The following is a 57,531-nucleotide window of genomic DNA, read 5'->3' as shown; positions in this document are numbered from 1 at the left end:
CAGCGCAATGCGGCCTTCAACGAGAACGACAAGACGACTTACTACGGTGGCGGTGCCAAGGGCTATACCGACTATCCGACGCTCGACGTCGCCACGGTGGCTTAAGCGGCATCAGCGAGGTCAGCATGCGCGAGGTGAGCTTGGGCTCACCTCGCGTGACTGCTCATCTCTTCAATGTTCGTGGCGGTGATGCAGATCCGGGTAATGGGGATGACGGTGGATGAGGCGTGCATGCTGGTGCCGATGCGCATGCGGCTCGGGTCCCACACCCGGTTCATGCACATGTTGATGGTGCGCGTCATGCACATGGAGATGCTCATGCTCCATCGCTTCGTGCGCATGCTCGTGCACATGCTGCTCGGTCAGATGCAGCCACAGGCCGATCGCCATCAGTATCCCGCCGGCAACGAAGGCCAGTGAGATCGACTCGCCCAGGAAGAGGATCGCAACGCCCGCGCCGATGAAGGGGGCCAGCGCGTAATAGGCGCCGGTCCGCGCCGTCCCCAGATGCCGCAGCGCCAGCACGAACAGCGTCAGCGAGACACCGTAACCGAGGAAGCCGACCAAGCCGGCGGCGGCGATGGTACCGAATTGCGGCAGCACCGGATCGAGGCTGAAGGCCAGCGCCGCATTGACCGATCCGGCGACCAATCCTTTCAGCATCGCGATCTGCATGGGATCGCTCGCCGCGACCTTGCGCGTCAGATTGTTGTCGATGCCCCAGGCAAGACAGGCCCCGGCAATGAGCAGCGGCCCCCAAGCGAATCCGATCGCCGCGTCTTTGGGCCAGGAAAGAACGAGCGCGCCGGCGACGATCGCGACGGCGCCGATCATGAGGCGCCAGTCGACATTCTCCTTGAAGACCATCCAGGCGATGCCGAGGGTCAGCACGCTTTCAAGGTTGAGGAGCAGCGACGCCTCGGCGGCTGAACTCTGGGCCAGCCCGAACATCAGGAGCACCGGACCCACGACGCCACCGGCCAGGGTCGCGGCGGCAAACCAGGGCAGATCGGCGCGGGATAGCTGCGTCTCCTGGCTCTTGCGGAAAAGGCGCACCAGGGCCAGGCCGCAGCCTGAGCCCAAATAGAGAAGCCCGGCCAAAGCCCAAGGCGAGACATCCCCCAGCAGCAGCTTGGCGACCGGTGCGCTGATCCCGAAGAGAGCCGCCGACACCAGGGCATAGACGATGCCGATCATCGGGCGGCGGCCGCTGGATCAGGAATTGGCGGGTGCGGATCCGCCGACGCTGAAGCCCAGAACGTCTTTCATCGTATAGAGGCCCGGTGCCTTGCCGGCAGCCCACAGCACCGCTTTCACCGCCCCGCGTGCGAAGATCTCGCGGCTCGACGCCTTGTGGGTGATCTCCAGCCGCTCGCCATCGGCGGCGAAGATGATCGTGTGGTCGCCCACCACGTCGCCGCCGCGCAAGGCCGCAAAGCCGATCTCGCCCTTGGCACGGGGGCCGGTCTGGCCGTCACGCCCACGCTTGGCGGCCCGGCGCAGGGTGGTTCCCCGCCCGCGCGCCGCCGCCTCGCCCAGGGTCAAAGCCGTGCCCGACGGGGCGTCGACCTTGTGCCGGTGGTGCATTTCGACGATCTCGATATCCCAATCGGTGTCGAGGATCCGGGCCACCTGCTCGATCACCTGTTCGAGGAGATTGACCCCCAGCGACATGTTGGACGCCATCACGATCGGCGCCTTCTGGGCGGCGCGGGCGACGGCTGCCTGCTGGTCGCTGTCGAGCCCGGTCGTCCCAATCACATGCGCCGTCCCACCCTTGGCGGCATAGCCGGCATGGAGGGCGGTAGCGGAAGGGTTGGTGAAATCGATCACCACGTCAGCGGTCTCGAAGAGCCCCGCCGGGTCATCATTCACTGTGATTCCAAAGGGATCGGTGCCGGCAAGGGCGCCGAGATCCATGCCGAGGGCAGGTGAGCCCTTGCGCTCGGTGCCGCCCACGACGAGGACGCCCGGCGCCTGGGCCAGTATCTTCAGCAGCATCTGGCCCATGCGACCGGCACAGCCGGCGATGCCGACTTTGATGGCCCCATTGAGCTGGCGCTTTGGCTTCTGGACCGTCGGCTTTGCCGATTTTTCCTTTTCCACCAAAGGCTTGGATTTAGCTACGGGAGCCTTTGCCGGAACGGACTTGGTCTCTGCCTTGGGCTTGGGCTTCTTCGCCTGAGTCTTGACCGCCATAATTCCCCCTGAACCATCCGGCGGGAAATCTAGACGAGGTTCGCCGGGATCGGCAACAGGCGTTGGTAAACAAAGGCTTGCGGACCCCCCGAAATACCCCCGATCTGGCCGCCGAAAAGGGCCCGGAAACGCCCCTTTTCACCACCCTTTTCATCCCTTTTTCAGAAGCTGCCCGAGGGTCCGGGGAAAAGAGCCGTGATCTCGGTCCCGATGCCGGAGCGGCTGCGGACCGAGAGGGCGCCGCCGTGGAGTTCGACCAGGTTCTTGACCAAGGAGAGGCCGAGGCCGGTGCCGCGATGGTTCTGCGAGATCGAACTGTCGATCTGGCGGAAGGGGTCGAGGGCGCGGCTGATTTCCTCCTCGCTCATGCCGATGCCGGTATCGGTGACGACGATCGCCGAGGCGCCGTTCGGGCGGTCCTCGACGGAGAGCTTCACCTTGCCGCCGGTGGGCGTGAATTTCACCGCGTTGGAGAGGAGATTGATGATGATCTGCTTGACCGCGCGCTGGTCGCCGAACAAAGGCTGCGTGCCATCGGCCACGTCGGTGAAGAGGGTGACGGACCCTTCGCGCGCCATGTCGTTGACCAGCCGGGCGCTGCTTTCAGCGAGGTCGCGCGCCTCGAGCGGCGTCGGCTTCAATTCCATCTTGCCGGCCTCGATCTTCGAAATGTCGAGGATGTCGTTGATGAGGTCGAGCAGCAGCCGGCCGCTTTCGTGAATGAGTTCGGCATAGTCGCCATAGCGGCTGGGCTGCACTTCGCCGAAGGTGCCGCGCCGCGTCACGTCGGAAAAACCGATGATGGCGTTGAGCGGGGTCCTGAGTTCGTGGCTCATATGGGCGAGGAACTGCGACTTGGCGCGGTTGGCGCTTTCCGCCTCGTGATGGGCTTCGCGCAGCGCCCGCGCCTGGGCTTCGAGCTTCGAGCGCGTTTCCTCGAGCTTGGCCTGGTATTCCTTGGATTCGGTGACGTCGAGTTCGGAAACGAGCCAGGCGGGTGCCCCGGTCGCGGCGTCGGTGGCGATGCGCGCCGTCACTTCATGCCAGCGCAGGCCCGTACCCGTGCGCACGCGGGCGATGAGGCGCGCCCCGCCCGTTTCGGCCAGAGTCGTCACCAGCCGGCGGTGATCGACGGGATCGAGGAAACGCACGCGGAGCGGCGCCCCCTCGACGGTATCGCCAGCCAGGCGCGAGGCCCGCGCCGCGGGATTGGAATAGAGGATCTGCCCGTCGAGATCGTAAAGCGTGATCATCACGGTCGTGTGCAGAAGCGCGTCGGTCGAGCGCAACGCTTCCGGCGTGTCGTTATAGTCGGCCAAGCCTTCGCAGAACATCGCCATGCGTCCGTCGTCGAGACGGATGCCGCTGAAACGGCAACGCAGCGAGCGCGGCGCCCCTTGCGGATAGAGCGTCCAGACTTCCGAGAAAGTGGCGGGGCCGGCGATGAAATCTTCCTGATACTGGCGCAAACGCGCCGCCACCCCCGGCGACATGTCGACGGCGAGGTCGCGGGCGAACAATGTGCCGATATCGGGGGCGCGCCAGACCTCAAGGGCCGCCGGGTTGGCCCAGATGACACGCGACAGATCGATGTCATAGATCCAGAGCGCGGTATGGAGGCGCGCGGCGAGGCCTGCGTCGAAGGCGGCCGGCAAAGCGGGCATGTCGGGCAATTGCCCGTCCCCCACGCTCATCGCCTGCCCACCATCATCGCCCATCGACCTACCCCAGAAAGTCGGTGTTTCGGCGCAGAGAAAAGGCCAGCGGGGCGCAACCGTCAAGACACGATCATAGTGTGAGTCGGTCATCCGGAAGGTGCAGGCAAATCAGCGTGTTAAATCGGCGGCGATTCGCCGGTATCCGGCGCTGGATAAGCCGACAAAACGGTGTAGATCAGGCGGCAGGTGGAGAGTCCTAAAGTGCGGCGCGATGGCGAACAAAGTGTCGCACGCTTGAATTACCAGCGGCGTCGATCGGGCGAGAAGGGTGGAGGGCGGTTCGGGAAGCATCGTCCTGGTGCCGTGGCGCTCCGGCCGCGCAAGCCTGTGGTAAGGTCGCGGTCATGTTGGCCCCCGATAGTCAGGCCCGAATTCCGTCGCCCGCGCCGCGTTCCCGCCGAGCTGTGCGGCCCTTATCCGAGTGGCCCCAGCAATGCCGCGTTTCGTCTATCGCTCCTATGGACTTCTGATCTTCGCATTGGGAACGGCGGTTCTGGCCTTCATCCTGCTGCTGTCGCCCTTGCGGTCGAACGATTACGTCATCGATCCCTTGAACGCGTTGGTGGCCGCGGTGATGGCGCTGACCATCTACCGCCGGCTGCAGCTGGGTGTTCCCAACCTGGTGGTGCGCGCGGCCTGGATCGGGTGGCTCAGCGTATTGCTGATGACCCTTGTTCTCGAATGGCTGCCGGCGCATCGCGATGTCCTGCTCGATTTCCTGAGCCTTAAGGAATCGGCCGAGTTTTTCCTGTGGCTGCTGGCGCCCATCGGCCTTTTCATCGTGTCGCGTTTCGAGCGCGTCCCCGCCCTGGTCAAGCATCTGCTGATCTGCGGCTTCGTCGCGCAGACGCTGGTGGTCGGCCTGGAATTCGTCGAGGATTGGTCGCCGGTCGGCCTTTCCGCTGACGAGATCGAGACGATCTCGGATTTCAGCCAGTTCGTGTATCTGCAATTCTATCTGGTGGCCTTCGGCCTGCTGCTGCTTTATGCGGGCTGGTCGCCGATCGCGCGGCATGCGGCGTCGGATGTGCATAGCGGGCAGCTCGGCAATCGCGCGCGCCACGTCTTCGACGCCTATCATCTGTTCGCCAAGGGTCGCTTCCCCAAGCAGCGCATCGCGCATTGGCCGGGGATTCTCCCCATCATCGATTTCGGCCGCATCGCCCTGTGGACCGGAAGCCTGGGCGGCGAAGTAAGGCGCAATTTCGGCGTGCCGATCGTCCGGCAGATCGTCGACATCCTGCTGCTGATGATGCATTGCGGGCTCGATGCGCAAGCCTATTACATGCTGGAGCTTTACCGCCGCGACCGGCAAAGAGCGGCCGGCGAGTATCTGACGCGCTACGAGACCAAGAACGGGCTCTTCACCGCGCTCAACTATCTCATCCCCAAGAAGGACCATCGCAGCAATCTGTCCGACAAGGCGCGGTTCGACCGCACCTGTCGGGCCCACGGTCTGCCAACACCCCGGTTGATCGCGCTGGCGCAGGATGGCGCGGTCGCATGGCTGGATCAGGCCGCTTTTGAATCGGTGCCGGGCCTCTTCGTGAAACCCGCCGTTTCAAAGGGTGCCAGGGGTACCGAGACGTATCTGGCCTTTCATCATGGAGCCGAGTCCGGAGCGCCACGGTGCGCAAACGTCACTGAGGTTCATTTGCTGGCGCCCGACGGCAAGCTCCTCACCCAGGCGGCGCTCGAAGCGCATCTCACACAGCAATCGGCGGGGCAGACTCTGCTGGTGCAGGAGCGGCTGGAGAATGCACTGTCGGTGGCGCGCTATGCCCGGACATCCCTGGTCGTCATTCGCGTCATCACCTGCCGCGATATCTTCGGATCGCCCGCCGTCACCCACGGCATGTTGCGCATCCTCTCGAAGCTGGAGCCCGATTGGCCGAGCGACATCGAATATGGCGCGCCGATTGATCTTGCAACCGGCACGCTGGGCTGGCTCGCCGGCGACAAGCGCGCCGATGCGCTGGATTTCTTCGACTATCATCCGGTGACCGGTGCGCGCGTGCTGGGGGCGGCCCTGCCGGAATGGTTTGCCGTGCGCGATCTGGCCTTGGCCGCCCACAAGGTTTTCAACGACCGCTTCGTCATCGGTTGGGATATCGCGGTCACACCCCAGGGACCCATGCTGATCGAAGGCAATGCCTATCCGGATTTCGCCTTCCTGCAACGCGTTCACCGCCTGCCAGCGGGCGAAAACCCGATCGGCCCCTTGCTGCACAACGGCCTCGACCAATTGGTCGAAGCGCGCGAGGCGATGCGCGGCGGGCCGGTGCGGATCCAATCGCCGCTTTAATCGAGGACGTCGGCCAGCTGAAGAATGGGGGCCTGGCGCATGGCACCGTGGCGCGCGACGAGATCGGTCAAGTCGCTGGTGACATGGCCCGCGGGCTGCACCAGGCCGAACTCGACCCGGTCGCCGTCGAAGACATAGTGCACCAGTCCCGGTTCGTGCCGCCCGTCGAAGGGCGCCACCTCGTCATCGATGACCAGCCCCGTGCTCGGCGCCCAGACCATCGTGATGTTGCCGGCGACAAGCGTGCGGTAGTGATGGGCATGCCCACAGCCGACAAGGCGCAGGTCGGCCCCGGCGAAACGGTCCATGAGCGCGCGGCGTGCCGGTTCGAGCAAACACCAGACCGGGTCGCCCGGTTCGTCCGGCGCCGTGACGAAGAGCGGCTTGTGGAGAAAAAGGGCGATCGGCCGGCCGGCGGTCGCCGCGAGTTCGGCGTCGAGCCAGGCGAATTGCTGAACCTCGGCCGCAAGGCCGCTGCCCGGCAATTGGGCATTGAGGCCGATGATGCGCCAGTGCCCCAGATCCCGCGCCCACCAGTCCGGCCCGAGCCGGTCGAGATAACGCTGGCGGCGTTCTTGGCTGACCCATTGGTCCATATAGGGCTTGGGGCCGGTGTCGCCGATATCGTGATTGCCGGGAAGGGCCGCCCACGGCACGTCGAGCCGCGCCAGTTCGGCCGCCACGAAATCATGGTCCGCTACATGATCTGGATCGCACAGGACCAGATCGCCGGTGGCGACGACCAGATCGGGGTGGACCCGGTTGATATGTTTCCGGCAGGCGGCCCAGCCCCGGTAATTGTAGGCGCGCAGCGCGCTGAGATGGAGGTCGCTGACCTGGATGAGCGTGTGGCGCGACATGGAGCCCCCTGAAATCACCATTTTCAAAGGCGAGGGTTTAGCGCGCGGCGATTGCAGCACGGTGACAGAAACCCCAAGAAAAGACTTGTCGCGGCGCGGCCGGAACCCCTAGGAATTGTATGAGAAAACAACTCATGATGTGTGTTCTCCGGGAAAACGGAGATAATTCGTTAACGTACCCGGGCCTGCGGCGAGACCAGGATGCCCGTGGAACGGGAGATGAATTTGCCAAAGCACGGCGATGAACCGGTCCCACAGAACAAGGCACTCGGACAACCGGGCGTGGTGATCGATCTGTGCCCGTCCGACCCCGCCGGCATGGCCGCGTGGGAAGCGCGCCGGGTGGCGGCCCTCAAGGCGACGGGCCTGCTCGATACGACATCCGATCCCGCTTTCGACGACCTCACCGAGCTTGCGGCGCAATTCTGCGAAACGCAGGTGGCACTGATCGTGCTGGTCGATACCGAGCGGCTGTGGTTCAAATCCGTCCGCGGTACCGACCTCAGGGAATATCCGCGTGCCGGCTCGTTCTGCGACACGGTCATTCGCGGCGACGGTGTGTTCGTGGTGCCGGACCTCACCCAGGACCCGCGCTTTGCCGACAGCGAGATCGTGCGGGAGACCGGCCTGCGCTTCTATGCCTCGGCGACCATTCATGCGCCGGGCGGCATCATCCTGGGGACCCTGGCGGTCCTCGACAAGAAGGCGCGCACCCTTTCGCCCGCGCAGGCCGATGCGCTGCTGCGGCTGGCGCGTCAGTGCGACAATCTCATCGCGCTGAAAGGCCTGCTGCGCGATCTGGAACGGCAGGTATCCACCCGCACCCAGGCACTGCGATCGACCGAGGCGCGCCTGTCGGCCTTCATGCAGAACGCGCCGATCACCATGTCGGTCAAGGACCTCGACGGCCACTATCTGTTGGTCAACCGTGCAAGCGAACGATTCTACGGCAGACCGGCATCGGACATGATCGGCCGGCGCATCGCCGATATAGAACTCAGCGAGGGTGCCCGCGCCATCGACGAGCTGGAGGTCGAGATGCGGCGCGCCGGCCGGTCGGTGACGCGCGAAATTGCCTATCCGCGCGACGGCGGCACGCGCTGGTACCGCGACATCAAGTTCCCCATCCCCGATGAGACCGGCGCCATCGGCGCCATCGGCGGCATCGGCATCGACATCACCGCGACCAAGCTGGTGCAGGAAGAGCTGATCGAGGCCAAGGAACATGCCGAGGCCGCGAGCCAGGCGAAGTCGCAGTTCCTTGCCAATATGAGCCACGAACTGCGCACGCCCTTGAATGCCATCCTCGGCTTCTCGGAGATCCTCGCCGGGTCGCCGCTGGGCCCGCTGACGCCGGAGCGCGTGCAGACCTATGCGGCGGACATCCATGAAAGCGGCCGGCTGCTGCTTAACATCATCAACGATATTCTGGATCTCTCGAAGATCGAGGCTGGGCGGCTGGTTCTTACCGACGGTCCCTGCGACCTTGGCGCCATCGCGCGCAACGCGCTCAATCTCGTTGCCAATGCCGCGCAGGCCAAGTCGCTGCGCCTCCTCAACAACCTGCCCGACAATCTGCCGCCCATCCGCGCCGACGAGCGGGCGCTCACGCAAATTCTCATCAACCTGTTGAACAATGCGGTGAAGTTCACCCTGCCCGGCGGCGAGATCCGCATCGAGGCCGGGCTGGTCAATCATGGCGAGCGGGGCGACGGCATCGCCATTGCCGTTTCCGACACCGGGATCGGCATCGCCAACGAGGATATACCGCTGGTCTTCTCCGCCTTCGGCCAGGTCCAGGACGCTTTCGTGCGCGCCCATGAAGGGGCGGGGCTGGGCTTGCCCATCGCGCGGGCCCTCACCGAGGCACAGGGCGGCAGGCTCGATCTTCATTCGCGCCTCGGCCAGGGGACCCGCGTCACCCTGTGGCTGCCCAAGGAACGGGTTCTCGCCGCCTGAAGTGTCCGCCTGCAGTCTCCGGCTGAGGGGTCCGGCTGAGGGGTCCGGCTGAGAGGTCTGGCGGGGCACCCCGCCATTCTCCCCTGTGACGGCGCGCATGATCGGGTGCGAAAAGGCCGCCGGCCGGCACCGGGCGATTAGACAAGCGCCGCCCGATCCGCTATCAGGGCGGCCATGAACGCAAAAGAACCTTCCCCCGCCGGTCGGGGGCCTCGCGATGCCGCACCGGATAGCGGTACCGAGTCACCCACCCTTTCCGCCCGTTCGATCGCACTCGATCTGATGGATGCCGTGTTCCGGCGCCGGAAACCGCTCGACGAAGCCTTGGGCGAACACGCCGAGCTTGAAAAACTCGCCACCCGCGACCGCCAGTTCGTGCGGGCGCTGGTCGCCACCACCTTGCGGCATATGGGCCAGATCGACCATGCGCTGGGCCAGTGCCTGGAAAAGCCCCTGCCCGCCCGCGCCCTTCTGGTGCGCAACATCCTGCGCTTAGGGGCCGCCCAGATCATGTTCCTGGCGACGGCGCCCCACGCCGCCGTCGACACGATGGTGACATTGGCCGGCGAGCGCGGCGAGACCGGCTTCAAGGGCCTCATCAATGCGGTGCTCAGGCGCATCGCGCGCGATCCGCAGGCCTTCCTGGCGGCAGCCCCCGCCGGCGCGGTGAGCCTGCCCGACTGGTTGTGGCAAAGCTGGGTCAGGGCGTATGGCGTCGCCAAGGCCACACAGATCGCGACCGCGCATCTTTATGAGCCACCGCTCGATTTCTGCTGCCGCCGTCCGGCCGAGGCCGAATATTGGGCGAGCCAATTGCATGCCCGCGTCATGCCGCTCTCCGGCACGCTGCGGCGGCCCGTCGCCTCGGAAGGGGGCGAGCGGCTGCATCAGCGCGTCGAGGATCTGCCCGGCTATGCCGAAGGTGCGTGGTGGGTGCAGGATCTCGCGGCACAGATTCCGGCACGCCTCCTCGGCAATGTGGCGGGGAAGCGGGTCATCGATCTTTGTGCCGCCCCCGGCGGCAAGACGGCGCAGCTTGCCTCGGCCGGTGCCCAGGTGACGGCGCTCGACCGGTCGCGGCCGCGCCTCGCCCGCGTCAAAGAGAATCTCGAGCGCCTGCGCCTCCATGCCGAGCTTGAGGCGGCCGATGCGGCGCTGTGGGATCGCGGGCGCGATTTCGACGCGGTGCTGCTCGATGCGCCCTGTTCGGCGACCGGCACCATCCGCCGCCACCCGGACGTGGCCTGGCTCAAGGACCCGCGCGACATCGGCAAGCTCACCGCGACCCAGGACCGCCTCCTCGACAAGGCGGTCTCGCTGCTCGCCCCCGGCGGCACGCTCATCTATTGCACCTGTTCGCTGCAGCCCGAGGAAGGGCCGGAGCGCATCGCCGCCCTCCTGGCGCGGCACGGCGACCTGAAGCATGACCGCATCCACACGGAAGAGGTGGGCGGGTTGTTCGAGCTCATCTCGCCGGCGGGTGATTTCCGCTCGCTGCCCAGCCATCTCGCCGACCAGGGCGGCCTCGACGGGTTTTTTGCCGCGCGCATTCTGAAAGCCGGCTGAACAAAACTCCGTAAGTCAGCGCCCTGGAACTTCTGGGCAAAGCGCCGGTTGATTGAGCGATCAATCGACCAGACGGAGATTTTACATGCGCTATGCCTTGCTGTGGCTCCTCGGCGTGCCCATTCCGGTCCTCATTGTCATCTGGTTCATGTTCCACTGATGGAACCATCGCAGCGACCTTCGTGTTGCTGATGAACGACCGATCGCAGCCTTGCGGAGGATTGACCCATGCACGAGACCGCTTTCGAAACGGCGATGCAGGACGTCGCCAAAGCCTATCGCAATCCGGCCAATCTGCTGGCCGACGAAGAACTGAGCCGCGCGCAGAAGCTCAAATTGCTGCAGCAATGGGATTACGATCTGGGCCTGTTGCTGGTGGCGGCGGAAGAAAACATGAGCGGGCCGGGTGCGTCGCTGACGGCCGAGCGTCTGCGCTCGGTGCGCGAGGCCATCAAATGCCTGGGCGTCGAACCGGATCCCGAGGATCCGCACGCGGCTGCTCCGAGCGGCAAGGTCGCCGGCGTCGCCATTCCCGATGCGGCTGTCCCCGATGCGGCTGTCAGGGAACCAAGTACCAAGCTTCGGCATTGATCCACCGACTTCCCTCGTTTGCGTTGCCAACCTTCACATCTCGACCCCGCCACCCCAAGGGCGGGGTCTTTTTTTGCGCTCAGGTCCAGTTGAGGGCTCAGGTCCAGTTGAGGATGACCTTGCCGGATTGGCCGGAGAGCATCGTCTCGAAGCCGGTCACGTAATCGCCGAGCGCGAATTGGTGGGTAAGGATCGGGTTGAGGTTGAGGCCCGATTGCAGCATCGCCACCATCTTGTACCAGGTCTCGAACATCTCGCGGCCATAGATGCCCTTGATCTCCAGCCCCTTGAAGATGACGTTGTTCCAGTCGATCGCCGTGTTGCCGGGCGGAATGCCGAGCAGCGCCACCTTGCCGCCGTGATTCATGACATCGAGCATCGTGTTGAAGGCCGAGGGCACGCCGGACATTTCAAGCCCCACGTCGAAGCCCTCGACCATGCCGAGCTCCTTCATGACGTCGGCCAGTTTCTCGCGCCCGACATTGACGGCGCGCGTCGCCCCCATCTTGTGGGCAAGGTCCAGGCGGTAATCGTTGACGTCGGTGATCACCACATGGCGTGCACCCACATGCTTGGCGATCGCCACCGCCATGATGCCGATGGGCCCGGCGCCGGTGATGAGCACGTCCTCGCCCACCAGGTTGAACGACAGGGCCGTATGCGTGGCGTTGCCGTAAGGGTCGAAGATCGCGGCGAGATCGTCGCTGATATTGTCCGGGATCTTGAAGGCATTGACGGCGGGAAGCGCCAGCAGCTCGGCAAAGGCGCCGGGCCGGTTGACGCCGATGCCGAACGTGTTGCGGCACAGATGCCGCCGCCCGGCGCGGCAATTGCGGCAATAGCCGCAGGTGACGTGGCCCTCGCCGGAGACGCGGTCGCCGATCGAGAAGCCGCGCACCTCCTCGCCCATCGCCACGATCTCGCCCACATATTCGTGGCCGACATGCATGCCGACCGGCACGGTCTTCGCCGCCCATTCATCCCATTTCCAGATGTGGATGTCGGTGCCGCAGATCGCCGTCTTCTTGATGCGGATGAGGACGTCGTTGTGCCCGACCTCGGGCTCCGGCACGCTCATGAGGGTGAGGCCGGGACCGGCCTTTTCCTTGACCAGGGCTTTCATGTCATCGTTCCTTCAAATGGCGCCCAATGCCTTCCCCACCTTGGCAAAGGCGGCAACGGCGCGGTCGATATCGTCACTGGAATGCGCGGCGGACATTTGCGTGCGGATGCGCGCCTGGCCCTTGGGCACCACGGGATAGGAGAAGCCGATCACATAGATGCCCTCGGCAAGGAGCGCGTCCGCCATCGCGGTCGCGAGCTTGGCATCGCCCAACATCACCGGGATGATCGGATGTTCGCCGGGGACGAGGCGGAAGCCCAGTGCGCTCATCTTCTCGCGGAAGCGCCGGCCGTTCTCGGCAAGGCGCGCGCGCAAGGCGGTGCCTTCGGCGCTGTCGATGAGTTTGAGGCAGGCACCGGTCGCGGCGACGATCGCCGGCATCAGCGAATTGGAAAAGAGATAGGGCCGCGAGCGCTGGCGCAGGAGATCGATCGCCGATTTCCGGCCCGCGATATAGCCGCCCGAAGCGCCGCCCAGCGCCTTGCCGAAGGTGCCGGTGAAGAGATCGATCTGCGCTGCGACACCGCGATATTCCGGCGCCCCGCGGCCCTTGGCACCGACGAATCCCACGGCATGGCTGTCGTCGACCATCACCTGCGCGCCGTAGCGCCGGGCCAGATCGGTGATGCCGGCGAGGTCCGCAATGATGCCGTCCATCGAGAAGACGCCGTCGGTGGCGATCAGCTTGAAACGCGCGCCGGCGGCATCGGCGGCCTTGAGCTGGTTTTCGAGATCGGCAAGGTCGTTGTTGGCATAGCGGAAGCGCTTGGCCTTGGAGAGGCGCACGCCGTCGATGATCGAGGCATGGTTGAGCGCATCGGAAATGATCGCATCCTCCTCGCCGAGCAGCGTTTCAAAGAGACCGCCATTGGCGTCGAAGCAGGAGGAATAGAGGATCGCATCCTCGGTGCCGAGGAAATGCGCGATGTCGGCCTCGAGCGCCTTGTGGATGTCCTGGGTGCCGCAGATGAAGCGCACCGAGGCCATGCCGAAGCCGTGATCGTCGAGCGCCCCCTTGGCGGCGGCGATGAGGCGTGGATCGTCGGCGAGGCCCAGATAATTGTTGGCGCAGAAGTTGAGGACATGAGTGCCGTTGGCAAGGCCGATATCGGGGCCCTGCGGTGTGGCGATGACGCGCTCCGCCTTCCAGAAGCCGTCGGCGCGGATCTGGTCGAGGGTGGCGGCGAGATGAGCGTAGAAGTCCTGGGCCATCTGGATGAAGCTCCACTAATGCGGGCTCCATGATCCCGCTTCGCGGCTGGGAAGCAAATGACTTTTGCGAACTGAGCGTATCTGGATTGATCGCCGCGCTATTGTAGGTCTGGCACGAGCCGGTCTAAGAATGCGCCACCATGTATCCCCGCACGACCGATATGGCCTTGATGGCCGAACGCTGCCGACCCCGCACCCTGGACGTTTATCGCTATTGGGATGCCAAGCGTGGGGGCCGCCGGATGCCGGCGCGACGGGATATCGACCCCATTGAGATGAAGCCCTGGCTTTCCAACATGCAGCTGGTCGACGTGCATCACAATCCGCGCCGGCTCATCTACCGGCTGGTGGGTGAGCTCGACGTCAATTTCCGGGGCTACAACCCGACCGGCCGTTCGGTTGAGGAATGCGGCATCGGCCAATCGCTGGCCGACACGCTGACCAATTACGACATCGTCATCACCGAAAAGCGCCCACTCTATGATTGGGCGGATTATGTCAGTGCTTTGGGTTACTTACGCAGCCAGGAGGGGCTGTTGCTGCCCCTCTCGGACGATGGCGAGACGGTCAACATGGTGATGACCTATGCTGAGGTCGATCTGAAGTAGCGCGGCTGGTAGCGCCTCAATTCTCCAGGCTGCGGCCGAGGCTCTTCGCCATCACCAGATAGAGCTTGCCGACATCGGCGGTGATGATGGCGGCATTGAGCACGGCTTCCGGGTCCGCCTTGGCCGATTGCGTCAGCAGATCTTCGAACTTCTTCAAGTAGCGATCGACGATATCGTGGAAGCGTTCGTCGCGGCTGTAACGCTGTTCGATCGCCGGGATGACATAGGTATCCTTGTTGCGGAAAAGGCGCCGCGCGAAGACCGAACGGTCGCCTTCGCGGTAACGCTTCCAGATTTCTTCCGGAATTTCGTTGTCGAGCAGCGAGTGGATATCGAGGGCGAGGCCGTTCAATTCTTCGATCATCACCGAGGCCGCGCGCAGGAAGCTGTCGCGGGTCGAATTGTTCTGCGTCTCGCGCAACTTGTCGATGCGCTCGAGCGCCAGCTGCGAGGTCTTGGCAAGTTCCAGACTTTGGCTCCGGAAGGCTTCGCCAAGTTCGCCGGCCTTGGCCTGCGCGAGATCGAGGGCGCGGCCGAAACCTTCGGCCTGGCGCTCGAAGCTCTGCCCGATGGCGCCGACACGGCCGGCGGCGTTCTCGGCCGCGCGGCTCATCGATTCGATGCGCCGATCGATATCAGTGCCGAGACCAGCCAAATGCTGGTTCATGCGGGCCGCTGCCTGAGCGAGCCCTTCGACCTGGCGATTGAGAATCTCGCTCGCCTGCTGCGCATCGCCGCGGGCACCTTCGGCGGACGCCTTGGCGGCGAGGGCCGCGTCGGAGAATTCCTTGGCCTGGGCGCGCAGCTGGCCGCGCACCTGCTCGGCCATGTCGTGGACTTTCACCGAGAGATCGGTGAGTTCGGCGATCTGTTCGGCGACCGCCGCCTTGACGCCGCTGACCTGCTGCGCCGCCTTCTTGGTGACGACCGAAAGCGCTTCGGCACCGTCGCGGAAGAGCTGGATCGTTTCCTTGGCCTGGCGCGTGCTTTCCGCCGTGGTGCCGCGCAGGAATTCGGCGAGGTTCTGCGCCGAGATGTTGAGGGTCGAGAGCTGCTGCTGGCCTTCCTTGCCGACCGCCGATAATTGTTCGACGCGCTGGCCCATCGTCACATTGAGCTGCTGCTGGCGCACCACCGCCTGGTCGGTGATGGTGGAGAGGATCTCGGCCTGGGAGGCCAGGGATTTGCCCATCTGTTCGAGCTTGTCGCGGGCCATTTCGGAGGCCGCGGACAATTGGCGGGCGTGGCCTTCATAGAGGCTCGCGAGCTCCGCCGTACGTTTGCCGCCTTCCTCGGTCGCCTGCTTCACCAATTCGCTTTGCCGTGCCACATCCTGATGGAGGAGGGCCGCTTTTTCGAGTGCGGTGTTGGCAACGCCGTCGAGAGCGGCAAGGCCGTCGCGCATCTGTTGCTGGAGATTGCCGGCGGTGCCCGATGCCTTCTCGGCCGCTTCGCGCAGCGTTTCCGCCTCGGTCCGGAAGACCGTGCCGATGACGCGGGCCTCGACTTCGACCTTCTGTGTCACGCTGGACAATTCATCGATCTGCGCCTTGAGCGCGTCGCGTATTTCGGTCGTGGCCGCCTGGGTGCGCGCGAGTGCCGCCGTAAGGTCGTCGTTCTGGCGCATGAGCGACTGGCCAAGCTCGATCGCCTGAACGCCGGCCTGTTCGGTCGCGGCTTTCAAGTTGGCAGCGTTCTTCTGGACGATGGCATTGAGCGCGTCGGAAAGATCGCTGGCCTGGCGCTGCATGAGGCGCCCGGCTTCGAGCGCCCGTTCGTTGATCTCGATACCGGCCGAATTGGCGCGCGCGGCCTGGTCAGCCAGCGCATCACGCATGGCGATGGCGACATTGGCTGCCTGTTCGGCGGCCTTGCCCAAGATCACGGATTGATCCTCGGCGCCGGCCTTCAAGCGGTCACCCTGCGCCACGATGTCGGTGAAGCGTTTCTCGATCTCGGCATATTGCTGGGCAAGCCGTTCGCGCACATTGTCGCCGGCCTTTTCACCCGCCCCGGACAGCATCGCGCCGTGTTCGCTGGTGATCGCTTCGAAGCGACGGGTGCTGTCGGCCATCATGGCCGCGAGCGCTTCTGCCTGGACCCGGGCGGCGGCCCCCAGACCTTCGGTCTGCTGGACGGCGGACGCCGTCGCCGCGGCGATCTCCTGTGCTTGCAGGCGCAAGGCACTGGCGAAATGTTCGGCCGCATGTTTCGAGGCGGCGATGAGTTCATCGCGCTGGGCATGGGTGATGCCTTCAAGGGCCGCCGACCGGCTGGCGACCGCCTCGGCCGCCGCCACGAATTCGTCGGCCTGGCGCCGCAGGATATCGCGGAAGCCTTCCGCCGCCGCCGCTGCTGCTTCAACGAGGTGATCGCGCTGCGACAGGATGGTGCCGTCGAGGGCCGTGGTGCGGGTGATGAGGGTCGCGGTGAGACCTTCCATGCCGGAAATCTGGCGTTCGATCTCGCCCTTCAGCCGCGCCACGGCACCGTCACCGGCGCCCTGGATCGCATCAGCGAGTATAAGGCTTTCGCTCTTCACGGTTTCGCCGAGGCCAGCCACCTTGAGGCCGAGCGACGCGGCGATGCGGTCGATCTCGCTTTCCTGAGCCGTGAAGGCTTCGCGTAATTTGGCGAGCGTGGCGTCGGTGCTGTTGCTCAAATTGACGCCAAGAGCCGCACTCTCATCGCCGATCCGCGTCGAGAGATCGGCGACGCGCTGCGCCAGGTCACGACCCATTTCCTCGAGACGGCCGGCATGAGCGTCGAGTTCGCTGCGGATCTGGTGACTGGCAGCCGTGCCGGCATCGGCGAGGCGTTGACGTTGGCTGTCAATGGCGACGTCGAGTGCGGCCGCCTTCTCCTGAATTTCCGCGACACGGGCGGCAATGCCGGCCTCGGTATCCTTGAGGCGCGCCGCAATCAAATCGGCATGTTCGCCCAGCGCATTCTGCTGGCGCAATGTTTCGCTGCGCAGATCGCCCACCGCCTTTTCAGCCGATTCGCGCATGCTGGTGCCGAGCGCGCCGCTTTCCGCACTGACCGTCTCGCGCAGGCCCGCCACCCGGGCCGCGAGATCCGCCGCCATCTGTTGGAGACCGGCGGCATGAGCATCAAGCTCGCCACGAATCTGGTTGCTGGCAGCCGTACCGGCATCGGCAAGGCGCTGGCGCTGGTCGGCGATGACGGTATCGAGGGTCGATGCGCGTTCGAGCACCTGGTTCACATGGGCTGTAAGTGCGGTTTCGTGGCCGCGCAGGCGCTCGGCGATCCGTTCCACATTTTCGCCCATCGACGCCTGCTGGCGCTCGGTCTCGGCCTTCAAATCGGCCAATGCCTTGTCGCTCGCCGCCTGCAGATTGCGGGCAAGCGCCGCGCTTTCCGCATCGACCGCCTGGCTCAAAAGACCAACGGTGCCGGCCAGTTCCGCCGCCATCCGATTGAGACCTGCGGCATGCGTATCGAGTTCCGAGCGCAGGCGACCGGCGGCGTCACCGCTTGCCGCGAGCAGCTTGTCGCGCTGGCTTTGCACCAGTTCGTCGAGCGATTTTGTTTCGGCGACCATCGCCGCGATGCTGGCACTGACGGCCGTTTCATTTTCGCGCAGGCGCTGTGCCAGCCGTTCGGCAGCACGATCGGCCGCCTGCTCAAGCAGATGCCCTTGCGCTTCGACCGTCTGGCCGAGGCGACGACCGGCAGCTTCCTGCGCGTCGTTTAGAACGGCGAGGCGTTCTTCCTGCCGTTTCAGCAGCTGGCCGAAGCGGTCGGCATGCATTTCGGCAGCACCTTCGAGGGCCGTCGACGCGCCTTCGATGGCCTTGGTGAGATCGGCATGGCGGATCTGCTGTGCCTCGGAAAGGGTTTCGAGCTTTGCCGATTCGCTGTCGATATGCTGTTTCAGGCGCTGGGCGGCCGTGTCGGCCGCAAGCGTCAGGCGCGCCGCCTGGGCATCGACCTTGGCCACCAGGGCGTCGGTTTCGCTGCTGGTGCCGGCGGCCACGGTCTCGATCGACTTCAGCATCTCGGCAAAGCGCTGGCCGATCTGTTCGCCGACGCGGCCGGTCGATTCCTGGAAGTCGCCCGCCTCGGTGCGGAGTGCTGTCTTCACCGCCTGGTTCTGTTCGCTGATCTTGTCCATGAGGGCACGGATCATGGCGGCCGTGTCGCCCGACATGCGGTCGAGCGATTGGCGGAACTGTTCGGCGGCGGAAAGGGCCGCATGGGTCAGACGTTCAGCCTGGGTGCGGGCCGTTTCTTCGAGCACGCTGTTGTCGTTCTTGGCGCGGCTGACGCTGTCGTTGATGATTTCGCCGATGCGCGCCAGCGAGTTGGTGAAATCCTCGGCCAATGTCTTGGCCGCGGCGACGGAGAGATCGCCTTCCTCGCGCATCTGGCGCTGGATCTCGGCGGTCTTGCGCATGACCTCGCCCACGGTGGCGGTGGCTGTCGCCGAGACCAGTTCGTGATGGCGGCGGAGCGTGTTGGCAAAGCGCTCGGCACTCGCTTCCGCCTGGTCGTGCATGTCCTTACTTTGCCGCTCGATGGCGGCAAGCACAGCATTGATGCGAGTTTCGGTCGCTTCGGTCGCTGCTTCGATGCTGGCCTGTTCGTGCTGGGCGCGGGATTCGAGCGCCGAGCCGGCGGCGGCGAAAGATTTGTCGAGTGCCGCCAGGTGCCCCGACATGTTGCGGTCGAGCTCGCGGTAGCGGGCGGCAGCTTTTTCCTCGGCCTCTTTGAGGGTCGAGATTTCCTGCGCGATCTCGCCCCGCATCAAAGCGAAGGCATCGGTCGTCCGTTCGGAGAGGCGCGCCGCCTGCGCACTGAGCGCCGCCTGCAATTCCTCACCCGCATCGATCGCCTGGGCCTTGGCAGCGTTGATGCCCTGGAGCTGCAGGGCAAGAGCCTGCGCCACGTCATTGGCATGGCGGCCGGCTTGGGCGGTGATTTCGACCACCACTTGGCGCAGCGCGTTTTCCGCCTCGGCCGTGTTGCGCCGGCCGGTGTCGATCGCCTCGGCCGTGCCGCGATTGAGATTGTCGAGCTGCTGGTTGAATTCGCGCGCCGCGCGACCAACGATGTCGGTGATGGTCGCCAGTTGCTGATCGCCCGCTTCGGCAAGGGCGCGGCCTTCGCGCCGTGCCGCTTCGCCGGCCTCGTCGAGGCGCCGGCCGATGGCGGTGAGTTCGTTCTTGAGGCCAAGGGTCGCCTTTTCGGCGCTGTCGGCAAGGATTTCCGCCTGACGTTCGACCGCATCGCGCACCGAGGCGCCGTGATCGAGCACGCGGTCGAGGATGGCGGTGATTTCCTGGCGCTTTTCCTCAAAGGCGGCGACGACGCGATCGGCGGAATCGGCCGCGATCGATTCGAGCGCCGCGGTTTCCTGGTCCCCAGCGCGCTTCAGTGCCGCCTTCTGATCGGAGAGGACCGCCTGCATGTCGGCCAGCAATTGCCGCTGGCGGGAAAGCTGGGCCTCGACGGATTCGGTTTCCTGCCGCGCGGCCTTGGCGGCATTGTCGAGATCGCCGCGCTGGTGCTGGAAGCGGTGTTCGATCTGGGCCAAGGCCGCCGCCGCATCCTCAGTCGCCGCCTTGAGTTCGATCGTCTGGCGGCGGATCGCATCGGCCACCGTGGCGACGCGCTGCTCGGCCTGCGGGTTGGGATAGGTCAGCATGTTGAGATGCTGGGCGAGGAGCGCCGTCTGCCGCTCGAGATCGCGGCCGCGCATGACATAGCCGATGACGACCCAGACGAAGACGGCGGGCGATACCAGGGCGATGATGATCTGGGCGAGTTCCGCCGGCATCAGATCCTGGAGGTTTTCCAGACCGACCGCATCGGCCACGTGCCAGCCATAGGCGGCAAACCAGCAGAGCGTCAGCAGCGTGCCCAGAATGACGGCGCGCTGATGATGCTTCGTGCCCGGATCATTGCCCGCCGCCGCCTTCAAGAGGCCGCGCGCGGTGCCCGATTCCTGATCCCCTTTGCCCATGACCTCAATAGCCCCTGCACTCGAAACCCGCCACCAGCCGGCCGGGGACCCGGCCCCACGCTGTATCTAGGCGCGTGGGTTCGCTCCAGCCCCAACCGGTAGTTCAGGCAGAAAATGAAAGGAGGAGTCTAAGCCATTGGCGGAAAAGGTGCAATTGGCCCGGGCGTGACAAGACCGTTAGATCACCGTCGGGACGAAAGAAGGGCCCCGGCACATGGCCGGGGCCACAACAAATCCTTGTCCACGGTGGTTAGCGGCGGTCGGATTGCGACGGCGCCCCGGGGCGGTGCTGCTGGTCTTCGTACCAATCGTCGTCGCCATTGTAGCGACCGCGATTCCAATTGGGCCCATTGTCGTCATAACGCGCCTGGCGCCAGTTGAGATAACCGTAATAGCGGTTGACCTCGGCCTGATAGATTTTGCGCGTGACCCGGTCGCCATTGTGGCTCAGGCGGTCATAGCCGTGCTTTTCCGCCCAGCTCCATTCCTTGCGGCTGATATCGCCGTCGCGATCGCGGTCGATATCTTCAAGCGCGTAAGGCGGCTTGACCTTCTTCATCTTGGCTTCGGCCGGCAGTGCCGCGAACAGGCTGCTGGCAACCAGCGCCAAACCCATGACAGCAATGAATTTCCGAACCGACATGACCGTCCCTTTCCAGTTTGGCGCCCGCGTTTGCGGCGCCTGCATGAAATCTCACGGTCTGAAATGGTCCGGCCTGCGCTTGGGCCCAATCACGTTCCGTTGAAGGCCTTCCTCAGGCGGCTTTCCTCAGGCGGCCTTATTGCCGGGCTTGTGGATAAGGCCGATGACTTCGGCCGCCGCTTTCGGGATGTTGGTGCCGGGACCGAAGATCGCCGCCACACCCGCCTCGCGCAGCATGGCGTAATCCTGGGCCGGGATAACACCGCCGCAGATGACGCGGATGTCCTCGGCCCCTTGATCCTTCAGCGCCTTGATGAGCTGCGGCACCAGGGTCTTGTGTCCGGCCGCCTGGGACGAGACGCCGATGACATGGACGTCGTTCTCGATCGCCTGGCGCGCCGCTTCTTCCGGAATCTGGAACAAGGGCCCGACATCGACATCGAAGCCGAGATCGGCAAAGGCGGTGGCGATGATCTTGGCGCCGCGGTCATGGCCGTCCTGCCCCAGCTTCACCACCAGCATGCGCGGGCGGCGGCCTTCGGCGGCGGCGAATTCCTTGACGCGGGCCTGGATGGCGGCGAAGTCGGGATCGTCGCGATAAGCGGCACCGTAGACACCGGCGATGGAGCGGATCTCCGCCTTGTGGCGTGTGAACACATCTTCAAGCGCCGAGGAAACCTCGCCGACGCTGCAGCGGGCGCGCATCGCTTCGACCGAGAGCGCCAGCAGATTGCCGGTGCCGTCCTTGGCCGCTTGGCGCAGCGCATCGAGCGCCGCCTGCGCCTTGGCGCCGTCGCGCTTCGCCTTCATCGCATTCAAGCGCGCGATCTGCTGGTCGCGCACCTTGCTGTTGTCGATGTCGAGCACATCGACCTTCGTCTCCTCACGCGCCTGGTACTTGTTGACGCCGACGATCACATCCTCGCCGCGATCGACGCGGGCCTGGCGCTTGGCGGCGGCTTCCTCGATCTTCAGCTTCGGCATGCCGCTTTCGACCGCCTTGGTCATACCGCCCAGCACCTCGACCTCGGCGATGAGCTTTTCGGCCGCCGTGACGAGGCTCGCCGTCAGGCTTTCGACGTAATAGGAACCGCCCAGCGGATCGACGACGGCGGGAATGCCGCTTTCTTCCTGAATGACCAGCTGCGTGTTGCGCGCAATATGGGCCGAGAAAGGTGTGGGCAGCGCGATCGCTTCATCGAGCGCGTTGGTGTGCAGGGATTGCGTGCCGCCAAGGACCGCCGCCATCGCTTCGATGGTCGTGCGGATGACGTTGTTGTAGGGGTCCTGCTCCTGCAGCGAGACGCCGGAGGTCTGGCAGTGCGTGCGCAGCGCCGAGCTTTGCGGATCCTGCGGATTGAACTGCTTCATCAGCTTCGCCCAGAGATACCGCGCGGCGCGGAGCTTGGCGATCTCCATGAAGAAGTTCATGCCGATGGCGAAGAAGAAGGAAAGGCGCGGCGCGAACTCGTCGACCTTCAAACCCTTCGAGAGGGCCGCGCGCACATATTCAAGACCATCGGCCAACGTGAAGGCCAGCTCCTGCACCGCGTTGGCACCGGCTTCCTGCATGTGATAGCCGCTGATCGAGATGGAGTTGAACTTCGGCATCTTTTGCGCGGTGAATTCGATGATGTCCGCGACGATCCGCATCGATGGGCTGGGGGGATAGATATAGGTGTTGCGGACCATGAACTCCTTGAGGATGTCGTTCTGGATGGTGCCGCTGAGTTTCGCCAACGGCACGCCCTGCTCCTCGCCGGCGACGATGAAGCTTGCGAGCACGGGGAGGACCGCGCCGTTCATGGTCATGCTGACCGACATCTTGTCCAAGGGGATACCGTCGAAGAGGATCTTCATATCCTCGACGGAATCGATGGCGACACCGGCCTTGCCGACATCGCCCATGACGCGGGGATGGTCGCTGTCATAGCCACGGTGGGTGGCAAGGTCGAAGGCGACCGAGAGGCCCATCTGCCCACGCTTCAGATTCTCGCGGTAGAAGGCGTTGGAATCCTCGGCGGTCGAGAAGCCCGCATATTGGCGGATGGTCCAGGGGCGGTTGGCGTACATGGTGGCGCGGGGGCCACGGGTATAAGGCGCGAAGCCCGGCAGCGTGCCGACGCTTTCAAGGCCTTCAAGATCGGCCTCGGTATAGATGGGCTTTAGTGAAATGCCTTCCGGCGTCTCGCGATTGAGGGTCGCGGGGTCGGCGCCTTTCAGTTCCTGGGCAGCCAGTTTCTGCCAGTCAGCCAGCGCCTTCTTCGGAAAATCCGCCACGATGCTTCCTCCAACCGTTTTGCTGCGAACCTTTTGCAGTGCAGCATTTTCCCGAAACTAGCAGAGGGAAAGCAGCCAAGTCCAGACAGGTGCTGCGGGAAATCTCAGCGCGGCGTCAGGTGCAGAATTTGGTCCTCGCCATTGTCGGTGGCGAGATAGAGGCTGCCGTCCGCCCCTTCGGCGATGTCCCGCAGGCGGCCGAAATCATCGTCGATCAGAATCTGGTGGCCGGTGATGCGGTCGCCGTCGAGATCGAGGCGGTAGAGCCGGCCGGTCTTCAGGGCGACGAAGAGGATGTCGCCGCGCCAGTCCGGAAAGGCATCACCCTGGTAGAAGATGAGATCCGAGATGGCGATCGTGTTCGCATGGTCGAATTCCGCCTTGGCCGGCTGGTAATCGGCAAGGCCGGGGCAGGGATCGGTGCCGCGGCAGAGCGGCCAGCCGTAATTGCCGCCCTTCACAATCCGGTTCACCTCGTCCTGTGTGTCGGGACCATGCTCGGTCGACCAGAGCGCGCCGTCGCCGGGGCGAAAGGCGAGGCCCTGGGGATTGCGGTGGCCGAAACTCCAGACCGGTGAATTCGGGAACGGGTTGTCGGCGGGAATGCTGCCATCGCGGTTGAGGCGAAAGATCTTGCCGCCGAGATAGGCCACATCCTGCGCGCCGCCAGCAGCGGTCGCATCGCCGAGGCTGGCGTAGAGGAAGCCGTCGGGCGAGACACGCACGCGGCAGCCATTGTGCCATTTGGCACCAGGGAGATCGTCGAGCAGCACCTGCTCGTCACGAAGGCTGAAATCCTGCAGCGTGAAAGCGGAGAGGCGATTGCCGGCCGACAAAGTCCAGCCGGTCGAATAACAGAGATAGAGCCGGCCATTCCCCGCAAAGTCGGGATCGAGCGCCAAGCCCAAGGCACCGGCTTCACTTTCGGCGCGGACCTTGGGCATGCCGGCGACAGCGCGTTTCTGGCCGGTCCTGGCATCGATGATCTGCAGGCGCCCCGGCCGTTCGCTGACCAGCAGATGGCCGTCGGGCATGACGGCCATCGACCAGGGATGCTCCAGCCCATCCGTCAGCGTCGCGACTTTGATAGGTGCGGATTGCGCCGCGGCTGTTCCGATACCGGCAAGCAATAGAACGAGAGCCGTGAACATGACGCGCATATGGCCCATCCATTGCGATTTCTGTGAGTGGGCTTGATGTGGGGAGCCGGTGGCCGGCGTCAAGATGGCGTCAGAGATCCATCAGTGCGTCGATTTGCGTCTGGTCGATCACGTGATTGTCGCCGTGGATGACGGCCGAGGCCTGGCCGATGAGGTCCTGCAGATTTTGCGAGGCGCGGGCGGCGACATGGCGGGCCTGGTCCTCATTCCCTTCGGCGAGCACCAGATCGAGCCGCTTGATCGAAATGTCGATGAGCCGGTTCATCTCGCGCACCAGCCGGTCGAAGGGTTCCTTGTATTGCGGCGGGGAGAAGGGATAGGCCTCGATCGCCAGTTCCTTGTCGGCGATACCCGAGTTCTTGAAATGCTCGGTATATTCGAGCGGTTGCCAGGCCTTGCAATCGTCGAGGCATTCCGGCGCATCCGGAACGATCTCGAGCAGCATGATCACTTCGTTGATGTGGTTGAGATAGTCGGTCGCCAGCAGCGAGACGTCATTGACGTTCGACCCGGCAGCGCGGGCGCAAAGCTCCTGATAACGCTGGGCGTCGGCCGCGGCAGGCTGCTGGCTCTGGGTCGCTGTCATGACGTTTCATTGCGGTCGAAAGGCCCGCAAAGTCAAGCAGATAGCACCGAAAGCAATCTGGTTATGGTTAAAAATTAATCAATGCACACGCCGTCAAGGCGTCACGCGGTAGAAGGTGAGTTCGTCGGCAAAGCCCTTGAGTGCCGCTTTCTCGGCACGCGGCACGAAGCCGGCAAGAGCCACGGCGACACCCGGATCGGCCAGCATTTCCGCCGAGACGACGATGTCGCCGCCCTGGCTTTGTCCCTGGAGACGCGCCGCCATGTTGACGGTCGAACCGAAATAATCGAGCCGGTCGTTGAGCGTCACGGCGATGCTGGGTCCCTGATGCACGCCGAGCTTGATGACGAGGTCGCGGCCGCCTGAACCGCCACCTGCGATGCGGCGCTGGATTTCGAGCGCCGCCTGCATGGCGTCGGCGGGACGCGCGAAAGCCGCCATCACCGCGTCGCCGATCGTCTTCACCACCGCCCCGTCATGCTGACGGATGATGTCGGCCATGAAGGCGAAATGATCGCGCACCAGATGATAGGCGGCAGCATCGCCGATCTGCTGATAGAGTGCCGTCGAGGCTTTGAGATCGGAGAAAAGCAAGGCAACACGGCCCACCGAGACTTCATCGCCCGGCCGCAGCACATCGTCGGAAAAGAGATCGCGAAAGGTCTGCAGGGCGGTGATGCGATCGGCGGTCAGACAATCGGCAACCCAGTGCCGGCTTTCGATGATGGCGACACGGGGCCGCGTCGACAAATTGGCAAAGCGCAGCTTGCTCGGCGGTTGGATCTCGCCGGGTTCGATCGTCTCGGCGCCGATCACTAGGGCCGGAAAACCACCGTCCTCGAAGACGATATCGCTGGCCGGTCCCGGCTCCAGCGACCGCAGGCGATAGGGACCCGGCGGCAACGTTCCCGCAAGGTCGCGCACCTCGCCGGGTTCAAGGTGGATCTGCGCCTTCACATGCGGCACCGACATCGGCCCCCACATGCAATAGAGGCCCGATTCAAGCGGTCTTATGGCCGGCGACGGGCGGAAGCTGGCCTCGACATTGCGCGAGAAATCGCGATCATAGTCGATATTGCAGGATGAGCAATGGGCACCCGTCGGCAAGCGGTCGAGCCCGCCGGCCCACGCCTTGGCAACGCGGCAGCGCGGGCAGAGGAGATCCCATCTGAGCTCGAGCAGCCCCGTCTTCACCGCCTGCAGGCAGAGCTCGATCGCATGCCGTTCCGGGACGCCCCAGTCCCGCGCCAGAGCCAGCGGCCGCACATGCCACAAATCGACTTCCTGCGCGGTCAGGATGCGATCGGCGAGGCGTTGCGCCAACCCGTGGCCATTGGGTGTCGCTTCGATCTCAGCCACCAGGCGCGCGACCTTGGCCACGGTTTCCGCATCGGGAACGGGCGAGGCATAGGTGAAGATGGCCGGTGTTTCGCCGGCGGCAAAACGGTCCGCTTCCATGACCAGACGCTCGAACGTCTCACCCGATGCCTTGAAGAAGCGCGTCGCCAGCATCAAGCGGCCGAACATGTTGCGCGGCGCGGCCTTCAGTGTGTAAGTCCCGATCGATCCACGGCCGTTTGGATCGGGCGCCAGCGTCAAATGCGCATCGATGCTGGAAAAAGGGCCGCTGGAAAAGTCGCGGATATGTTCGAAGAATTGCTCGGTCACCCAATTGACCGGCCGGTCCCGCCAACGCAGTTCGAAAGGTCCGATCTTCGCGTCGCCAAAATAGGCAACGCTGCCGTCGGTCTGCGGGATTTCGGTGATCCGGTGACGCGGCAGGCCGGCTGCTTCATTGAAACGCGCGGTGTCGGCCAGCAACGGCCAGATCGCTGATGGCGGGCTTTTGAAATGCCAGGTCCAGGATCTGCGTTCAGCGTCGCTCATATCGCCTCATCCGCCTTTTCGCCCCGACCCCGCTCTTCAATACGGGACATCATCGGCGGCGGATCGGTCGGCGTCAAACAGCCGCTGCAAAAAGGGCCTTGAAATGATCCTCGGCGATGATGCCGGTCGGCACCTCGCCACCGCTTTTCAGGCGATCACACTCGACACCTGTGAAGTTCGTCTCGGCAAAACGGCAGCCTTTCAGCGTCACGGGGAAGTCACGCGTCATACCGTTGGGCAGATGCGCGGTCTGCATCTTGAGATCGGCGCCGCTGAAATTCGTGCGCCGCAAAGTCGTTTCGCTGAGATTGGCGCCACGCAGATCGGCCCGTGACATGTCGGCACCGCTGAGATCCGCGTGACTGAAATCTGTGAGATCGAGAATGGCCTTCACGAATTTGGTCGCGCGCAGCCGCGCGTGAACGAAAAGGGCGGCCGAAAGATTGCGACCGGTGAAATCGACACCGGACAGATCCATGCCGGAAAAGTCGGCGCGCGTGCCGATGGCGCCGTTGCTTTCCACCCATTGCTCGTGCGCCAGCACCAGATCGCCGATCCTGAGCGCCGCTTCGACCGAATCGTCGACGGCGATCGCTTCCGAGAGGTCGAGGTTCTTGTAGGTCGCCTTCTCGATCTCGACGCCGAAAATGTTGGCATCCTTCAAGATCGCGCCATCGAGCTTGGCACCTTCGACAGCGGCGCGATTGAGATGGGCGCCGCTTAAATTGCAGCCCTGCAGATTGGCCCCCCGGAGATCGGCGTCCTTGAGGGACGATCCGGTAAAATCGGCCTGGCTGAGATCGGCGTTGCGCAGGATGGCTCCGGAAAGATCCGCCTTGCGGACGACGGCAGCGTGAAGCTTGGCGCCTTCGAGGTTGGCGCGGGTCATGCCGGTGCGTTCCTGCGCCGTGGTCACCGCCGCGCGTTCGGCAGGGCGCGTTTGGCCGCCGACATTGACCATGAGCGACCCATCGCGGAAATCGGCCCCGGTCAGCATGGCCTCGCTGAAGTCGGTTCCCTGGAGGTGGGCGCCGCGAAAGTCGGACCCACGGCAATCGGCCCGGAACAGCACGGAACCGGCCAAGTTGGCGGCGAAGAAATCAACTTCGTCGAGCTTGGCTTCGGTCAGATCGGAATTGAGAATCTGGACGCCGGTCAGCTTCGCACGCGTCAAAACGACGCCCGGCAGGCCGAAATTTTCCAGAACAACAAGAGAAAGGTCGCCGCGCTTGCCACCGCGTTCCTGGCGCAGCCATCGCCGATGTGCGACCAAGGTCGCACGCAGCAAATCGATATCCATGGTCGGTCTCGTCGCTTCCCCCAACGTAACGCGACTCAGTTGACCACAAGCTAAGTATAAAATCCACGCTCGACACTTGTTGTCGGGCGCGGATCAAATAATTGCCGCGCAAACTATTAAGGGATTTGATTTCCCCTTGGGGCCGGCATGTATTCAGCGACCTTTCTTGGCGGCTTTGTTTCCTAGATTGGATTCGGCCGCCAGTCGCGCCGCCGCTTCGCGCGCCGCCGCAGCCTTGTCAGGTGCAACGGTCGGAAAGGCAAGATCGAGACCTTCCAGCGCATCGATCGCTATGCGTGCCACGGTGAGGCGTGCGAAGGGTTTGTCGTCAGCGGGTACGACAAACCAGGGTGCTGCCTTGCTGGCCGTCGCCTGGATGGCTTCTTCATAGGCGCCCATGAATTCCGGCCAGCGCTGGCGGTCCCTGAGATCGTCCGGCGAAAACTTCCACATCTTGTCGGGATCTTCGACCCGGGCGAGCAGGCGCTTCTTCTGCTCCTCGCGCGAGATGTTGAGCATGATCTTGCGGACGACGATGCCGTTATGGGCGAGATAGTTTTCGTACTGCGCGATATCGGCCAGCCGCTCGCCCCAGATTTTCTTGCCCATCAGGCTTTGCGGCAGGCGTTGATTGTCGAGGAATTGCGGATAGACGCGCACCGCCACCACTTCCTCGTAATAGGAGCGGTTGAAGATGCCGATGCGGCCACGCCGCGGCATCACGGCGGCGCATCGCCACAGGAAATCGTGCTCAACCTCGACACCGGCCGGTGCCTTGAACGAAGAAACGTCGACGCCCTGCGGATCGACACCAGACATCACGTTCTTGATGGCGCCGTCCTTGCCCGACGCATCCATGCCCTGAAGGATCAGGAGCAACGCCCAGCGACCCTCGGCATGCAGGCGTTCCTGCAGGCTGGAAAGGCGCTTGCTGCATTCCTCGAGCAGCTTGCCGTTCTTGTCCTTGTCGCCATCGCTGTTGCCGGGAGCAGTGGCGTAATCCTTGAGACGAAAGCCCTTGCCGCTGTCGACGCGGTAAGGCGCGATCAGTTCCGACAGGGATTTCCTGCCGTTTTTCTTGTCAGTTGCTTTCATGGCAGCACCACGACATTGCCGATGACGGCGCCGCGTTCGACAGCCTCATGCGCCGTGGCGATGTCGGCCAGCGGATAGCTCGCCGCGACCGTGTGTTTGAGGCTGTTGTTGCGCAGCATGCCGTCAAGCGCCGCAATAGCGCGGACACGCAGCGCCGGCGGCTGATTGTAGACGATGAAGAAGCGGTAGCCGATATTGGCCAGGATCGACGGGCCGAAGGGAACCGTCGCCTCGGGCTTGCTGGATCCATAGATGGCGACGAGGCCGTAATCGGCCATGACTTGCGGCAACCAGGCCATGTTGCCGGAAAAATCCACCTCGATCGCGCGCGCAACACCCTTGCCCCCCGTCACCGAGCGGATGCGCTGGACGATATCTTCCTTCTTGCGGTCGATGACGATCTCGGCGCCCGCTTGGCGGGCATGCGCGGCCTTCGCGGCGCTGGAAACCGTGGTGATGACACGCGCCCCTTTGAGCGCCGCCATCTGCACCGCGTAATGACCGACCGCGCCGGCGCCGCCATTGACCAGCACCCAATCGCCTGCAGCAACGCCACCATCTGTTTCGACACCTTGCCACGCTGTGAGCGCCGGAATGCCGAAGCAGGCGCCTGCCGCGAAATCGATATTGTCGGGCAGCGGGACCGCTTGTTCGGCGGGAAGCGTCACAAACTGCGCCGCCGTGCCGAAGGCGCGATTCCAGCGCGCGTTCCAGACCCAGACCCGCTGACCGATGCGCGCAGGGGGAACGCCGGCCCCCACTTGATCGATGACACCGGCCCCGTCGCTGTGCGGGATGGTGCGCGGATATTGATTGGCGGCGCTGCCGGTGCCTGCACGCATCTTCACGTCCGACGGGTTGACGCCGGAGGCCGCGATCTTCACGCGGACCTCGCCAGCCAGCGGCAGCGGATCCGGCATGTCGCCGACCTGCAGCACCTCACGGGCGGGGCCCAACTTTTCATAGAATGCGGCGCGCATTCGATCTTGCTCCAAGGTGTCTGATCACTGAAATATCTCCGTCACCAAACCTAGCCGAGCCCGCCCACCAGTGATAGTCTCCGCCGCCGATTCGGAGACCAAATGCGCTCGCTGCACCACTTCCCGCTTCAGCCGCAATCGCGCCGCGTGCGCATCCAGTTGCGCGAGAAGAAGCTTGAATTCGATTCCCAGGCGGAAAAGCCCTGGGAACGGCGCGAGGGCCTGTTGGCGCTCAACCCGGCCGGTGAGACACCGGTCCTGGTCGAGGACAATCGCCTGGTCGTCGCCGGCGCCTATGCGATCGGCGAGTATCTCGAGGAAGCCTATCAGGACACGCCGCTGCTGGGGCGGACACCGGGCTACCGGGCCGAGGTCCGGCGCCTGGTCGCCTGGTTCGACCAGAAGTTCGAGCGCGAGGTGACGCAGAACCTGCTGTTCGAGAAAATGGTCAAACGCCTGCTTGGCCAGGGCGGGCCGGATTCAGCGGCGATTCGCGCCGGCAAGGCCAATATCCGCATCCATCTGGACTATATTTCGTGGCTGGCGGACCGGCGCAACTGGCTGGCCGGGGAGGATTTCAGCCTGGCGGACATCGCCGCGGCGGCACAGATTTCGGCCATCGATTATATGGGCGACGTCGCCTGGGAACATCACCGGGAAGCCGCCGAATGGTATGCGCGGGTCAAATCCCGCCCCAGTTTCCGCCAGATCCTGGCCGATACCTGGCCGGGGACCCAGCCGCCGGCCCATTACGCAGATCTCGATTTCTAGGCTGCGGGCGGCCCGTTCAGGCTGCCTGATCGGCGCTGGTCAGATGGCCGTAAAGTGACAGCATGCTGTCATTCATGCTGACCCGGTCGGCCCGCTGGCGCACATTGTCGATCACCTGCGGGGTCCGTGCCTCGCGCTCGTCGAGGGGCAAGGACAGGGCGTCGCGGATGGCCCAGCCGAGAGCCATCGCATCGCCCGGGGGCGTCAGCCAGGCCATCGATGAACCGTCCAGCACCTCGCGCGCATTGGGGAAGTCGCTGGCGACGACGGGTCGGCCCAGGGCCTGGGCCTCGATGATGACGCGGTTGTAGGTCGCCGGTTCCAGATAGGGGGCGACGATGAGGTCGGCCAGCATCAGGGCAGCCGACATATCCTTCACCTCCTCGGCGATGAGGACGCGGTCCTGCAGCTGGTGCTGCACGATTTCCTTCTGCAGCTGGGCGCGATAGGCGCCGCCGTCATTTTCCGAGCCCACCAGGATGCAGCGCAGATCGAGATCGCGGATGAGCGCCAGCGATTCGAGCAGCAGTGACTGGCCCTTGCCGCGTTCGAACGACGCGGGCGCCATGATGACCGGCAGATCGTCCGGCACGCGCCATTGATTGGCGAGTTGCACCACGCGCGGTGCCGTGACCTGCGCCGGGTCGAAGCGCGTCAGGTCGATGCCGAAGGGGACGACGCTCAAACGGTGGCCAAGGCTTGGGATCGCCTTGGCGATTTCCAGCGCCGTCGCGTTGCAATGGGTGATGACCATGTCCGATTCGGCGAAGGCCGCGAGGCTGCGCTTCGAGAGCGCAGCGACACTGGCCGGACCGTCGTGGAAGGTGGTGACGAGGCGGCAGCCGGCCTTTTTCGCCGCCGCATGGCCGATCACGGCAAGGCTCGCATTCTGCGCATGGATGATGTCGATCTTGTTCTCGACCGCAAAGCGCGCGACGCGGCGGGCCACGTTGAAATTGGTGACCGGGTTGCGGCTGGCAAGCTTCATCTCCACCGCCTTGACGCCGTAGCGCGGCAATTCATGCGTCGAGACGAGGGCGGATTCAAACGCGATATAGGCGTCGCCACCAGCAGCACTCACCGCACCTGCGATCTCCAGCGCCAAGCGCGCGGCACCGCCCGCGTCGAAATGCGAGACGAGCTGCAACACAGCAGGTGCCTTTCGATCCGGGGCGGGGCTGGTATAAACAGGTGGCGCGGAAACGGTGTCGATCGACATCTCTTATCCGGGGAGAGCTTCGCTGATGCAGTCCATAAAGAACCCACAGGTCGCCGGGACTCTTGACTTCCCGCAACCATTATCAGGCAGCGCTGCCGGATTGCAAGCACCTGTGCCGCACCCTGGACCGGCACGGCACCACGATTGCGTGAACGGGGCCAGGGCGTCGGAGGCGTCGCGCCTGCCACTGCCGGGCGGCGGATATCTGGCCTATTACCGCCGCAATCTGGCGGCCAACGATGTTTCCAGCGATGGTTCGAACCAGCGCAACGTCCAGCCGGGCATTGTCTTTTTGGGCGGCTTTGCATCGGACATGACCGGTACCAAAGCGATGGCACTCGATGCCTATTGCGCTGCAACGGGTCGCGCCTATGTGCGTTTCGATTATACCGGTCACGGGAAGTCGAGCGGCAGATTTTCCGACGGCACGATCGGGGCTTGGCGCGACGATGCGCTGAGCGTGCTGGATCAGCTGACGGAAGGGCCGCAGATTCTGGTCGGCTCATCGATGGGCGGCTGGCTGATGCTGCTTTGTGCGCTGGCGCGGCCCGACCGCGTCCATGCGTTGGTGGGCTTGGCACCAGCGCCCGATTTTACTGAAGAACTGATGTGGCAGACGATGGATGCCGGCATGCAGGCGCAGCTGATGCGCGACGGTCGCATCGAGGAGCCGAGTGCCTATAGCGACGAGCCTTACGTCATCACGCGGGCACTGATCGAGGACGGGCGTCGGCATCTGCTGTTGGGTGCCCCCATCGCCATCGACCGGCCGGTGCGCCTCATTCACGGCCAGGCCGATCCGGACGTGCCGTTCAGCGTTTCCCTGCGGCTCGCCGATCGCCTGATAAGCCCGGATGTCGTTGTCCATCTGGTCAAGGATGGCGATCATCGATTGTCGCGGCCGCAGGATATCGAACGCCTGATGATGGCAATTGAGGAAGTCTCTTGAGCTGGCCGCTCAGAACCCGGCATCGAAAAGCGATTTGAGACCGATGCGATAGTCGGGAAAGGCCAGCGTCACACCCAGTTCGCGCTTCATGCGCGCGTTGCTGACCCGCTTGTTGTCGTCGTAAAAGCTGCGCGCCATCGGTGAGAGGTCGGCCGTCTCGTAAGGAACGACAGGTGGCGGCGCGACACCAAGCAGCGCGCAGGCATAGGTGACGACATCGGCCGGCGGTGCCGGGTCGTCGTCGCAGACATTGTAGGCGGCTCCCGCATTGGGCCGGGCCATCGAGGCGATGATTGTCGCGGCGATATCGGCGACATGGATGCGGCTGAAGACCTGGCCCGCCTTGACCACGCGGCGGGCGCGGCCTTCGCGGACGGAATCGAGGGCCGAGGAACCGGGACCATAGATTCCTGCCAGACGGAAGAGATGCGCCGGCTGTGGCAAAGCGAGCCAGGCCTCTTCGGCCTTCAACCGCCGCAAGCCGCGCTCGCCGCTGGGCCGCAGGGGGCTCGCTTCATCGACCCAGGCACCGCCGCAATCGCCATAGACGCCCGTTGTCGACAAATAGCCGATCCAGGCGAAACGGGTGGCAGCGGCGGCGATTTCGGCCCCGTGCAGGTCGATGACGGGGTCGCCCGCCGCATCCGGGGGGACCGAGGCGAGGAGATCGGTCACGTCGGCAAGGTAGCGGCCAAGATCGGCCAGCGGCCGGCCGCGGTCAAAGAGATGCGCCTCGATGCCTCGCGCCCGCAGTTCCGCCTGCTTTTCGGCCGACCGGCAGGTGCCCGAAACCCGCCAACCGGCCGCCAGCAACCTGTCAGCGACATGCAGGGCCGAATAACCGAGGCCGAAACAGAAGAGATGCCCCGGAGCGAGCACGCGGCGGCGCGGTGTCACGGGACTTTGATCACTCGCGGCGGGGGTATCGGCTGGTGTCGGCGTCATGAGGCTTGCAAAATGCCCTTCGGGAATCCATCAATCCGGTCCTAAAGCGCGGCCACGGAAACATCAACCATGCGATTGACGCATCTTTTTGCGCGACTTCTGCCCATTGCGGTGTTGGCAACCGGTGCCGCCACCGGTGCCGCCACAGGTGCCTGGGCGCAGGAAAAGCTGACCACGGCCGAGAACGAACAGCAATATTCCGCCTGCATGGCGCTGGTCGACCAGAACCCGGCCGATGCGCTGGAAAGCGCCGTCGCCTGGGAGAAGCAGGGCGGCGCCGAAGCGGCCCAGCATTGCGAGGCGCTCGCCTATATCGGCCTGAAGCAGTACGAGGATGCGGGCGTGCTGCTGGAACGCATTGCCGAGACCATGCCGCAAGTGAAGGCGCCCATCGCCTCGGAAGTGTTCGGCCAAGCCGCCTATGCCTGGATGCTGGCCGGCAAGACGCAGCGGGCGCTCCATGATCTGAACCAGGGCCTGACCTTGAGCCCCAAGAATGTCGAGCTCCTCATCGACCGCGCGCGTCTCTATGGCGAAAGCGGCATGTATTTCGAGGCGCTCGACGATCTCAATGTGGCTGCCGACCTGTCACCCAACCGGCCCGATATCTACGCCTATCGGGCGTCAGCCTATATCTCGCTCTCGCAGCTGGATATCGCGGGCGACAATCTCGACCAGGCGCTGACCATCGCGCCCGATTTTCCGCAAGCGCTGCTGGAGCGCGGCCGCCTTCACGCCCTCAATGGCGAAAAGGATGCCGCGCGCCAGGATTTCTTGCGCGTGCTGCAGGTGGCACCGAAAACGGATGTCGCCGCAGCCGCCCAGCAACAGCTGGAAAAGCTGGACCTCAAGGCCGAGTAAGCAGCCCCTTCACATTGCCCGGACGCTGACCAGGAAGGCGTCGACCTGCTTTTCCAGTTCGACCGCCTGCGAGGCAAGCGATTGGGCACCGCCCAGCACGACGTTCGATGATTCGCCGGACGCTTCCGCCGCTTGCGTCACACCGATGATATTGGCCGAGACTTCCTTGGTCGCCGCCGATTGCTCTTCGACGGCGCTGGCGATCGAGGCGCTGATTTCGCTGACACGCCCGATGACGGAACCGATTTCGCGGATGCCGTCGGCAGTGCTGCGGCTCGATTCCTGGATGTCGCGGATCTGCTGGTCGATTTCCTCGGTGGCGCGCGAGGTCTGCGTGGCGAGGCTTTTCACCTCTGACGCAACTACGGCAAAGCCCTTGCCGGCTTCGCCCGCCCGCGCCGCCTCGATGGTGGCGTTGAGAGCGAGAAGATTGGTCTGATTGGCGATGTCGGTGATCATCTGCGTGACTTCGCCGATCTTCTGCGCGGCCGATACCAGTTGCGCCACCTTTTCCTCCGACGCCTGCGCGCGGCTCACGGCTTCGCCCACGATCCTGTTGGATTCCGAAATCTGGCGGGCAATTTCGTTGACCGAGGCGGCAAGCTCTTCGGATGCCGATGAGACAGTGCTCGATTGCTGGCTGGTCTGCACGGCGGCGGCGGCAAGCGATTGCGCCGTCCCCTGCATGTCATTGGCCGAACTCGCCACGGTATTGACCAGCGATTTGACGCCCGTTTCAAAGCTCTTGGCGAGCTGCAGATTCTGTTCCTTGCGCGGCGTGAGGTCGGTCGCGAACTTCACCACCTTCCAGACACGGCCGTTGAGATCGAGGATCGGGTTGTACGAGGCTTCGATCCAGACTTCGCGCCCGCCCTTGCCGATGCGCTTGTATTGCGCGGCCTGGAACTCGCCATTCCGCAGCTTTTCCCAGAACTGGCGATAGTCGGCGCTGTCGCGGTAGGCGGGTTCGACAAACATGCTGTGATGCTTGCCCTGGATTTCGTCGAGGCGATAACCCAGTGTCTTCAGAAAATTCTCGTTGGCGGTCAGAATGACGCCATCGAGGTTGAATTCAATGACCGCCTGCGAACGGCCGATCGCGTCGACCTTGCCGTTGAGGTCGGCGAATTCCGACTTCTGCCGGCTGACGTCGGTCGCGTATTTGACCACTTTGTAGGGCTTGCCGCTGCGATCGAGGATCGGGTTGTAGGACGCCTCGATCCACACTTCCTTGCCACCCTTGCCGATGCGCTTGTACTGCGCCGCCTGGAATTCGCCTCGATTGAGGCGGGCCCAGAACTCGCGGTAGTCGGCGCTTTCCTTATAGGCCGGTTCGACAAACATGCTGTGATGGCGGCCTTTGATCTCGTCCAGCGAATAGCCCATCGCGTTCAGGAAGTTGGCATTCGCCGTGATGATGGTCCCGTCCATCTTGAATTCGATGATGGCTTGCGACTTATCCAGCGCCTGCAGCTTGGCAGCGCTGTCAGAATTGAATATCTGGAAACCCATAAAACAACCCCGCTTGTTTGACGTCGGCTTGGCTACGGATATCCGCCGGTGATCTGGTCCCCAACGGTCATTCCCCAGTGATCTGTCTTGGCAGTCTTCTTGGGGGACGCCTCGCCGGGCGATAACGTGCCCCACGACCACGCACCCGTTTACGCTTGATCAAGGCCCCTGGATCAGAGCTCCTGGCCCCGAGCCGCCAAACGCGGCCTGCTAAATCCGCAGGAGGTCTGTCATCTCATTCGGAATTGATAATACGAATGATTAGCGACTGCACATTTGTACAGCGCAATTGATTAAAATCATATTAATATTGCAAATATGCCCAAATAAGTAGCAAACCTGGGTTTTACTTCTTCGAATATTTGGGATATGCCGGAATAGTTCCGTTTTTAGTTGGTCCGACTTCTCGCCGCCGGTGGGTCGCTACATCGCCCGCACGCTCGCCAGGAAGTTGCGTACCTGCTCTGCCAGGACGGCACCGTTCCGGCTAAGGTCCGTCGCCGCCGACAACATTTGACCCGAGGCGGCGCTGGTCTGCTGTGAGGCCTGGGTCACGCCGCTGATATTGCCTGAAACCTCACCTGTCCCGATGGCAGCTTGTTGGACGTTGCGCGATATTTCCTGGGTGGCAGCGCTTTGCTCTTCGACGGCCGAGGCGATGGCGGCAGAGATGTCACTGATCCGCCCAATCGTCTGGTGAATGGATTGCATGGACTGGGCCGACGCCCCCGCCGATTGCTGAATGCTCGCCACCTGACCGCCAATCTCTTCCGTCGCACGGGCCGTTTGCGTGGCGAGCGTCTTCACCTCGGACGCCACCACGGCAAAACCTTTCCCTGCCTCGCCGGCGCGCGCCGCTTCGATCGTCGCGTTGAGGGCCAGCAGATTGGTCTGCGACGCGATGTCGTTGATCAGCGTCACCACCGCGCCGATCTTTTCCGCCGCGGCGGCCAGCGCGCGCATCTGCGTATCGGTCGATTCCGCCTGGGCCACGGCCTGAAGGACGATGCGGTTCGACTCCACGACCTGATTGCCGATCTCACCCACCGAAGCCGTCAATTCTTCGGTCGCCGAGGCGACCGTCTCGACATTCTGCGTCAGTTCTGTTGCGGCGGCCGAAACGGCATTCGATTGCTGCGCCGTTTCCTCGGCCGTCGCAGAAAGGAGCTGAGCGGTCTCCTGCAATTCAGCGGCAGCTTGCGTGACACTGCCCACGACCTTGCCGACGCTCTGTTCGAACTGATCGGCCAATTGCAGCATTGCCTGTTTGCGTTCGGCCTCGGCCTGGCGCTTGGCTTCCTCGCCAGCGAGGCGCAGGCGCTCCGTTTCGGCGAGATTGTCTTTGAACACCAGCAGCGCCTTGGCCATGCCGCCCACTTCATCGCGCCGCGCGGTACCCGCCACGCTGACGGTGCGGTCGCCTTCGGACAAGCGCAGCATCGTGCCGGCCAGTCCGACGATAGGCCGCGAAATGCCGCGCCCAATCGCAACGGCGACGACAAGGCCTAAGACGAAGCCGGCGATACTGAAGCCGATCATGTCCCATTCGCTTTGCCGGACGACGCCGGTTACTTCCGTCGCGATGCGTGCCTCGGCGTCTGCTGCATCCTTCTTGACCAGTTCGGCCTTGGCGACAATGTCGTCGCTGGCCGCGGCAACGTCCTTTGTCACCAGTTGCTCAAGCGCCGCATCGAGCTTGCGCCCATCGGCAAAGGCCGCTTGATAGGCAGGTGTCAGTGCCTTGGCGCGGGCAAGCCGATCGGCATAGCCACCTGCGAGGGCGCTGGCTTCCAAGGCGGCAATCGCCTTATCGACATTCGAGAGCGCGGTTTCAGCAGCACCGGCTGCCCCATTTTCATGCCGCTCCAGCATCAAGTTGATGTTGAGCCGCGCAACGAGGGCATTCCTCAACCCGTCGGCTGCCGCAAGTGCGGCTTGGGTGTTGCCGCTTGTCAGCGCCTGCTTCAACACGGCATCGAGCGTGTCCGTCAGCTCGGGCCCGGCCTTGGCCAACGTGTCGCTTGCGACCTTTTCGCGCGCGGCCTCCAGGGTGACGGCCTTGTCGAAATCGGCCATGACGGCAGAGAGCCGATCGGACATGGCGGCAAGTGCGTCACGCGTAACGGAATCCGATGCTGATTTGGTGCCATCATTGAGTTTGGCCATCAGGCTCGAATGCAGATCCTTGACCATCGCCACTTCAGCCATGTCGCCGGTTTGCGCATATGCATCGACATGGGCGCGCAGTTCCAGAAGATCGCGTTCGATATCCGCCGAATCACCAAACAGTTCGACAATGGTCGTGTAATGCGCAACATCGTCGCTGACCCGACCAAGCCCGAGCACGCCACTCACCGCGACAGCCAGAAGGATCGCTAGCACAGCGCCGAATCCGATGAGGATTTTGTTGGCTATTTTCAGGTTCTGGAACAAGGCGGCAGACATGGGTGCCCCCGAAATGGATCGGAACATCACCGGGAAATCTGGGCGCTCAAATTGTAAGGAAAGGTAAAACTGACCGAGAACCAGGGCCATCAATTCTGCAATGCTGCCATGCTAGCAACCGGCTCGAGTCCGCTTTCGGAGAAAATTCGGAGAGATTTAGGAATCAATTCGACTCGCAGAACGAGCCGTTGCCTTCCTTCTTGAGGGAGCAGATCAGTTGATCTACCCGGTCACACATCGCCTCCAATGCGTCCATGACACAGTGCAGCCCTTCCCTTGCCGGCAATCGGCGGACGCGATGCCGTCTAAGATCGATCGGGCGATGCAAGGCATTGCCGGTATGCTCTGCTACGACGTGAGCCAACTTTTGCCTAAGATCGTCGCGCACAACCCCAGCGCTAACGGCCAGATCACATAAGAACAGAAGCTCCTCGGCAACATGAATGGTGATCCGAGATACCTCGTCGGCCACTATGGATAATTGCGGTTGATGCGCGCCGCTTAGCAGGAGGCTTCGATAGGAGTTGAGCGACGTGTTCATCGCTCGGGCCGCTGTATCCCTCATTCGCGCCAGCGTATTGACGTCAACCACTGATACTTCCGTCGAGATCATAGCTTCTTCCGATTAATTTCCCTAGGGACGACATAGGCCAGCGCTGGTGCCTGGTTGCCCGTGTTCCGCCAGATTTCACGACCTGATATTGACACCTCGATGCCGTCATGCGGGTCATCCAAACGACAGGTCACAGTTCGAGGCCCCGCATGTTCGGCCGGCTGCTACATAGACCTGACGCTTAACAGGAACGCATCGACCCGACTTTCAAGCGTCACGGCCTGTTCCGAGAGACCTTTTGCATCATCAAGCACGCTAGCGGACGCTTGGCCCGATTCCTGAGCAGCGGAAGTAACGCCGACGATGTTGCTGGCAACCTCACGCGTAGCGGCGGATTGCTCTTCGACTGCACTGGAAATCGACGTGCTGATGCCGCTGACTTGGTTGATGATGTTTCCGATCTGCCTGATTGCGTCCGCTGTCGTCGAGCTGGATTCTTGGATTCCGCGAATGTGCTGATCGATTTCCTCTGTTGCCTTTGCCGTCTGCGTGGCCAGTGATTTGACTTCAGAGGCAACCACCGCGAAGCCTTTTCCTGCTTCACCAGCGCGCGCCGCTTCAATTGTAGCATTTAACGCCAGCAAGTTTGTCTGGCTCGCAATCTCGGAGATGATCTTTGTGACCTCGCCGATTTTCTGGGCGGCGCTCACCAGATCGCTGACCATACGCTCGGACTTCTGTGCCTCGCTTACCGCAACGCTGACGACAGAGTTGGAATCTGAGAGTTGCCGTGCAATCTCATTCACCGACGCGGATAGCTGCTCGGTTGCTGCCGAGACTGTCGAGGATTGGTGGCTTGTTTGCTCGGCACTGGCGACCAAGGTCTGAGCCGTTGACTGCATGCTCTGAGCTGAGCCGGCGAGTGTCTGGACCAGCGATTTCACGCCCTGCTCGAATTCGTTGGCCAGCGCCTTGTTCTGCTCTTTTCGCGGCGTGAGATCCGTCGCGAATTTGACGACCTTCCAGACCCGTCCATTGAGGTCAAGAATCGGGTTGTACGATGCCTCGATCCAAACCTCCTTTCCGCCCTTGCCGATACGGCGGAACTGACCAGCTTGGAATTGCCCCTTGCGTAGGTTTTCCCAGAATTGCCGGTAATCGGCGCTGTCCCGATAGGCCGGATCGACGAAAAGTGAGTGATGGCGGCCTTTCACTTCGTCGATCGTATAGCCCAGGGTCTTCAGGAAGTTTTCGTTTGCGGTAATGATCGTACCGTCCAATTCGAACTCGATGACCGCCTGGGAGCGGGCGATGGCTTCGATTTTCCCCAGCAGGTCTGCATATTCTGCCTTTTGTTCGCTCACGTCGGTTGCATATTTCACGACCTTGATGACCCGGCCGCGTGAGTTCAGGATTGGATTGTAGGATGCTTCGATCCAAACTTCTTTTCCGCCCTTGCCGAAGCGCTTGTACTGGGCCGATTGAAATTCGCCGCGGTTGAGCTTTGCCCAGAAGTCACGATATTCCGCGCTGTCCTTGTAGGCGGGGTCCACGAACATGGAATGATGCCGGCCCCTGATTTCATCCAGCGTGTATCCCATCGCGTTCAGGAAGTTGGCGTTGGCCGTGAGAACCGTTCCGTCGGGCTTGAATTCGATGACCGCCTGCGACTTGTCGAGCGCCGCCAGTTTCGCCAAGGCATCGCCACTGCGACCGAAGATAGGCATGGTTTGCATTTCCTCATGATTAGGACGACGTCCCGATCACCAGGGCCTCCCTGGCGCTCGATGAGGAAAGTTTACGGATTGGGTATTTCTAGGCTTGGCGCTAAGCGCCAAGCCTACGCACGGAATGCCAAAAACCTGAGAGGCGGGGTCTACTATACGGCAGATAGTCTGCTCTCGACCCTACCCGGTCGTGGCGTCAGGCCTTATGTCCTACAGATCAGCTTGGGGCGTGCAAATGTAGGCTGTTATTCCTTGATACGGCACTCGACCCGAGATCGCGTACCATCCGGGTAATACGAAAGAGAAGGCATTTCGCCCGGATTTTGGTTCATAAAGTCAAACATTCTTAACCGAGTCGCTGTTTTACTTGCACTCGATTGTGCGGGATGAATTGGGATGTCTGGTCCGATGCTGCAGTCCACGGCCATACCGCCAAAGCCTCTGCAGGTGCGTGACGCACCGCCGTTGTCGGCGCATCGCGCATTCCACGTCACTCAACTGGATCTTCTGGGGTCAATGTTGGAGGACAATTTGGGTGCGCGGTTCGCCGCTCGCCCCGTTGCCGACGGGCCGGTAAACGTTTTGGCACATATGGTGCCACTTGGCGACAGCGAGCTCTGGTATTGCTCTTACGGCATGCCGGTATCGGTGCAGTTTCCTGACAGCGACTATCTGCGCCTCCAGATGCCTTACCGGGGCGCCGGTGGAACCTGGCAGGGCAACGTCTTCAACGCGGTATCCAGCGATCGCGCCTGTATCTCGCGCGCCGAGGCCCAGATCGATTTCGGGGATGGGTTTGAGCAGTTGGTCTGGCGATTGCCGCACGAGAAACTGCAGCAGAAGTTAAGCCTCCTGACCGGGCACAGGTGCACCCAACGTCTCGAGTTCACATCGCGAATAGATCTTGGCTCACCGTCCGGCAGGCTGTTGCACCAGATGTTTTGGAGTCTGGTCAGCGCGGCCGAGAATGCAAACGGACCGGCGGCGCGATTCGCCGTGCGCGAGCTGGAGCAGGCCTTCATCACTACCTTTCTCGCAACCGTCGACCATAGCGGCCGTTCGCTGCTGGACAAGAGTGCCGGCAGGATCAGCCCTTGGCAGGTGCGCCGCGCCGAGGCCCATATCGAAGCAAATTGGGACAAAGCGCTGACGATTGAAGATCTGGTCGAAGCATCGGGCGCATCGGCGCGCTCCCTCTTCCGCACGTTCAAAGAGGCCCGCGGCTGTTCACCGATGGAGTTCGCGAGAAAGCTTCGCCTTGAGCATGCCCATCGGATGCTGCAGAACGCCGATGGTGGCACGACGGTCACACAGGTCGCCCTGGCCTGCGGCTTTGGTGACCTGGGTCGATTCTCCAAAGAGTACCAGCATCGCTTTGGTGAAAGACCTTCGGACGCGCTCGCGCGGTGCAAGCGCGGGTCGAGTATCTGCAAGACTTCCGGGCATTCCAATGGGTGAACTGGCGCAGCCGTCAAGGCCATCGAGTAACGATTCAGTAAACCAGCCATTGGCTGGATATCACCTTTTTGCCGTGGACAGTTTCGAGGCGATGGAGGAAATGCTGCGACCTATCAACGGCGCGCGTCTTCTCAGAGCTGATGCACCAAACAAGGACATCGAGATTGTCGCCAGCCACGTCCATTTGCCGGTCGGCGAGTTATGGTACAGCCGATCGAACGCGCGGGTAGCGATCCGCTATCCGGATGACGATGTGCTGCGCCTGCGCCTATGGCACGGAGGCAGCAGTGCGGTATGCAAGGGGCACAGCTCCCGTATCGTTAGTCAAAGCCGGGCCGTCATATCGACCGAAGGCGCCGATATCGAGTTTGCCCCAGGGTTCGAGCAGATCTGCTGGCGCAGCCCAAAGGAGCGCATTCTTCAGAAACTTGCCGCCATCACCGGTGATCATGTATCGAGCTTCAATGTCGAGACAACGATCGATCTTGAAACGACCGCGGCTATGACCATGCAGCATATACTCGGTAGTCTGGTCGCTACACTTGATTGCTATGGTCCGGCAACCGCACATCTCTTTATCTCGGAGCTTGAACAAGCTTTCATTTCCAGCATGCTGGCGGCCAGCACCCACGACGGTCGCTTCATATTGGATGCCGGGGCGCCGCGCGTGGCCCCAAGGCAGCTGCGGCGCGCGGAAGCTTATATCGAAGAACATTGGGCGCAGCCGATTCAGATCGAAGATCTCGTCGCTGTATCAGGCGCATCGGCGCGCTCCCTCTTCCGCACGTTCAAGGAAATCCGCGGCTGCTCGCCGATGGAATTCGCGCACCGCGTGCGGCTTGGACATGCTCGGCGCCGATTGGAAGCCCCGGACGAAACAACAACCGTGGCGGAGGTCGCCTTTGCCTGCGGTTTCAGCGATGCCGGTCGCTTCGCGCGCGATTTCCAACGCGCTTTTGGCGAGCGCCCGTCTTTGGTGCTAGCTCACCACCGCGGGAATGTCGGCATCGGCTGACGACAAATCCGGTTAATCACCCTGTCACACGGGGGTCAGCAATTTGTCATCGACAGCGCGATAGGCTTGTCGCTATCAACATTTTCCTGACGACCCGGACTGCATCCGACCATGACACCGATCCTTTGCTCTGCCATCCCCGATACAGTGCCGGCGATTCCAGCGTCGCGGCCAAATAGCGTCATCGTCTGGCTGCTGCAAGGAGCGAGGCTCGGCGACAATCAGCAGGTCCTGGCCCTGGGCGCCGCTTTGGAAGCCCGTTTCGGGTGGAAGCTTGTCGTCAAGCAATTGAAGTTTGAACGCGGACCAGTCCCGGGCAGTGATCCCAAGGACGGCATCCGCCACCTGAAACGCGCCGAAAGCGACTGCGTCTTTGCGACGGAAGACGATCCCTGGCCGCACGTGGTGATCGCTATCGGGCGCCGAGCCGCCCCCGTGGCGCGCTGGGTTGCGGCACAAGGGGCGCCCTATGCCATTCATATCCAACTCGGCCGGTTTCAGGACCCTTATGAGACCGTCGATCTGCTGGTGACGACGGCGCAATACGGATTGCCCGGCGGTCCCAATGTCCTGCATTTGAGCCTGCCCATCACGGCGCGCAAGGTTGCGATCCTTGCGCGGGCGGCAGAAGCCTTCAAACCGCTCTTTGCCGAACATAAGGGCCCACAGATCGGCGTTCTGATCGGCGGCCCGTCCAACCCGATGAAGTTCAGCGACAAGGATGGCAAGCGCCTGTTGCAGGAGGCATTGGCCTTTGCCGACAAGCGCCAAGGCCGCCTGCTGGTCGCCACCTCGCCGCGCACGCCGGCTGAGGTCGTTGCCCATTTTGAAGCGCATCTTCCAGCGCCGCATCGGCTGTTTCCGTTCCGCCCGGGGGCGGGGGACGCCAATCCCTATCCGGCGCTGCTCGCCGGCTGTGACGCCTTCATCGTCACCAACGACAGCGTCTCGATGGTGGCCGATGCCGCCCTGACCGGACGCGAGGTGCGCCTGTTCGAACTGCCGGTCGTGAAGCCGCGACCGATGTGGGAGCCGAGCTGGCCGATCGCCCATTGGGTTGGTCGGCGACGCAACCAGCGACTGGTCAAAGGAAAGAGTGCCGACTGGCTGGACCGCTGGTTCGAGGCGAAGGTTCGGGCGGCGCACGCCCAGCCCGTGCGCTATGTACCGATCATCATGGCCCGGCTGCTGCGCGAGGGCCATGTGGCCACACTCGCCAACCCGCAATCGCCCCGCACCGACTTGGCGCAGCTTGCAGTTCAGGAACTGGATATGGTTGCAGCGCGTATCGTTGCACTCCTGGCGGAAAAGCGGGCCAAGGCTCTGCGCTCCGCCCTCGCCGAAGGTGGCGGGCCTGCTGCCAATGCCCTGCCGGTGCGCGCCATGCTCCCGACCTTTTCTGAGCTGACGCCGGCGGCCGGTTGACGGCCTTTCAGCGTTCGCGCCCGACCAGCTGGAATATCAACATCAAGATCAGGCCGACCGTGGTGAAGGCGGCACCCGCCAGCGCAATGGCGGGACTTTCCAGCAGGAAATAGCCGGCGGTACCGAATCCTGTGCCCAGCACCACGTCGAGGCCCAGAAGTGCCATTACCAGCATATTGTTTTGCCGTGCCTTGGTGGCATTCGCAGCGGTCTTGCCGCCGTCGGGCTGGGAAGCTTCGCGGCTGGTTTCTTCGGGTGTGCCGGTCTCGGAACTCAAGCTGGTCATTTTATCCCCCCATTTCCGTAGCATAGCCGAAAAAGCCGAAGCTCGCATCTGGCAGGATATAATCCCGATCAACTTACTCAACTATTACCGAGGCGGCGATATGGCGCGACCCCGTGCCACAATCGTTAAGATTCCTGTGCGGGCGATCTTGCGTACCTACCGCGTAGGCCTATATATCCCCTCGAAACCAATGCCTAAGGTCGTGTCCGACGATCAGGTTCACGCCTTGGCATATCTGATCAGTTCACGTCGCCAAAGTCGGGGATCCCCGAAACGGGTGCTTCAACCAAGAAGGCCCAAAGCTAGGGATTTGCCGCGAGAAAGGATGCATGCTCATGGCTAAAGTTATCGGTATCGATCTCGGTACAACCAACTCCTGCGTCGCCGTCATGGAAGGCAAGGATGTGAAGGTCATCGAGAATGCGGAAGGTGCCCGCACCACGCCCTCGATGGTGGCCTTCACCGACAATGGCGAGCGCCTCGTCGGCCAGGCTTCCAAGCGCCAAGCCGTCACCAACCCCGAAAACACCCTCTTCGCCATCAAGCGCCTGATCGGCCGGCGCTACGACGATCCGATGACCAAGAAGGACATCGACCTTGTCCCCTACAAGATCGTCGGTGGCGACAATGGCGATGCCTGGGTCAATGCCCAGGGCAAGAATTACAGCCCCAGCCAGATCTCGGCCTTCATCCTCGGCAAGATGAAGGAAACGGCCGAGGCCTATCTCGGCGAGAAGGTGACGCAAGCCGTCATCACGGTCCCTGCCTATTTCAACGACAGCCAGCGCCAGGCCACCAAGGACGCCGGCAAGATCGCCGGTCTCGAAGTCCTGCGCATCATCAACGAGCCGACGGCGGCGGCACTCGCCTACGGCATGGACAAGAAGAATGGCGGCGTCATCGCGGTCTATGACCTTGGTGGCGGTACCTTCGACGTGTCGGTGCTGGAAATCGGCGACGGCGTGTTCGAAGTGAAGTCCACGAACGGCGACACGTTCCTGGGCGGCGAAGATTTCGACGCGCGCATCATCGATTACTTGGCCGAAGAGTTCAAAAAAGAGAACGGCATCGACCTCAAGAAGGACAAGCTCGCGCTGCAGCGCCTCAAGGAAGCTGCGGAAAAGGCGAAGATTGAGCTTTCGAGTTCGATGCAGACCGAAGTCAACCTGCCCTTCATCACCGCGGATGCGACGGGTCCGAAGCACCTCATCATCAAGCTGACGCGCGCCAAGCTCGAAGCCCTCGTTGACGATCTCATCGAGCGCACGATGGAGCCGTGCCGCAAAGCCTTGAAGGATGCCGGTCTCAAATCCTCCGACATCCAGGAAGTGATCCTGGTCGGCGGCATGACCCGCATGCCGAAGATCATCGAGAAGGTGAAGGAGTTTTTCGGTCGCGAGCCCAACCGCTCGGTCAATCCGGACGAAGTCGTGGCCATCGGCGCCGCCATCCAAGGCGGCGTGCTGAAGGGCGACGTCAAGGACGTGCTGCTCTTGGACGTTACCCCGCTGTCGCTGGGTATCGAAACGCTGGGTGGTGTGTTCACGCGCCTCATCGATCGCAACACCACGATCCCGACGAAGAAGTCCCAGGTCTTCTCGACCGCCGAGGACGGCCAGACCGCGGTCACCATCCGCGTCTTCCAGGGCGAGCGTGAAATGGCGGCGGACAACAAGATCCTCGGCCAGTTCGATCTCGTCGGCATTCCGGCGGCCCCACGCGGCGTGCCGCAGGTCGAAGTGACCTTCGACATCGACGCCAACGGCATCGTCAACGTGTCGGCCAAAGACAAGGCCACCGGCAAGGAGCAGCAGATCCGCATCCAGGCTTCGGGCGGTCTCTCGGACACCGACATCGAGAAGATGGTGAAGGACGCCGAGGCCCATAAGGCCGAGGACGAGAAGCGCAAGAAGCTGGTCGAGGCCCGCAACCAGGCCGACGCACTCATCCACAATGCCGAAAAGCAGGTGAAGGATGCGGGCGACAAGGTGGCCGAGGCGGACAAGTCCCTGGTCGAAGCCGCTGTCGCCGATTTGAAGTCGGTGAAGGACGGTGACGATATCGCGGCGATTGAAGCCAAGACGCAGGCCCTGACCGAAGCACTGATGAAGGTCGGCGAGGCGCTCTACAAGGCGCAGGCCGCCGAGGGCGGGGCCGGAGCCGCGGAAGCCGGCGATGCAAACGCGAACGCCCAGGCTTCGAATGACGAGAAGGTGGTCGACGCCGATTTCGAGGAAGTCGACGACCGCAAGGGCAAGAGCGCTTAAGCCCTCGTTAAAGAGGTATGAGCCACAGAGAGGTCGGTTCCGGTATCTTCCGCGGTACGGGTTCCGGCCTCTCCCTTTATCCAAACCGATAGAATTCAGACGATTGCAGCATGAAGCGCGACTATTACGAAACGCTGGGTGTCGAAAAGGGCGCTGACGCCGATGCCCTGAAGAAGGCCTTTCGTAAGAAGGCGATGGAATATCATCCCGACCGCAATCCCGGCGATACCGAAGCGGAGGCCAAGTTCAAGGAATTGAACGAAGCCTATGACGTCCTCAAGGACGAGCAGAAGCGCGCCGCCTACGACCGGTTCGGACACGCCGCCTTCGAGAACGGCCATGGCGGCGGTGGCGGTGGCTTCCGCGGTGGTGGTGGTTTCGACGCCGGCGGTTTTGCAGACATCTTCGACGAGATGTTCGGCGACTTCATGGGGCGGCGCGGCGGCGGTGGCCAGGCGCGCGGGCGCGGCTCGGATCTGCGCTTCAACATGGAAATCACGCTTGAGGATGCCTTCGCCGGCAAGCAATCGACGATCCGCATCCCCAGTTCGATCCAGTGCGACGATTGCCACGGCACCGGAGGCGAGAAGGGTGCCGCACCCGTCACCTGCCCAGCCTGCCACGGTCACGGCAAGGTGCGCGCGACGCAGGGCTTCTTCACCATCGAGCGCAGCTGCCAGCATTGCGGTGGCGCCGGCAAGGTGATCGAGAAGCCCTGCAAGACCTGCCACGGCTCCGGCCGGACGGCCAAGGAGAAGTCGCTTCAGGTGAACATCCCGGCCGGCGTCGAAGAAGGCACACGTATTCGCCTGGCTGGCGAGGGCGAGGCTGGCATGATGGGGGCGCCGGCAGGCGATCTCTACATCTTCCTTTCGATCAAGCCGCACCGTCTGTTCGAACGCGACGGCGCCAACATCCATTGCCGTGTCCCCATCGCCATGACGACGGCGGCACTTGGCGGCCATATCGAGATTCCGACGATTGACGGCAGCCGCGCCAAGGTCACGGTGCCCCACGGCGCCCAGACCGGCCAGCAATTCCGCTTGAAAGGCAAAGGCATGTCGGTGCTGCGCTCCAGTGCGCGCGGCGACATGTATGTCGAACTGTCGGTGGAGACGCCCGTCAACCTCACCAAGAAGCAGAAAGACCTGCTGAACCAGTTCGAGGCCGAGGGCAAGAAGCACGGCAACCATTCACCGCAGAGCGAAGGCTTCTTCGCCCGCGTGAAGGAATTCTTCGACAGCTCGAAGGAGTGAGGGGCGAACCCCTCACCTGGACCGCGCGTGCCACTTAGACCGCGCGGGTCAAGCCGCCATCGACGCGGAGGCTTTGCCCCGTGATATAGGCAGCCCCCGGCGAGGCGAGGAAGGCGATGGTGGCCGCGATCTCTTCCGCCTTGCCGTAGCGCTTCAAGGGTACGCTCGCGCGCCGTTCCTCGGTTGCCGGCAGGCTGTCGATCCAGCCCGGCAACACGTTGTTCATGCGGATATTGTCGGCGGCATAGGTGTCGGTGAAGACCTTGGTGAAGGCGGCAAGACCCGCGCGCGCCACGGCCGAGGTCGGGAACATGGCGGATGGTTCGCCGACCCAGGCGGTCGAGATGTTGATGATGACGCCGTCCTTCTGCTGCTGCATGACCGGCGTCACCAGGCGCGCGGCGCGGACGACGTTGAGGAAATAGACCTCGAAGCCCTTGTGCCAATCCGCATCGCTGATCTCCAGGATCGGCGCGCGCGGCCCGTGGCCGGCACTGTTCACCAGCACATCGATACGGCCCCATTTCGCGACCGTCGCATCGACCATTCGCGTGAGATCGTCATTGGATTGATTGGAACCGGTGACGCCGATGCCGCCCAGTTCTTTCGCCAGCGCCTCGCCCTTGCCGGAGGAAGAGAGAATGGCGATCTTGAATCCATCTGCCGCCAGTCGCTTGGCCGCCGCCGCACCCATGCCGCTGCCGCCGCCCATGACGATCGCTACTTTTTCCGAAGCCATTCCATTCTCCATCGAAAACCAAACTTCATGCCGCACCGGCAGCTGATGGCGCGCATGCTAGCACGGGGTCGATGGAGAAATGGAACGAGTTCTTCCGCATCAGCCCTTCTTCAACGTCGTTGCGATCACGTCGGCCGTCGGCGCCAGCGTCGCATAGGAACCCAGCGCCGCCATGAAAGAGGCGTGCACGTCGCGCGCCGACACTTTGACACCGTCGAACTCGGCATCGCGCGTGGCGCAGGCATCGTGCGCCAGCGTCACCTTGTAGCCGAAATCGGATGCGGCCCGGGTCGCGGCATCGACGCACATATGGCTCATGGCCCCGCAGACGACGAGGTTTTTGACGCCCGCCGCATCGAGCTTGGCTTTGAGGTCGGTGCCGAGGAATGCATTGACCTCATGCTTCACCACCAGCGCCTCGCCGGCTGCAGGCTTTACCTTGGCGTGGATCTCGGCGCCAATCGTGCCCTTGGTGAAGAAGGGCGAGTCCGCTTCCTCCATCACATGCTGGACATGGAAGACGGGAAGCCCCGCGGCGCGCGCGGCGGCGATGAGCTTTGCCACATTGTCGCTGGCCTGGTCCATGCCGGAAAGGGTCCAGCGGCCGCCGGGGAAATAGTCATTCTGCACGTCGACCACGAGAAGGCCGTTCTTGCTCATTGGGAAATCTCCATCAGTCGCTCACGTTTCGATATGGCTTTTCTAGCCCAGGCGGCGCATCCTGCCCACTGGCGGAACTGACATAGATCTGGTTGAAACTGACAAATGACACGCGACGCCCGTTTCATCGATATCGGCATTCTGGATTATCCCGGTGCCCAGGCCGCCTCCCTTCACGGCCTAACCGACATGTTCGCCGTCGCCAACCGCCTCTGCGCCGAACAGGGTATCGTCGGGGCACCGACCTTACGCGTGAGCCATTGGCGCCTCGACGCGAAAGGCGAGGTGTCGCGCATATTCTCATCGTCGGAACCCGCCGGCCGCCGCCTCGATATCCTGATCCTGCCGCCAGCTCTTGGCGACCCGATCTGGGAGGCGCAACGCACACCGCTTCTGCGCTGGCTGAGAACCCATCACGCCAAGGGCGCCACGGCAACCTCGGTCTGTGCCGGCGCCTTCCTGCTGGCCGAAGCCGGCTTGCTCGACGGGCGGTCCGCTACCACGCATTGGTCGCTGGCGGAAGAAATGCAGCTGCGCTTTCCCGCGATCACCGTCGATGCCGACAAGCTCATCATCGAAGATGGCGATGTCATCACCGCAGGTGGCATCATGGCCTGGGTGGAACTGGGCCTCAAAATCATCGAGCGGTCGATGAGCCCCGCCATCGTTCTCAATGTCGCGCGCTTCTTCCTGGTCGATGCGGCGGGGCGCGAGCAGCGCTTCTATTCAGCCTTCACACCGCGCCTTACCCACGGCGACGAGGCGATCCTCAAACTGCAGCATTGGCTGCAGCGGCACGTCGCCAAGAAAATCTCGCTGCCGCAGATGGCCGCACAGGTGAATTTGAGCGAACGCACGTTTCTGCGCCGTTTTCAAAAGGCCACTGGCCTCAACCCGACGCGCTATCTGCAGAGCCTGCGCCTCGCCAAGGCGCGCGAACTGCTGGAACTCACCCGGCATAGGATCGACCAGATCGCCTATCGCGTCGGCTACGAAGACCCGGGCGCGTTTGCAAAGCTGTTCCAGCTACAGATCGGCCTGACGCCGAGCGAGTATCGGAAGCGGTTCGGCGTGGGAGCGGGGTAATTCGCCCAACTCACTGGTCATGGCCCACCAATGCAAGCCATGATCGGTGAGGGTGCGACTACAGAATGAACTTGCTCAGATCCGCATTTTTAGCAAGCGGTGCCACGCGGTCGCGGACATAGGTGCCATCGATGGTGACGGTCTTGCCGCCCATCTCGGAAGCCGTGAAACTCACTTCCTCCAGCAGGCGTTCGAGCACGGTCTGCAGGCGGCGGGCACCGATATTCTCGACCGAGGCGTTGATTTCGGTCGCGAGGTCAGCGAGCGCGTCGATCGCATCGTCGGTGAAATCGAGCGTTACATCCTCGGTCTTCATCAAAGCCACATATTGCTTGATGAGGCTTGCCTCCGGTTCGGTGAGGATGCGGCGGAGATCAGCCCGCGAAAGCGCGTCGAGCTCGACACGGATCGGCAGGCGACCCTGCAGCTCGGGCAGCAGGTCGCTGGGCTTGGCGATGTGAAAGGCGCCCGACGCGATGAAGAGGATATGATCGGTCTTCACCGGCCCGTGCTTGGTGGCGACGGTGGTTCCCTCGATCAGCGGCAGCAGGTCGCGCTGCACACCTTCGCGACTGACATCGGCGCCGGCGCGTTCGGAGCGCGCGCAGATCTTGTCGATTTCGTCGATGAAGACGATGCCGTTCTGCTCGACGGCGCGAATGGCTTCCGCCGTCACTTTCTCCTGGTCGAGGAGCTTGTCTGCTTCTTCGGCCACCAGCACGTCATAGGAATCGGAGACCGACATGCGCCGCGTCTTGGTGCGGCCGCCGAAGGCGTTGCCCAAGACCTCATTCAAATTGATCATGCCCATCGAGGCACCCGGCATGCCGGGAATGTCGATGGTGGGCATCGAGGCGTTGCCGGAATCCTTGACGTTGAGCTCGATCTCCTTGTCGTCGAGTTCGCCGGCGCGCAGCATGCGGCGGAACTTGGCGCGCGTTTCGGCGCCGGATCCTTCACCGACCAGCGCATCGAGGACGCGTTCCTCAGCCAGGGTTTCCGCCTTGGCGCGGACCTGGCGACGCATCTTCTCCTTCGACTGGGCGATGCCGATTTCGATGAGGTCGCGCACGATCTGTTCGACATCGCGCCCGACATAGCCGACTTCGGTGAATTTCGTCGCTTCGACCTTCAGGAACGGCGCCTGGGCGAGCTTCGCGAGGCGGCGCGCGATCTCGGTTTTGCCGACGCCGGTCGGGCCGATCATCAGGATATTTTTCGGGCTGACTTCCTCGCGCATGCCGTGATCGAGCTGCTGCCGGCGCCAGCGGTTGCGCAGGGCAATGGCGACGGCGCGCTTGGCATCGTTCTGGCCGACAATGAAACGGTCGAGTTCCGAAACGATCTCGCGCGGGGTCAGCGCCGAGGTCACAGGCGCTTCCTCGATCTTTTCGGCTGGCTTGCGGGCGGTGCTGGTGTCGGTCATGGGGTTCACAGTTTCTCGATGAGGATATTGTGGTTGGTGTAGATGCAGATATCCCCCGCGATCTTCATCGACTTCCTGGCGATGTCCTCGGCCCCCAGACCGTCGACATCGATCAGCGCCCGGGCCGCCGCCAGCGCATAGGCGCCGCCCGAACCGATGCCGATGAGCCCGTCTTCCGGTTCCAGCACGTCGCCGGTCCCGGTCAGGATCAGGCTGACCGAGCTGTCGGCCACGGCCATCATGGCTTCGAGACGGCGCAGATAACGGTCCGTCCGCCAATCCTTGGCCAATTCCACGCAGGCCCGGGCGAGCTGGGCCGGATATTGCTCCAGCTTTGCCTCCAGCCGCTCGAAGAGGGTGAGGGCGTCGGCGGTCGCCCCGGCGAAGCCGGCGATGACCTGGCCCTTGCCGAGACGGCGGAGCTTCCTGGCATTGGATTTCATCACCGTATGCCCGACGGTGACCTGCCCGTCGCCGGCCAGGACCACCTCGGTCCCTTTCCGTACAAGGAGGATGGTGGTGCCGTGCCAGGGAGCCAGGCCGTGCTTGTCGTTCTCGTCTCGCGCCATGAAAAACCCTTTATTCGCCCACGGATAGGACTGCTGCAGATGGAACTTGGGCAGGACCGGCGGGGCGGGCTGGATATGATCCAAGGGAGATAGGTTAACGCCAGGGGCCAATCAAGGCGCAATCGGCCGCGCCACCCTCCAGGGGCCCATGCGAAGCTGCTGGCCATACTGGCTCATCGCTGCTAAGAACCCGGCAATTAAGGCCTTTTTACCCCAACCGGATTGCGAAAGATGCGCAAAGGCAAGATCGAGCGGCGGACCAAGGAAACCGAAATCGCGGTCGAGGTGAATCTCGACGGTCAGGGCCGGTCGGATATTTCGACCGGGATCGGCTTTCTCGACCATATGCTGGACCAGCTGGCGCGACATTCGCTCATCGACCTCACGGTCAAGGCGAAGGGCGATCTCCATATCGACTTCCACCACACGACCGAGGATACCGGCATCGCCATCGGCCAGGCGGTAAGCATGGCGCTCGGCGAACGGATCGGCATCAACCGGTACGGCGAGGCGACCATCCCGATGGACGAAACGCTGACCCGCGTCGCCCTCGACGCCTCGAACCGGGCCTATCTGATCTGGAAGGTCACGTTCAGCCGGGACAAGCTGGGCGAGATGGATACGGAACTCTTCAAGGAATGGTTCCAGGCCTTCGCCCAGAATGCGGGCCTGACCCTTCATGTCGAGAATCTCTACGGCGAGAACAACCACCATATCGTCGAGAGCTGCTTCAAGGCGCTGGCGCGCGCCCTCCGGCACGCCATCGAAATCGACCCGCGGAAGTCCGATGCCGTCCCGTCGACCAAAGGCACCTTGGGCGGAAGTCTCGGCGGCAAATCCCTCGCCAAGTCATGACGGTCGCGGTCATCGATTACGGCGCGGGGAATTTGAAATCCGCCGCGAAGGCACTGAGCTTTGCCGCGCTCGACACCGGCAACAAGGTGGTCGTCACCGCCGATGCCGACGTGATCCGGAAGGCCGACCATATCGTGCTGCCGGGCGTGGGCGCCTTTGCCGAATGCAAGCGCGGCCTGGAATCGCTTGCCGGCGGGGTCGCCGCGATGCGCGAGGCGGTGCTGGAAAAGGGCAGGCCGTTCCTCGGCATTTGCGTCGGCATGCAGCTGATGGCGACAGTGGGTGTCGAGTATGGCGAACATGCCGGTCTTGACTGGATCAAGGGTCGCGTCGTCAAGCTGACGCCGAGCGATCCCACGCTCAAGATTCCGCAAATGGGCTGGAACGACCTTCGCCTCCACAACGCGGCGCATCCCATCTTCACGGGGCTGGCGAGCGGGGCGCATGCTTATTTCGTCCACTCTTATCACTTCATTGCCGACAATCCCGCGGACGTCTTGGCCGATGTCGATTACGGCGGTCCGGTCGCCGCCGCCATTGGGCGCGGCAATATGGTGGGCGTGCAATTTCACCCCGAAAAGAGTCAGGCTGTCGGCCTGCAGCTCCTCGGCAATTTCCTGCGCTGGAGGCCCTGACATCATGGCGGATATTGCCATCAGCTTGGTCACCGAACTCAAGCGCAGCGAGCTTGAGGAACTGTGCGAGGCAACGGAACTTGCGATCGAAGCCGGCGGCGGTTTCGGCTGGTTGAAGCCGCCGCACCGGAACATTCTGGAAGTCTTCTGGAAGGGCGTCATGCTGGTGCCCGACCGCGCGCTCTTCATCGGCAAGCTGGACGGCACGGTTGCCGGTTCGGCACAGCTTGTGCGCCCGACGCGCAACAATGAAGCGCAGGGTCATTCGGCGCACCTGACCACCTCGTTCGTGGCACCCTGGGCGCGCGGACATGGCCTCGCGCGGCAATTGACTCTGGCGGTCGAGGAAGAGGCGCGAACACGCGGCGTCAAAGTGCTCAACCTCGATGTGCGTGAAACACAAAAGGCGGCGATCAGCCTCTATCGCGCGCTGGGCTATCACGAGATCGGGCGGCATCCGCGCTATGCGCAGGTCGACGGCCAATATGTGGGCGGTCTCTATTTCTGGAAATCCTTGGAAAGCTGACACCGACCATGATCCTCTTTCCCGCAATTGATCTCAAAGGCGGTCAATGCGTGCGCCTCATCAAAGGCGACATGGCGCAGGCGACCGTCTTCAACACCGATCCCGCCGATCAGGCAAAGCAGTTCGCAGCGGCTGGTGCAGACTGGCTGCACCTGGTCGATCTTGATGGCGCCTTTGCCGGCAAAGCCGTCAATGCTGCTGCGGTCGAAGGCATTCTGCGCGCGGTCGAAATCCCGGCGCAGCTCGGCGGCGGCATTCGCGAGATGAGCCACATCGAGGCCTGGCTCGACAAAGGTATCGCGCGCGTCATTCTCGGCACCGTCGCCTTGAAGAATCCGGATCTGGTGAAGGCCGCCTGCAAACGCTTCCCCAACCAGATCGCCGTCGGCATCGATGCGAAGGGCGGCAAGGTCGCCGTCGAAGGCTGGGCCGAAACATCGGAACTGTCGGCACTCGATCTCGGTCGGCGTTTCGAAGATGCGGGTGTCGCCGCCATCATCTACACCGACATCGACCGCGACGGCCTGCTCAAGGGCGTCAACGTCACGGCAACGGCCGAGCTTGCGGCATCGCTCTCCATTCCGGTCATCGCCTCGGGCGGCGTGTCCTCGATCGCCGATATCGACGCCCTGCTCGACATTCAGCCGCAATCGCAGAAGCGTGGCGGCGGCATCGTCGGCGTCATCTCCGGCCGCGCCATCTATGACGGCCGCCTCGACCTCAAGGAAGCGCTGGCGAAATTGAAGGAGCGCGCCTGATGCTGAAGATGCGGGTCATACCGTGCCTCGACGTCAAGGACGGACGCGTGGTGAAGGGTGTCAATTTCGTCAACCTCGTCGATGCCGGCGATCCGGTGGAACAGGCGAAGGTCTATGACGCAGCGGGTGCCGACGAGCTGACTTTCCTCGACATCACGGCAAGCTCCGACAATCGCGATACGCTCTACGATGTTGTCTCAAAGACGGCCGAGGCGTGCTTCATGCCCCTGACCGTCGGCGGCGGCGTCCGCAAATCCGAGGACATCCGCAAGCTGCTGCTGGCCGGGGCCGACAAGGTGTCGATCAACACGGCAGCGGTCAAGAACCCCGACTTTGTCCGGGAGGCGGCGCAGAAGTTCGGCGATCAATGCATCGTCGTCTCGATCGACGCCAAAGAAACGGCGCCCGGCAGGTTCGAGATCTTTACCCACGGCGGGCGCGAGGCAACGGGGATCGATGCGGTCGCCTTCGCCAGGCGTATGGCCGAAAATGGCGCCGGGGAGCTGCTGGTGACGTCGATGGACCGTGACGGGACCAAAAAGGGCTACAACATCCCCCTGACCCGGGCCATTGCCGATGCAGTCAGTGTACCGGTCATCGCCTCGGGCGGGGTCGGCAGCCTGGACGACCTCGTGGCGGGTATCCGCGACGGGCATGCGACTGCTGTCCTGGCCGCATCAATCTTTCACTTTGGCACCTTTACCATTGGTCAAGCAAAAGCCCATATGCTGAAGGCTGGCTTGAATATCCGCCCCATCGAAGCCAAGTGAGTTTCGGGACGGGACGCACCGACGGATGACGAAGGATGTCTGACCAAAAGTTCGACGCGACCGTACTGGATTGCCTGTTCCGCACCATCGAGGGGCGGAAGGGGGGCGATCCGACCCAGTCCCATACCGCCAAGCTCTTTGCCAAGGGCACGGCGAAGATTGCGCAGAAGGTCGGCGAGGAATCCGTCGAGGCCATCATCGAGGCGATGCGCGGCGACAATGACGCCCTGGTCGCGGAATCATCCGATCTGCTCTATCACCTGCTGGTCCTGTGGGCCGATCGCGGCGTGCGCCCGTCGGACGTCTGGGCCAAGCTCAAGGAGCGCGAGGGGATTTCTGGCATCGCCGAGAAAGCGGCGCGGCGTGAAGCCGCCAAGGCCGCCGGCAAGTAACAATCCGAAGTTCAGCTGCTGGGCAGATTGTCGGCGACGACCGGGGCCGGCAGGGATTTGAGGCAGGCATCGACCGGCTTCTTCTCCGCCGTAACCGAGCGCGCCTCGGCATAGGTGACGCGGAAGGCGTCAGCAGATCCTTCGACCGCCGGATAGAGGAAGAGGTCGAGCACGCAATCGCTGCCGATATATTGATAGATGCGGCCAGCTTCCTCGTCGCGGATGCGCGCGGGCTTTCCGAGTGCCGCCTGCAATTCGGTGGGGGCAAGACCCAGCAATTTGTCAGCGCTCTGCCAGATGGTGGCCGGAGCGGGCGCGGTTGCCGGCGCGGCGCTGGCTTGCGCGGGTTCCACGACGCCATGAGC

Annotated in this window: 48 protein-coding genes (2 of these 48 running past the window's edge); 21 read left to right on the top strand and 27 right to left on the bottom strand. The window is 63.2% G+C overall.

What is annotated here, in order from left to right:
• Positions 1-105, top strand: the end of a protein-coding gene (locus ACE3PP_RS09735; RefSeq protein WP_374381182.1) for an alkene reductase. Its footprint begins 999 nt before the window's first position; the window shows 105 of its 1,104 coding nt (coding positions 1,000-1,104); its start codon lies off the left edge, out of view; its stop codon occupies positions 103-105.
• 66 nt (positions 106-171) lie between these two features.
• Here ACE3PP_RS09735 and ACE3PP_RS09730 read toward each other — a convergent pair whose 3' ends face one another.
• The 3 genes from ACE3PP_RS09730 to ACE3PP_RS09720 form a co-directional block, all read right to left on the bottom strand.
• Complete coding sequence (locus ACE3PP_RS09730) at positions 172-1,197, bottom strand: DMT family transporter (RefSeq protein ID WP_374381179.1); 1,026 nt, start codon at positions 1,195-1,197, stop codon at positions 172-174.
• Between the two features lie 18 nt (positions 1,198-1,215).
• Positions 1,216-2,043, bottom strand: coding sequence for a 4-hydroxy-tetrahydrodipicolinate reductase (dapB, locus tag ACE3PP_RS09725; RefSeq protein WP_374381229.1), 828 nt, complete (start codon positions 2,041-2,043; stop codon positions 1,216-1,218).
• A 317-nt stretch (positions 2,044-2,360) separates the two neighbouring features.
• Positions 2,361-3,917, bottom strand: a complete 1,557-nt coding sequence (locus tag ACE3PP_RS09720) for an ATP-binding protein (protein WP_374381177.1) — start codon at positions 3,915-3,917, stop codon at positions 2,361-2,363.
• 433 nt (positions 3,918-4,350) lie between these two features.
• Between ACE3PP_RS09720 and ACE3PP_RS09715 the strand changes: the two genes are divergently transcribed.
• Positions 4,351-6,222: a sugar-transfer associated ATP-grasp domain-containing protein gene (locus ACE3PP_RS09715; protein ID WP_374381174.1), complete on the top strand. Its 1,872-nt coding sequence runs from the start codon at positions 4,351-4,353 to the stop codon at positions 6,220-6,222.
• On the opposite strand, the gene ACE3PP_RS09710 is transcribed toward ACE3PP_RS09715, so the two are convergent.
• Positions 6,219-7,082, bottom strand: a complete 864-nt coding sequence (locus ACE3PP_RS09710; RefSeq protein ID WP_374381171.1) for a metallophosphoesterase — start codon at positions 7,080-7,082, stop codon at positions 6,219-6,221. The genes ACE3PP_RS09715 and ACE3PP_RS09710 overlap by 4 nt on opposite strands.
• A 219-nt stretch (positions 7,083-7,301) precedes the next feature.
• On the opposite strand from ACE3PP_RS09710, the gene ACE3PP_RS09705 reads away from it, so the two are divergent.
• The 3 genes from ACE3PP_RS09705 (at position 7,302) to ACE3PP_RS09695 (ending at position 11,198) form a co-directional block, all read left to right on the top strand.
• On the top strand, positions 7,302-9,041 hold the full coding sequence (locus ACE3PP_RS09705; protein ID WP_374381168.1) for an ATP-binding protein: 1,740 nt from the start codon (positions 7,302-7,304) through the stop codon (positions 9,039-9,041).
• Between the two features lie 174 nt (positions 9,042-9,215).
• Entirely contained in the window at positions 9,216-10,607 is a 1,392-nt protein-coding gene (locus tag ACE3PP_RS09700) for an RsmB/NOP family class I SAM-dependent RNA methyltransferase (protein ID WP_374381165.1), read from the top strand.
• A gap of 228 nt (positions 10,608-10,835) precedes the next feature.
• Positions 10,836-11,198 carry a hypothetical protein gene (locus tag ACE3PP_RS09695; protein ID WP_374381162.1) on the top strand — a complete coding sequence of 121 codons (363 nt, stop codon included), beginning with the start codon at positions 10,836-10,838 and terminating at the stop codon, positions 11,196-11,198.
• A 97-nt stretch (positions 11,199-11,295) separates the two neighbouring features.
• Here the strand turns inward: ACE3PP_RS09695 and tdh are convergent, their stop codons facing one another.
• Together tdh and ACE3PP_RS09685 are read right to left on the bottom strand one after the other, a co-directional pair.
• Positions 11,296-12,321 (bottom strand): L-threonine 3-dehydrogenase, encoded by a 1,026-nt coding sequence (gene tdh / locus ACE3PP_RS09690; RefSeq protein WP_374381159.1) that lies wholly within the window; start codon positions 12,319-12,321, stop codon positions 11,296-11,298.
• Between the two features lie 12 nt (positions 12,322-12,333).
• Positions 12,334-13,533 (bottom strand): glycine C-acetyltransferase, encoded by a 1,200-nt coding sequence (locus tag ACE3PP_RS09685; RefSeq protein ID WP_374381157.1) that lies wholly within the window; start codon positions 13,531-13,533, stop codon positions 12,334-12,336.
• 140 nt (positions 13,534-13,673) lie between these two features.
• Between ACE3PP_RS09685 and ACE3PP_RS09680 the strand changes: the two genes are divergently transcribed.
• A complete protein-coding gene (locus ACE3PP_RS09680) occupies positions 13,674-14,141 on the top strand; it encodes a PAS domain-containing protein (RefSeq protein WP_374381154.1) in 468 nt (155 codons plus the stop codon).
• 16 nt (positions 14,142-14,157) lie between these two features.
• On the opposite strand, the gene ACE3PP_RS09675 is transcribed toward ACE3PP_RS09680, so the two are convergent.
• The 9 genes from ACE3PP_RS09675 to ACE3PP_RS09635 form a co-directional block, all read right to left on the bottom strand.
• Positions 14,158-20,130: a hypothetical protein gene (locus ACE3PP_RS09675; protein WP_374381151.1), complete on the bottom strand. Its 5,973-nt coding sequence runs from the start codon at positions 20,128-20,130 to the stop codon at positions 14,158-14,160.
• 250 nt (positions 20,131-20,380) lie between these two features.
• Positions 20,381-20,773, bottom strand: coding sequence for a hypothetical protein (locus tag ACE3PP_RS09670; RefSeq protein WP_374381148.1), 393 nt, complete (start codon positions 20,771-20,773; stop codon positions 20,381-20,383).
• 126 nt (positions 20,774-20,899) lie between these two features.
• Positions 20,900-23,053, bottom strand: coding sequence for a methylmalonyl-CoA mutase (gene scpA, locus ACE3PP_RS09665; protein ID WP_374381145.1), 2,154 nt, complete (start codon positions 23,051-23,053; stop codon positions 20,900-20,902).
• Between the two features lie 104 nt (positions 23,054-23,157).
• Positions 23,158-24,213 carry a sorbosone dehydrogenase family protein gene (locus tag ACE3PP_RS09660; protein ID WP_374381142.1) on the bottom strand — a complete coding sequence of 352 codons (1,056 nt, stop codon included), beginning with the start codon at positions 24,211-24,213 and terminating at the stop codon, positions 23,158-23,160.
• A gap of 70 nt (positions 24,214-24,283) precedes the next feature.
• Complete coding sequence (locus ACE3PP_RS09655; protein ID WP_374381139.1) at positions 24,284-24,799, bottom strand: hypothetical protein; 516 nt, start codon at positions 24,797-24,799, stop codon at positions 24,284-24,286.
• A 93-nt stretch (positions 24,800-24,892) separates the two neighbouring features.
• The gene (locus ACE3PP_RS09650; protein WP_374381136.1) at positions 24,893-26,686 is read right to left on the bottom strand and encodes an adenylate/guanylate cyclase domain-containing protein; all 1,794 of its coding nucleotides are present in this window, start codon (positions 26,684-26,686) and stop codon (positions 24,893-24,895) included.
• Between the two features lie 73 nt (positions 26,687-26,759).
• Positions 26,760-27,986, bottom strand: coding sequence for a pentapeptide repeat-containing protein (locus ACE3PP_RS09645; protein WP_374381133.1), 1,227 nt, complete (start codon positions 27,984-27,986; stop codon positions 26,760-26,762).
• A 153-nt stretch (positions 27,987-28,139) separates the two neighbouring features.
• Positions 28,140-29,081 carry a PPK2 family polyphosphate kinase gene (locus ACE3PP_RS09640; RefSeq protein ID WP_374381130.1) on the bottom strand — a complete coding sequence of 314 codons (942 nt, stop codon included), beginning with the start codon at positions 29,079-29,081 and terminating at the stop codon, positions 28,140-28,142.
• On the bottom strand, positions 29,078-30,061 hold the full coding sequence (locus ACE3PP_RS09635) for an NADPH:quinone reductase (protein WP_374381127.1): 984 nt from the start codon (positions 30,059-30,061) through the stop codon (positions 29,078-29,080). The genes ACE3PP_RS09640 and ACE3PP_RS09635 overlap by 4 nt, the downstream gene beginning before the upstream one ends.
• 102 nt (positions 30,062-30,163) lie before the next feature.
• Between ACE3PP_RS09635 and ACE3PP_RS09630 the strand changes: the two genes are divergently transcribed.
• Positions 30,164-30,832: a glutathione S-transferase family protein gene (locus ACE3PP_RS09630; RefSeq protein ID WP_374381124.1), complete on the top strand. Its 669-nt coding sequence runs from the start codon at positions 30,164-30,166 to the stop codon at positions 30,830-30,832.
• Between the two features lie 16 nt (positions 30,833-30,848).
• Here ACE3PP_RS09630 and ACE3PP_RS09625 read toward each other — a convergent pair whose 3' ends face one another.
• The gene (locus tag ACE3PP_RS09625) at positions 30,849-32,051 is read right to left on the bottom strand and encodes a glycosyltransferase (RefSeq protein ID WP_374381122.1); all 1,203 of its coding nucleotides are present in this window, start codon (positions 32,049-32,051) and stop codon (positions 30,849-30,851) included.
• Between the two features lie 148 nt (positions 32,052-32,199).
• Between ACE3PP_RS09625 and ACE3PP_RS09620 the strand changes: the two genes are divergently transcribed.
• The gene (locus ACE3PP_RS09620; RefSeq protein ID WP_374381119.1) at positions 32,200-33,000 is read left to right on the top strand and encodes an alpha/beta hydrolase; all 801 of its coding nucleotides are present in this window, start codon (positions 32,200-32,202) and stop codon (positions 32,998-33,000) included.
• 9 nt (positions 33,001-33,009) lie between these two features.
• On the opposite strand, the gene ACE3PP_RS09615 is transcribed toward ACE3PP_RS09620, so the two are convergent.
• Positions 33,010-33,945 carry an SDR family oxidoreductase gene (locus ACE3PP_RS09615; RefSeq protein WP_374381118.1) on the bottom strand — a complete coding sequence of 312 codons (936 nt, stop codon included), beginning with the start codon at positions 33,943-33,945 and terminating at the stop codon, positions 33,010-33,012.
• Between the two features lie 69 nt (positions 33,946-34,014).
• On the opposite strand from ACE3PP_RS09615, the gene ACE3PP_RS09610 reads away from it, so the two are divergent.
• Entirely contained in the window at positions 34,015-34,806 is a 792-nt protein-coding gene (locus ACE3PP_RS09610; protein WP_374381116.1) for a hypothetical protein, read from the top strand.
• Between the two features lie 9 nt (positions 34,807-34,815).
• On the opposite strand, the gene ACE3PP_RS09605 is transcribed toward ACE3PP_RS09610, so the two are convergent.
• From ACE3PP_RS09605 to ACE3PP_RS09590, 4 genes are all read right to left on the bottom strand, one after another.
• The gene (locus tag ACE3PP_RS09605) at positions 34,816-36,318 is read right to left on the bottom strand and encodes a PAS domain-containing protein (RefSeq protein ID WP_374381113.1); all 1,503 of its coding nucleotides are present in this window, start codon (positions 36,316-36,318) and stop codon (positions 34,816-34,818) included.
• A gap of 423 nt (positions 36,319-36,741) precedes the next feature.
• Positions 36,742-38,763, bottom strand: coding sequence for a methyl-accepting chemotaxis protein (locus ACE3PP_RS09600; protein WP_374381110.1), 2,022 nt, complete (start codon positions 38,761-38,763; stop codon positions 36,742-36,744).
• Positions 38,764-38,926: 163 nt separating this feature from the next.
• Positions 38,927-39,376, bottom strand: a complete 450-nt coding sequence (locus ACE3PP_RS09595; protein ID WP_374381107.1) for a hypothetical protein — start codon at positions 39,374-39,376, stop codon at positions 38,927-38,929.
• Positions 39,377-39,540: 164 nt separating this feature from the next.
• A complete protein-coding gene (locus ACE3PP_RS09590) occupies positions 39,541-41,043 on the bottom strand; it encodes a PAS domain S-box protein (protein WP_374381104.1) in 1,503 nt (500 codons plus the stop codon).
• A gap of 408 nt (positions 41,044-41,451) precedes the next feature.
• Here ACE3PP_RS09590 and ACE3PP_RS09585 point away from each other — a divergent pair, with 408 nt between their 5' ends.
• From ACE3PP_RS09585 to ACE3PP_RS09575, 3 genes are all read left to right on the top strand, one after another.
• Entirely contained in the window at positions 41,452-42,501 is a 1,050-nt protein-coding gene (locus tag ACE3PP_RS09585; RefSeq protein ID WP_374381101.1) for an AraC family transcriptional regulator, read from the top strand.
• Entirely contained in the window at positions 42,494-43,516 is a 1,023-nt protein-coding gene (locus tag ACE3PP_RS09580; RefSeq protein ID WP_374381098.1) for a helix-turn-helix domain-containing protein, read from the top strand. Before ACE3PP_RS09585 ends, ACE3PP_RS09580 begins: the two co-directional genes overlap by 8 nt.
• Positions 43,517-43,627: 111 nt before the next feature.
• Complete coding sequence (locus ACE3PP_RS09575; RefSeq protein ID WP_374381096.1) at positions 43,628-44,941, top strand: ELM1/GtrOC1 family putative glycosyltransferase; 1,314 nt, start codon at positions 43,628-43,630, stop codon at positions 44,939-44,941.
• A gap of 7 nt (positions 44,942-44,948) precedes the next feature.
• Here ACE3PP_RS09575 and ACE3PP_RS09570 read toward each other — a convergent pair whose 3' ends face one another.
• Positions 44,949-45,227 (bottom strand): hypothetical protein, encoded by a 279-nt coding sequence (locus ACE3PP_RS09570; RefSeq protein ID WP_374381093.1) that lies wholly within the window; start codon positions 45,225-45,227, stop codon positions 44,949-44,951.
• A gap of 335 nt (positions 45,228-45,562) precedes the next feature.
• On the opposite strand from ACE3PP_RS09570, the gene dnaK reads away from it, so the two are divergent.
• Positions 45,563-47,494 (top strand): molecular chaperone DnaK, encoded by a 1,932-nt coding sequence (gene dnaK, locus ACE3PP_RS09565; protein WP_374381090.1) that lies wholly within the window; start codon positions 45,563-45,565, stop codon positions 47,492-47,494.
• Between the two features lie 110 nt (positions 47,495-47,604).
• Positions 47,605-48,750: a molecular chaperone DnaJ gene (gene dnaJ, locus ACE3PP_RS09560; protein ID WP_374381087.1), complete on the top strand. Its 1,146-nt coding sequence runs from the start codon at positions 47,605-47,607 to the stop codon at positions 48,748-48,750.
• 34 nt (positions 48,751-48,784) lie between these two features.
• Here dnaJ and ACE3PP_RS09555 read toward each other — a convergent pair whose 3' ends face one another.
• Positions 48,785-49,489 carry an SDR family oxidoreductase gene (locus ACE3PP_RS09555; RefSeq protein WP_374381084.1) on the bottom strand — a complete coding sequence of 235 codons (705 nt, stop codon included), beginning with the start codon at positions 49,487-49,489 and terminating at the stop codon, positions 48,785-48,787.
• A 99-nt stretch (positions 49,490-49,588) separates the two neighbouring features.
• Positions 49,589-50,149 (bottom strand): cysteine hydrolase family protein, encoded by a 561-nt coding sequence (locus ACE3PP_RS09550; RefSeq protein ID WP_374381081.1) that lies wholly within the window; start codon positions 50,147-50,149, stop codon positions 49,589-49,591.
• 105 nt (positions 50,150-50,254) lie between these two features.
• Here ACE3PP_RS09550 and ACE3PP_RS09545 point away from each other — a divergent pair, with 105 nt between their 5' ends.
• Positions 50,255-51,235: a GlxA family transcriptional regulator gene (locus ACE3PP_RS09545; RefSeq protein WP_374381078.1), complete on the top strand. Its 981-nt coding sequence runs from the start codon at positions 50,255-50,257 to the stop codon at positions 51,233-51,235.
• A gap of 58 nt (positions 51,236-51,293) precedes the next feature.
• On the opposite strand, the gene hslU is transcribed toward ACE3PP_RS09545, so the two are convergent.
• On the bottom strand, positions 51,294-52,661 hold the full coding sequence (gene hslU, locus ACE3PP_RS09540; protein ID WP_374381075.1) for an ATP-dependent protease ATPase subunit HslU: 1,368 nt from the start codon (positions 52,659-52,661) through the stop codon (positions 51,294-51,296).
• A 5-nt stretch (positions 52,662-52,666) separates the two neighbouring features.
• Positions 52,667-53,230 carry an ATP-dependent protease subunit HslV gene (gene hslV / locus ACE3PP_RS09535; protein WP_374381072.1) on the bottom strand — a complete coding sequence of 188 codons (564 nt, stop codon included), beginning with the start codon at positions 53,228-53,230 and terminating at the stop codon, positions 52,667-52,669.
• A gap of 231 nt (positions 53,231-53,461) precedes the next feature.
• On the opposite strand from hslV, the gene hisB reads away from it, so the two are divergent.
• Genes hisB through ACE3PP_RS09505 form a run of 6 tightly spaced genes read left to right on the top strand, consistent with a single transcriptional unit; the run spans position 53,462 to position 57,166 of the window.
• Entirely contained in the window at positions 53,462-54,085 is a 624-nt protein-coding gene (gene hisB / locus ACE3PP_RS09530; RefSeq protein WP_374381069.1) for an imidazoleglycerol-phosphate dehydratase HisB, read from the top strand.
• Positions 54,082-54,720 carry an imidazole glycerol phosphate synthase subunit HisH gene (gene hisH, locus ACE3PP_RS09525; protein WP_374381066.1) on the top strand — a complete coding sequence of 213 codons (639 nt, stop codon included), beginning with the start codon at positions 54,082-54,084 and terminating at the stop codon, positions 54,718-54,720. Before hisB ends, hisH begins: the two co-directional genes overlap by 4 nt.
• Before the next feature lie 4 nt (positions 54,721-54,724).
• Positions 54,725-55,246, top strand: a complete 522-nt coding sequence (locus ACE3PP_RS09520; protein WP_374381063.1) for an N-acetyltransferase family protein — start codon at positions 54,725-54,727, stop codon at positions 55,244-55,246.
• Between the two features lie 8 nt (positions 55,247-55,254).
• Positions 55,255-56,004 (top strand): 1-(5-phosphoribosyl)-5-[(5-phosphoribosylamino)methylideneamino]imidazole-4-carboxamide isomerase, encoded by a 750-nt coding sequence (hisA, locus tag ACE3PP_RS09515; RefSeq protein ID WP_374381060.1) that lies wholly within the window; start codon positions 55,255-55,257, stop codon positions 56,002-56,004.
• The gene (gene hisF, locus ACE3PP_RS09510; protein WP_374381057.1) at positions 56,004-56,774 is read left to right on the top strand and encodes an imidazole glycerol phosphate synthase subunit HisF; all 771 of its coding nucleotides are present in this window, start codon (positions 56,004-56,006) and stop codon (positions 56,772-56,774) included. The genes hisA and hisF overlap by 1 nt, the downstream gene beginning before the upstream one ends.
• Positions 56,775-56,809: 35 nt before the next feature.
• Complete coding sequence (locus ACE3PP_RS09505; protein ID WP_374381054.1) at positions 56,810-57,166, top strand: phosphoribosyl-ATP diphosphatase; 357 nt, start codon at positions 56,810-56,812, stop codon at positions 57,164-57,166.
• An 11-nt stretch (positions 57,167-57,177) separates the two neighbouring features.
• Here the strand turns inward: ACE3PP_RS09505 and ACE3PP_RS09500 are convergent, their stop codons facing one another.
• Positions 57,178-57,531, bottom strand: the 3' portion of a protein-coding gene (locus tag ACE3PP_RS09500) for a hypothetical protein (protein WP_374381051.1). Its footprint extends 165 nt past the window's final position; only the last 354 of its 519 coding nucleotides appear in the window; the start codon falls outside the window, past its right edge; its stop codon occupies positions 57,178-57,180.

Source organism: Dongia sp., from assembly GCF_041910485.1.
GTDB lineage: Bacteria > Pseudomonadota > Alphaproteobacteria > Dongiales > Dongiaceae > Dongia.
The sequence above is the reverse complement of the archived record's forward strand: the minus strand, read 5'-3'. Positions and strand labels throughout refer to the sequence as shown.

Bases quoted from the DNA above. Each gene is read 5' to 3' on its own strand.
- hisA (WP_374381060.1), top strand. From the start codon at position 55,255: ATGATCCTCTTTCCCGCAATTGATCTCAAAGGCGGTCAATGCGTGCGC.
- hisB (WP_374381069.1), top strand. From the start codon at position 53,462: ATGCGCAAAGGCAAGATCGAGCGGCGGACCAAGGAAACCGAAATCGCG.
- ACE3PP_RS09550 (WP_374381081.1), bottom strand. From the start codon at position 50,149: ATGAGCAAGAACGGCCTTCTCGTGGTCGACGTGCAGAATGACTATTTC.
- hisH (WP_374381066.1), top strand. From the start codon at position 54,082: ATGACGGTCGCGGTCATCGATTACGGCGCGGGGAATTTGAAATCCGCC.
- ACE3PP_RS09600 (WP_374381110.1), bottom strand. From the start codon at position 38,763: ATGTCTGCCGCCTTGTTCCAGAACCTGAAAATAGCCAACAAAATCCTC.
- ACE3PP_RS09555 (WP_374381084.1), bottom strand. From the start codon at position 49,489: ATGGCTTCGGAAAAAGTAGCGATCGTCATGGGCGGCGGCAGCGGCATG.
- ACE3PP_RS09710 (WP_374381171.1), bottom strand. From the start codon at position 7,082: ATGTCGCGCCACACGCTCATCCAGGTCAGCGACCTCCATCTCAGCGCG.
- ACE3PP_RS09585 (WP_374381101.1), top strand. From the start codon at position 41,452: ATGCTGCAGTCCACGGCCATACCGCCAAAGCCTCTGCAGGTGCGTGAC.
- ACE3PP_RS09520 (WP_374381063.1), top strand. From the start codon at position 54,725: ATGGCGGATATTGCCATCAGCTTGGTCACCGAACTCAAGCGCAGCGAG.
- ACE3PP_RS09650 (WP_374381136.1), bottom strand. From the start codon at position 26,686: ATGAGCGACGCTGAACGCAGATCCTGGACCTGGCATTTCAAAAGCCCG.
- ACE3PP_RS09580 (WP_374381098.1), top strand. From the start codon at position 42,494: ATGGGTGAACTGGCGCAGCCGTCAAGGCCATCGAGTAACGATTCAGTA.
- ACE3PP_RS09505 (WP_374381054.1), top strand. From the start codon at position 56,810: ATGTCTGACCAAAAGTTCGACGCGACCGTACTGGATTGCCTGTTCCGC.
- ACE3PP_RS09715 (WP_374381174.1), top strand. From the start codon at position 4,351: ATGCCGCGTTTCGTCTATCGCTCCTATGGACTTCTGATCTTCGCATTG.
- ACE3PP_RS09590 (WP_374381104.1), bottom strand. From the start codon at position 41,043: ATGCCTATCTTCGGTCGCAGTGGCGATGCCTTGGCGAAACTGGCGGCG.
- ACE3PP_RS09545 (WP_374381078.1), top strand. From the start codon at position 50,255: ATGACACGCGACGCCCGTTTCATCGATATCGGCATTCTGGATTATCCC.
- tdh (WP_374381159.1), bottom strand. From the start codon at position 12,321: ATGAAAGCCCTGGTCAAGGAAAAGGCCGGTCCCGGCCTCACCCTCATG.
- dnaJ (WP_374381087.1), top strand. From the start codon at position 47,605: ATGAAGCGCGACTATTACGAAACGCTGGGTGTCGAAAAGGGCGCTGAC.
- hslU (WP_374381075.1), bottom strand. From the start codon at position 52,661: ATGACCGACACCAGCACCGCCCGCAAGCCAGCCGAAAAGATCGAGGAA.
- ACE3PP_RS09705 (WP_374381168.1), top strand. From the start codon at position 7,302: ATGAATTTGCCAAAGCACGGCGATGAACCGGTCCCACAGAACAAGGCA.
- ACE3PP_RS09595 (WP_374381107.1), bottom strand. From the start codon at position 39,376: ATGATCTCGACGGAAGTATCAGTGGTTGACGTCAATACGCTGGCGCGA.
- ACE3PP_RS09685 (WP_374381157.1), bottom strand. From the start codon at position 13,533: ATGGCCCAGGACTTCTACGCTCATCTCGCCGCCACCCTCGACCAGATC.
- ACE3PP_RS09635 (WP_374381127.1), bottom strand. From the start codon at position 30,061: ATGCGCGCCGCATTCTATGAAAAGTTGGGCCCCGCCCGTGAGGTGCTG.
- hisF (WP_374381057.1), top strand. From the start codon at position 56,004: ATGCTGAAGATGCGGGTCATACCGTGCCTCGACGTCAAGGACGGACGC.
- ACE3PP_RS09575 (WP_374381096.1), top strand. From the start codon at position 43,628: ATGACACCGATCCTTTGCTCTGCCATCCCCGATACAGTGCCGGCGATT.
- ACE3PP_RS09730 (WP_374381179.1), bottom strand. From the start codon at position 1,197: ATGATCGGCATCGTCTATGCCCTGGTGTCGGCGGCTCTCTTCGGGATC.
- ACE3PP_RS09610 (WP_374381116.1), top strand. From the start codon at position 34,015: ATGCGATTGACGCATCTTTTTGCGCGACTTCTGCCCATTGCGGTGTTG.
- ACE3PP_RS09645 (WP_374381133.1), bottom strand. From the start codon at position 27,986: ATGGATATCGATTTGCTGCGTGCGACCTTGGTCGCACATCGGCGATGG.
- ACE3PP_RS09675 (WP_374381151.1), bottom strand. From the start codon at position 20,130: ATGGGCAAAGGGGATCAGGAATCGGGCACCGCGCGCGGCCTCTTGAAG.
- ACE3PP_RS09655 (WP_374381139.1), bottom strand. From the start codon at position 24,799: ATGACAGCGACCCAGAGCCAGCAGCCTGCCGCGGCCGACGCCCAGCGT.
- dnaK (WP_374381090.1), top strand. From the start codon at position 45,563: ATGGCTAAAGTTATCGGTATCGATCTCGGTACAACCAACTCCTGCGTC.
- ACE3PP_RS09670 (WP_374381148.1), bottom strand. From the start codon at position 20,773: ATGTCGGTTCGGAAATTCATTGCTGTCATGGGTTTGGCGCTGGTTGCC.
- ACE3PP_RS09720 (WP_374381177.1), bottom strand. From the start codon at position 3,917: ATGGGCGATGATGGTGGGCAGGCGATGAGCGTGGGGGACGGGCAATTG.
- ACE3PP_RS09570 (WP_374381093.1), bottom strand. From the start codon at position 45,227: ATGACCAGCTTGAGTTCCGAGACCGGCACACCCGAAGAAACCAGCCGC.
- ACE3PP_RS09700 (WP_374381165.1), top strand. From the start codon at position 9,216: ATGAACGCAAAAGAACCTTCCCCCGCCGGTCGGGGGCCTCGCGATGCC.
- ACE3PP_RS09605 (WP_374381113.1), bottom strand. From the start codon at position 36,318: ATGGGTTTCCAGATATTCAATTCTGACAGCGCTGCCAAGCTGCAGGCG.
- ACE3PP_RS09630 (WP_374381124.1), top strand. From the start codon at position 30,164: ATGCGCTCGCTGCACCACTTCCCGCTTCAGCCGCAATCGCGCCGCGTG.
- ACE3PP_RS09680 (WP_374381154.1), top strand. From the start codon at position 13,674: ATGTATCCCCGCACGACCGATATGGCCTTGATGGCCGAACGCTGCCGA.
- ACE3PP_RS09640 (WP_374381130.1), bottom strand. From the start codon at position 29,081: ATGAAAGCAACTGACAAGAAAAACGGCAGGAAATCCCTGTCGGAACTG.
- ACE3PP_RS09615 (WP_374381118.1), bottom strand. From the start codon at position 33,945: ATGACGCCGACACCAGCCGATACCCCCGCCGCGAGTGATCAAAGTCCC.
- ACE3PP_RS09660 (WP_374381142.1), bottom strand. From the start codon at position 24,213: ATGCGCGTCATGTTCACGGCTCTCGTTCTATTGCTTGCCGGTATCGGA.
- hslV (WP_374381072.1), bottom strand. From the start codon at position 53,230: ATGGCGCGAGACGAGAACGACAAGCACGGCCTGGCTCCCTGGCACGGC.
- ACE3PP_RS09695 (WP_374381162.1), top strand. From the start codon at position 10,836: ATGCACGAGACCGCTTTCGAAACGGCGATGCAGGACGTCGCCAAAGCC.
- ACE3PP_RS09625 (WP_374381122.1), bottom strand. From the start codon at position 32,051: ATGTCGATCGACACCGTTTCCGCGCCACCTGTTTATACCAGCCCCGCC.